At 72.4% G+C, this 55,712-nt stretch carries 51 protein-coding genes and 5 tRNA genes (2 of these 56 cut by a window edge); 27 read left to right on the forward strand and 29 right to left on the reverse strand.

The genetic code is table 11. The annotated features are described in order from the left end of the window. The 3 genes in view from bioD to ACLQ29_RS18775 are tightly spaced (at most 54 nt apart) and all read left to right on the forward strand, a layout consistent with a single transcriptional unit that may run on beyond the window. A protein-coding gene (gene bioD / locus ACLQ29_RS18765) for a dethiobiotin synthase (RefSeq protein ID WP_425772796.1) crosses the window boundary here: on the forward strand, positions 1 to 37 show its 3' portion. The gene continues 689 nt to the left of window position 1, outside the view; 37 of the gene's 726 nt are visible here — the last part of the coding sequence; its start codon lies beyond the left edge, outside the window; it ends in the stop codon at positions 35 to 37. 54 nt (positions 38 to 91) lie between these two features. Further along, complete coding sequence (locus tag ACLQ29_RS18770) at positions 92 to 1,648, forward strand: sensor histidine kinase (protein ID WP_425772797.1); 1,557 nt, start codon at positions 92 to 94, stop codon at positions 1,646 to 1,648. After that, the gene (locus tag ACLQ29_RS18775; RefSeq protein ID WP_425772798.1) at positions 1,648 to 2,325 is read left to right on the forward strand and encodes a response regulator; all 678 of its coding nucleotides are present in this window, start codon (positions 1,648 to 1,650) and stop codon (positions 2,323 to 2,325) included. Before ACLQ29_RS18770 ends, ACLQ29_RS18775 begins: the two co-directional genes overlap by 1 nt. Positions 2,326 to 2,355: 30 nt before the next feature. On the opposite strand, the gene ACLQ29_RS18780 is transcribed toward ACLQ29_RS18775, so the two are convergent. The 5 genes from ACLQ29_RS18780 to ACLQ29_RS18800 form a co-directional block, all read right to left on the reverse strand. Next, positions 2,356 to 3,177, reverse strand: a complete 822-nt coding sequence (locus ACLQ29_RS18780) for an ABC transporter permease (protein WP_425772799.1) — start codon at positions 3,175 to 3,177, stop codon at positions 2,356 to 2,358. Then, positions 3,174 to 4,106, reverse strand: coding sequence for an ATP-binding cassette domain-containing protein (locus ACLQ29_RS18785; protein ID WP_425772800.1), 933 nt, complete (start codon positions 4,104 to 4,106; stop codon positions 3,174 to 3,176). The genes ACLQ29_RS18780 and ACLQ29_RS18785 overlap by 4 nt, the downstream gene beginning before the upstream one ends. Positions 4,107 to 4,184: 78 nt before the next feature. Continuing rightward, positions 4,185 to 5,030, reverse strand: coding sequence for a polysaccharide deacetylase family protein (locus tag ACLQ29_RS18790; protein WP_425772801.1), 846 nt, complete (start codon positions 5,028 to 5,030; stop codon positions 4,185 to 4,187). 24 nt (positions 5,031 to 5,054) lie between these two features. Further along, entirely contained in the window at positions 5,055 to 6,224 is a 1,170-nt protein-coding gene (locus tag ACLQ29_RS18795) for a cytochrome P450 (protein ID WP_425772802.1), read from the reverse strand. A gap of 9 nt (positions 6,225 to 6,233) precedes the next feature. Then, complete coding sequence (locus tag ACLQ29_RS18800) at positions 6,234 to 6,902, reverse strand: class I SAM-dependent methyltransferase (RefSeq protein ID WP_425759328.1); 669 nt, start codon at positions 6,900 to 6,902, stop codon at positions 6,234 to 6,236. 180 nt (positions 6,903 to 7,082) lie between these two features. Here ACLQ29_RS18800 and ACLQ29_RS18805 point away from each other — a divergent pair, with 180 nt between their 5' ends. Continuing rightward, on the forward strand, positions 7,083 to 7,934 hold the full coding sequence (locus tag ACLQ29_RS18805; protein WP_425772803.1) for a hypothetical protein: 852 nt from the start codon (positions 7,083 to 7,085) through the stop codon (positions 7,932 to 7,934). Positions 7,935 to 7,980: 46 nt separating this feature from the next. Here the strand turns inward: ACLQ29_RS18805 and ACLQ29_RS18810 are convergent, their stop codons facing one another. The 3 genes from ACLQ29_RS18810 to ACLQ29_RS18820 all read right to left on the reverse strand — a co-directional run bounded on the left by ACLQ29_RS18810 (position 7,981) and on the right by ACLQ29_RS18820 (position 12,384). Continuing rightward, entirely contained in the window at positions 7,981 to 10,911 is a 2,931-nt protein-coding gene (locus ACLQ29_RS18810) for a M36 family metallopeptidase (RefSeq protein WP_425772804.1), read from the reverse strand. Between the two features lie 208 nt (positions 10,912 to 11,119). Beyond that, the gene (locus tag ACLQ29_RS18815; protein WP_425772805.1) at positions 11,120 to 11,701 is read right to left on the reverse strand and encodes a TIGR03086 family metal-binding protein; all 582 of its coding nucleotides are present in this window, start codon (positions 11,699 to 11,701) and stop codon (positions 11,120 to 11,122) included. An 80-nt stretch (positions 11,702 to 11,781) separates the two neighbouring features. Continuing rightward, entirely contained in the window at positions 11,782 to 12,384 is a 603-nt protein-coding gene (locus ACLQ29_RS18820) for a TetR/AcrR family transcriptional regulator (protein ID WP_393375905.1), read from the reverse strand. Between the two features lie 455 nt (positions 12,385 to 12,839). On the opposite strand from ACLQ29_RS18820, the gene ACLQ29_RS18825 reads away from it, so the two are divergent. The 5 genes from ACLQ29_RS18825 to ACLQ29_RS18845 all read left to right on the forward strand — a co-directional run bounded on the left by ACLQ29_RS18825 (position 12,840) and on the right by ACLQ29_RS18845 (position 14,897). Continuing rightward, a tRNA-Gly gene (locus ACLQ29_RS18825) sits at positions 12,840 to 12,912 on the forward strand. Positions 12,913 to 12,946: 34 nt separating this feature from the next. Then, positions 12,947 to 13,017, forward strand: a tRNA-Cys gene (locus ACLQ29_RS18830). Between the two features lie 13 nt (positions 13,018 to 13,030). Continuing rightward, positions 13,031 to 13,102 (forward strand) — tRNA-Val (locus ACLQ29_RS18835). A 195-nt stretch (positions 13,103 to 13,297) separates the two neighbouring features. Then, a complete protein-coding gene (locus tag ACLQ29_RS18840) occupies positions 13,298 to 14,194 on the forward strand; it encodes a glycosyltransferase (protein WP_425772806.1) in 897 nt (298 codons plus the stop codon). A gap of 121 nt (positions 14,195 to 14,315) precedes the next feature. Beyond that, positions 14,316 to 14,897, forward strand: a complete 582-nt coding sequence (locus ACLQ29_RS18845) for a TetR/AcrR family transcriptional regulator (protein WP_425772807.1) — start codon at positions 14,316 to 14,318, stop codon at positions 14,895 to 14,897. A 107-nt stretch (positions 14,898 to 15,004) separates the two neighbouring features. Here ACLQ29_RS18845 and ACLQ29_RS18850 read toward each other — a convergent pair whose 3' ends face one another. After that, the gene (locus ACLQ29_RS18850) at positions 15,005 to 15,247 is read right to left on the reverse strand and encodes a DUF6458 family protein (protein ID WP_357070106.1); all 243 of its coding nucleotides are present in this window, start codon (positions 15,245 to 15,247) and stop codon (positions 15,005 to 15,007) included. Positions 15,248 to 15,394: 147 nt separating this feature from the next. Here ACLQ29_RS18850 and ACLQ29_RS18855 point away from each other — a divergent pair. Both ACLQ29_RS18855 and ACLQ29_RS18860 read left to right on the forward strand, forming a co-directional pair. Continuing rightward, positions 15,395 to 15,467, forward strand: a tRNA-Gly gene (locus ACLQ29_RS18855). Between the two features lie 26 nt (positions 15,468 to 15,493). Further along, positions 15,494 to 15,568: transfer RNA gene (locus tag ACLQ29_RS18860), tRNA-Val, on the forward strand. Between the two features lie 83 nt (positions 15,569 to 15,651). On the opposite strand, the gene ACLQ29_RS18865 is transcribed toward ACLQ29_RS18860, so the two are convergent. From ACLQ29_RS18865 to ACLQ29_RS18880, 4 genes are read right to left on the reverse strand one after another with little or no spacing between them, the layout of a single operon-like run. Continuing rightward, a complete protein-coding gene (locus tag ACLQ29_RS18865) occupies positions 15,652 to 18,399 on the reverse strand; it encodes an FtsX-like permease family protein (RefSeq protein WP_425772808.1) in 2,748 nt (915 codons plus the stop codon). Next, positions 18,396 to 21,563 carry a permease gene (locus ACLQ29_RS18870; protein ID WP_425772809.1) on the reverse strand — a complete coding sequence of 1,056 codons (3,168 nt, stop codon included), beginning with the start codon at positions 21,561 to 21,563 and terminating at the stop codon, positions 18,396 to 18,398. The genes ACLQ29_RS18865 and ACLQ29_RS18870 overlap by 4 nt, the downstream gene beginning before the upstream one ends. 7 nt (positions 21,564 to 21,570) lie before the next feature. Then, positions 21,571 to 22,293, reverse strand: coding sequence for an ABC transporter ATP-binding protein (locus ACLQ29_RS18875; protein ID WP_425772810.1), 723 nt, complete (start codon positions 22,291 to 22,293; stop codon positions 21,571 to 21,573). Further along, a complete protein-coding gene (locus tag ACLQ29_RS18880) occupies positions 22,290 to 23,222 on the reverse strand; it encodes an ABC transporter ATP-binding protein (protein ID WP_425772811.1) in 933 nt (310 codons plus the stop codon). Before ACLQ29_RS18880 ends, ACLQ29_RS18875 begins: the two co-directional genes overlap by 4 nt. A 308-nt stretch (positions 23,223 to 23,530) precedes the next feature. Between ACLQ29_RS18880 and ACLQ29_RS18885 the strand changes: the two genes are divergently transcribed. Continuing rightward, positions 23,531 to 24,178 (forward strand): TOPRIM nucleotidyl transferase/hydrolase domain-containing protein, encoded by a 648-nt coding sequence (locus ACLQ29_RS18885; protein WP_425772812.1) that lies wholly within the window; start codon positions 23,531 to 23,533, stop codon positions 24,176 to 24,178. Positions 24,179 to 24,188: 10 nt separating this feature from the next. Here the strand turns inward: ACLQ29_RS18885 and ACLQ29_RS18890 are convergent, their stop codons facing one another. From ACLQ29_RS18890 to ACLQ29_RS18900, 3 genes are all read right to left on the reverse strand, one after another. Further along, positions 24,189 to 25,034, reverse strand: a complete 846-nt coding sequence (locus ACLQ29_RS18890; RefSeq protein ID WP_425772813.1) for a universal stress protein — start codon at positions 25,032 to 25,034, stop codon at positions 24,189 to 24,191. A gap of 11 nt (positions 25,035 to 25,045) precedes the next feature. Next, positions 25,046 to 27,439, reverse strand: a complete 2,394-nt coding sequence (locus ACLQ29_RS18895; protein ID WP_425772814.1) for a phosphoketolase family protein — start codon at positions 27,437 to 27,439, stop codon at positions 25,046 to 25,048. A 62-nt stretch (positions 27,440 to 27,501) separates the two neighbouring features. Continuing rightward, entirely contained in the window at positions 27,502 to 28,353 is an 852-nt protein-coding gene (locus ACLQ29_RS18900) for a universal stress protein (protein WP_425772815.1), read from the reverse strand. Positions 28,354 to 28,502: 149 nt separating this feature from the next. Between ACLQ29_RS18900 and ACLQ29_RS18905 the strand changes: the two genes are divergently transcribed. From ACLQ29_RS18905 to ACLQ29_RS18935, 7 genes are all read left to right on the forward strand, one after another. Beyond that, a complete protein-coding gene (locus ACLQ29_RS18905; protein WP_272616519.1) occupies positions 28,503 to 28,739 on the forward strand; it encodes a helix-turn-helix domain-containing protein in 237 nt (78 codons plus the stop codon). Continuing rightward, positions 28,739 to 29,317 (forward strand): Clp protease N-terminal domain-containing protein, encoded by a 579-nt coding sequence (locus ACLQ29_RS18910; protein WP_425772869.1) that lies wholly within the window; start codon positions 28,739 to 28,741, stop codon positions 29,315 to 29,317. The genes ACLQ29_RS18905 and ACLQ29_RS18910 overlap by 1 nt, the downstream gene beginning before the upstream one ends. Before the next feature lie 94 nt (positions 29,318 to 29,411). Beyond that, the gene (locus tag ACLQ29_RS18915; RefSeq protein ID WP_425772816.1) at positions 29,412 to 30,416 is read left to right on the forward strand and encodes a diacylglycerol/lipid kinase family protein; all 1,005 of its coding nucleotides are present in this window, start codon (positions 29,412 to 29,414) and stop codon (positions 30,414 to 30,416) included. Then, positions 30,409 to 31,410, forward strand: a complete 1,002-nt coding sequence (locus ACLQ29_RS18920) for a YihY/virulence factor BrkB family protein (RefSeq protein WP_425772817.1) — start codon at positions 30,409 to 30,411, stop codon at positions 31,408 to 31,410. The genes ACLQ29_RS18915 and ACLQ29_RS18920 overlap by 8 nt, the downstream gene beginning before the upstream one ends. Before the next feature lie 67 nt (positions 31,411 to 31,477). Next, on the forward strand, positions 31,478 to 32,968 hold the full coding sequence (locus ACLQ29_RS18925; protein ID WP_425772818.1) for a phosphatase PAP2 family protein: 1,491 nt from the start codon (positions 31,478 to 31,480) through the stop codon (positions 32,966 to 32,968). 7 nt (positions 32,969 to 32,975) lie between these two features. Beyond that, positions 32,976 to 33,797 carry an endonuclease/exonuclease/phosphatase family protein gene (locus ACLQ29_RS18930; protein WP_425772819.1) on the forward strand — a complete coding sequence of 274 codons (822 nt, stop codon included), beginning with the start codon at positions 32,976 to 32,978 and terminating at the stop codon, positions 33,795 to 33,797. 31 nt (positions 33,798 to 33,828) lie between these two features. Then, positions 33,829 to 34,905, forward strand: coding sequence for a hypothetical protein (locus ACLQ29_RS18935; RefSeq protein WP_425772820.1), 1,077 nt, complete (start codon positions 33,829 to 33,831; stop codon positions 34,903 to 34,905). 178 nt (positions 34,906 to 35,083) lie between these two features. Here the strand turns inward: ACLQ29_RS18935 and ACLQ29_RS18940 are convergent, their stop codons facing one another. Both ACLQ29_RS18940 and ACLQ29_RS18945 read right to left on the reverse strand, forming a co-directional pair. Continuing rightward, a complete protein-coding gene (locus ACLQ29_RS18940; protein WP_425772821.1) occupies positions 35,084 to 35,332 on the reverse strand; it encodes a hypothetical protein in 249 nt (82 codons plus the stop codon). Then, positions 35,329 to 36,291 (reverse strand): TIGR03557 family F420-dependent LLM class oxidoreductase, encoded by a 963-nt coding sequence (locus tag ACLQ29_RS18945; protein ID WP_425772822.1) that lies wholly within the window; start codon positions 36,289 to 36,291, stop codon positions 35,329 to 35,331. Before ACLQ29_RS18945 ends, ACLQ29_RS18940 begins: the two co-directional genes overlap by 4 nt. A gap of 377 nt (positions 36,292 to 36,668) precedes the next feature. Between ACLQ29_RS18945 and ACLQ29_RS18950 the strand changes: the two genes are divergently transcribed. Next, complete coding sequence (locus tag ACLQ29_RS18950) at positions 36,669 to 38,057, forward strand: cellulase family glycosylhydrolase (RefSeq protein ID WP_425772823.1); 1,389 nt, start codon at positions 36,669 to 36,671, stop codon at positions 38,055 to 38,057. A 218-nt stretch (positions 38,058 to 38,275) separates the two neighbouring features. On the opposite strand, the gene ACLQ29_RS18955 is transcribed toward ACLQ29_RS18950, so the two are convergent. From ACLQ29_RS18955 to ACLQ29_RS18985, 7 genes are all read right to left on the reverse strand, one after another. Further along, complete coding sequence (locus ACLQ29_RS18955; RefSeq protein ID WP_234581628.1) at positions 38,276 to 38,596, reverse strand: DMT family transporter; 321 nt, start codon at positions 38,594 to 38,596, stop codon at positions 38,276 to 38,278. 196 nt (positions 38,597 to 38,792) lie between these two features. Beyond that, a complete protein-coding gene (locus ACLQ29_RS18960) occupies positions 38,793 to 40,064 on the reverse strand; it encodes an RNA polymerase sigma factor (RefSeq protein ID WP_425772870.1) in 1,272 nt (423 codons plus the stop codon). 6 nt (positions 40,065 to 40,070) lie between these two features. Next, a complete protein-coding gene (locus tag ACLQ29_RS18965) occupies positions 40,071 to 40,472 on the reverse strand; it encodes a YciI family protein (protein WP_393374430.1) in 402 nt (133 codons plus the stop codon). Between the two features lie 104 nt (positions 40,473 to 40,576). Beyond that, positions 40,577 to 42,784 carry an alpha-galactosidase gene (locus tag ACLQ29_RS18970; protein WP_425772824.1) on the reverse strand — a complete coding sequence of 736 codons (2,208 nt, stop codon included), beginning with the start codon at positions 42,782 to 42,784 and terminating at the stop codon, positions 40,577 to 40,579. After that, entirely contained in the window at positions 42,781 to 43,662 is an 882-nt protein-coding gene (locus tag ACLQ29_RS18975) for a carbohydrate ABC transporter permease (protein WP_425772825.1), read from the reverse strand. Before ACLQ29_RS18975 ends, ACLQ29_RS18970 begins: the two co-directional genes overlap by 4 nt. Next, positions 43,659 to 44,615 (reverse strand): carbohydrate ABC transporter permease, encoded by a 957-nt coding sequence (locus ACLQ29_RS18980; protein WP_425772826.1) that lies wholly within the window; start codon positions 44,613 to 44,615, stop codon positions 43,659 to 43,661. Before ACLQ29_RS18980 ends, ACLQ29_RS18975 begins: the two co-directional genes overlap by 4 nt. Before the next feature lie 22 nt (positions 44,616 to 44,637). Next, complete coding sequence (locus tag ACLQ29_RS18985; protein ID WP_425772827.1) at positions 44,638 to 45,966, reverse strand: ABC transporter substrate-binding protein; 1,329 nt, start codon at positions 45,964 to 45,966, stop codon at positions 44,638 to 44,640. Positions 45,967 to 46,247: 281 nt separating this feature from the next. On the opposite strand from ACLQ29_RS18985, the gene ACLQ29_RS18990 reads away from it, so the two are divergent. Then, positions 46,248 to 48,251, forward strand: a complete 2,004-nt coding sequence (locus ACLQ29_RS18990) for a beta-galactosidase (RefSeq protein WP_425772828.1) — start codon at positions 46,248 to 46,250, stop codon at positions 48,249 to 48,251. A gap of 36 nt (positions 48,252 to 48,287) precedes the next feature. After that, positions 48,288 to 49,064 carry a DeoR/GlpR family DNA-binding transcription regulator gene (locus ACLQ29_RS18995; protein ID WP_425772829.1) on the forward strand — a complete coding sequence of 259 codons (777 nt, stop codon included), beginning with the start codon at positions 48,288 to 48,290 and terminating at the stop codon, positions 49,062 to 49,064. A gap of 129 nt (positions 49,065 to 49,193) precedes the next feature. Here the strand turns inward: ACLQ29_RS18995 and ACLQ29_RS19000 are convergent, their stop codons facing one another. Genes ACLQ29_RS19000 through ACLQ29_RS19010 form a run of 3 tightly spaced genes read right to left on the reverse strand, consistent with a single transcriptional unit; the run spans position 49,194 to position 50,319 of the window. Further along, positions 49,194 to 49,685 carry a hypothetical protein gene (locus ACLQ29_RS19000; RefSeq protein ID WP_425772830.1) on the reverse strand — a complete coding sequence of 164 codons (492 nt, stop codon included), beginning with the start codon at positions 49,683 to 49,685 and terminating at the stop codon, positions 49,194 to 49,196. 53 nt (positions 49,686 to 49,738) lie between these two features. Continuing rightward, positions 49,739 to 50,074, reverse strand: coding sequence for a hypothetical protein (locus ACLQ29_RS19005; RefSeq protein ID WP_425772831.1), 336 nt, complete (start codon positions 50,072 to 50,074; stop codon positions 49,739 to 49,741). Next, positions 50,071 to 50,319, reverse strand: a complete 249-nt coding sequence (locus tag ACLQ29_RS19010; protein ID WP_425772832.1) for a DivIVA domain-containing protein — start codon at positions 50,317 to 50,319, stop codon at positions 50,071 to 50,073. The genes ACLQ29_RS19005 and ACLQ29_RS19010 overlap by 4 nt, the downstream gene beginning before the upstream one ends. A gap of 334 nt (positions 50,320 to 50,653) precedes the next feature. Between ACLQ29_RS19010 and ACLQ29_RS19015 the strand changes: the two genes are divergently transcribed. Then, the gene (locus ACLQ29_RS19015) at positions 50,654 to 51,523 is read left to right on the forward strand and encodes a helix-turn-helix domain-containing protein (protein WP_393374403.1); all 870 of its coding nucleotides are present in this window, start codon (positions 50,654 to 50,656) and stop codon (positions 51,521 to 51,523) included. Next, entirely contained in the window at positions 51,520 to 51,729 is a 210-nt protein-coding gene (locus ACLQ29_RS19020; protein WP_425772833.1) for a DUF397 domain-containing protein, read from the forward strand. Before ACLQ29_RS19015 ends, ACLQ29_RS19020 begins: the two co-directional genes overlap by 4 nt. Before the next feature lie 45 nt (positions 51,730 to 51,774). On the opposite strand, the gene sigJ is transcribed toward ACLQ29_RS19020, so the two are convergent. Continuing rightward, positions 51,775 to 52,713 carry an RNA polymerase sigma factor SigJ gene (gene sigJ / locus ACLQ29_RS19025; protein WP_425772834.1) on the reverse strand — a complete coding sequence of 313 codons (939 nt, stop codon included), beginning with the start codon at positions 52,711 to 52,713 and terminating at the stop codon, positions 51,775 to 51,777. A gap of 151 nt (positions 52,714 to 52,864) precedes the next feature. Here sigJ and ACLQ29_RS19030 point away from each other — a divergent pair, with 151 nt between their 5' ends. The 3 genes from ACLQ29_RS19030 to ACLQ29_RS19040 all read left to right on the forward strand — a co-directional run. After that, on the forward strand, positions 52,865 to 53,965 hold the full coding sequence (locus ACLQ29_RS19030) for an LUD domain-containing protein (protein WP_425772835.1): 1,101 nt from the start codon (positions 52,865 to 52,867) through the stop codon (positions 53,963 to 53,965). 89 nt (positions 53,966 to 54,054) lie between these two features. Then, entirely contained in the window at positions 54,055 to 55,095 is a 1,041-nt protein-coding gene (locus tag ACLQ29_RS19035) for a HEAT repeat domain-containing protein (RefSeq protein ID WP_425772836.1), read from the forward strand. Between the two features lie 203 nt (positions 55,096 to 55,298). Further along, positions 55,299 to 55,712, forward strand: the start of a protein-coding gene (locus tag ACLQ29_RS19040; protein ID WP_425772837.1) for a sporulation protein. The gene runs 549 nt beyond the window's last position; the window shows 414 of its 963 coding nt (coding positions 1-414); the start codon lies at positions 55,299 to 55,301; its stop codon lies off the right edge, out of view.

The raw sequence follows: 55,712 nt of genomic DNA on the forward strand, positions 1-55,712 counted from the left end.
CGACGACTGGCGGGTCTGGGCCGAGGAGAGCGGCTGACCACCTGACTTTCGTCGGTGTCCGCGCAGGTCGGGCGTGGGTAGCCTGGCCGCCGTGCGGATCCTCGACTTCGCGCTGCCAGGTCCGCTGGATCGGCGGCGTCGCCTGCTGCTGGACGCGTTGCTCTGGGCTGTGGTCGCGGCCCCGGTCGGCTACGCCGGGGTCAGCCCGCCCTACCCGCGGTACGCGGTGCCGCTGCTGGTCGGCAAGTTGCTGCTGCTCGGCGCGGCGACGGTGGCGAGTCGACGCCGACCGTTGGTCGCCCTGGTGCTTGTGGTGCTCGGGTCGGTCGTCGATGGCAATTTCGTCTTCGCCGTCCCGGTCTTCAGTTATCTCACCGGGCGGCGCAGCGTCTCGGCGCGCCCGGTGGCCGGGGTCTTCGTGGTGATCGCGGCGGGCGGCACGGCGCTCAACCTGGGTCTGCTCGGCACCGGCGAGGCCACCTGGTTCCTGCTGGCCTCGGTGCTGCTCTTCGCCGCGGTGTTCCCCTGGCTGGTGGGCCGGTACCGGCGTCAGCAGCAGGAGTTGGCCGCCGCGGGTGATCGGCACGTGGAGGCGCTGGTCCGCGAGGAGCGCGGTGCCGCCGAGCGCATCCGGCTGCGGGAACGGGCCCGGATCGCCGGGGAGATGCACGACTCGCTGGGTCACGACCTCAGCCTGATCGCGTTGCGCGCCGCCGCGCTGGAGGTGGCCGACGACCTCGACGGCCGGCATCGGGCCGCGGCGGGGGAGTTGCGGGCCAGCGTCTCCGCCGCCACCGAGCGACTGCACGAGATCATCGGGGTGCTCCGCGAGGAGGGTGGCGCGTCGGTGCGTCCGAGTGGGGAGACAGTCGCCGACCTGGTCGACAATGCCCGGGAGGCGGGGATGGCGGTCCGGCTGGACGCCTCCTCGGTGGTCGCGGAGCTGCCGGCGATGACCGGTTACGCGGCCCACCGGGTGGTCCGTGAGGCGCTGACGAACGCGGCTCGGTACGCGCCGGGCGCCCCGGTCGACGTGCGTCTCACCCGCGACGGTGAACGGGTCGAGGTGTGCGTGGTCAACGGTGCTCCGCCGGCGGAGCCGCTGCCCGCCCCGCCGTCGCAGGGCAGCGGGTTGCTCGCGCTCGCCGAGCGGGTCCGCCTCGCCGGCGGGACGCTCGACGCCGGGCCCCGTACCGAGGGTGGGTTCGTCGTCCGGGCGGTGTTGCCGGCGACCGCGCCGCCGGTGGAGGCGATCGAGAGCGACCCGGCGTCGTCCGGAGGCCGGTCCGGCCCGGTGGAGCGGCCGGTGGACGCGGCGCGGCGGCTGCACGACGCCCGCCGGCGAGTCCGGCGCAGTCTGCTGGTGGCGCTCCTGGCGCCTGCCGGGTTCGCCCTGGTGCTCTCCCTCGTCTACTACCCGGTGGCGACCGCCGGGACGGTGCTGGACCGGGACACCTTCGACCAGATGCGCGTCGGCACGGTCAGGTCGGAGCTGGAGGGCCTGCCCCGGCGGCAGGTGGAAAGCCCCGTCGGCGTCGACCGGGCCGGCTGCGAGTACTACACCGACGGCAACTTCCCCCTGGCCGAGCCGACGTGGCGGCTCTGCTTCGTCGACGGCCGGTTGGCCAGCAAGGAGTGGATCGCGTAGTGGACGCCGACAGGGCCGGGGCAGCGCCGGTGCGGGTGGTGCTGGCCGACGACGAGGCGATGATCCGGGCCGGTGTCCGGGCCATCCTCGCCAGCGACCCCGGCATCGAGGTGGTCGGCGAGGCCGGCGACGGGCACGCGGCGGTGGAGTTGGTCCGCGCGCACCGACCTCGGGTCGCGCTGCTGGACATCCGGATGCCGCGGCTGGACGGGTTGGCCGCCGCCGCCGAGATCCGCCGGATCGTGCCGGAGACCGCGACGATCATGCTGACCACGTTCGGCGAGGACGACCACGTGGCCCGCGCGCTCGGGCACGGCGCCAACGGGTTCCTGCTCAAGGCCGGCGACCCGCGGGAGCTGATCGCCGGTGTGCACGCCGTCGCCGAGGGCGGCGCGTACCTGTCGCCGCGGGTGGCCCGTCGGGTGATCGAGCTGGGTGCGGGGCGGTTGGCCCGTCGGCCCGCCGCGCGGGACCGGACGGCCGGGCTGACCGAGCGGGAACGGGAGGTGCTGGCCCTGGTCGGGGCGGGGCTGTCCAACGCCGAGATCGCCCGCCGGCTGCACCTGGTGGAGGGCACCGTGAAGAGTTACCTGACAAGCATCTTCACCCGGCTGGACGTGCGGAACCGGGTGCAGGCGGCGATCCTCGCGTACGAGGCCGGGCTTGTCGACGGCTGAGCGGGGGCCGCGAAGCCCCCGCTCAGGTCGTCAGGCGTCGCGGCGGCGGAGCACGGCCCGGCCCAGCAGCAGTGCGGCGCCGGCCCAGCCGGCGAGCAGGAGCAGCCCGACCAGACTCGGGTACGGCTCGGTGTCGCCGGACATGAAGTGCCCGCCGGCCACGCCGGGGAACGCGTCGGCGATCCGGTTCAGCACGTCGATGTCCGGGTTCTGCAGGGACAGCGGCACGATCATCAGGGTGGCGAGGAGCACGACGATCGTGAGCACCGCGCTGCGGAGTGCGGCGCCGAGGCCCAACGCGAGCACGCTGATCAGCGCCAGGTAGGTCGACACCGCCACGATGTCGCCGATGGTGCCGGCGGCCGGGGCGCTGCCCCACTCGCCGAGCACCGGCCGGGCGGCCAGGGCGCCGACGCCGCCGAGTAGCAACCCGAGGGCGAAGGTGACCGCCCCGGTGACCACGGCCTTGGCCAGCAGCACGCGACCGCGCGACGGGGTGCACTGCAACGTGGTCCGGATGGTGCCGCTCGTGAACTCGGCGGTGATCGCGAGCAGGCCGAGGGCCAGCACCACGTACTGGGTCAGCTCGACCGAGTCGATCAGCACGCTGCCGACGGTGACGATCCCCAGGTCGTCGGTCGGGTCGTCGTTGGTGTTGTCGTTCGCGACGTAGATGGCCAGCTGGCCGGCGCTGGCAACCATCACCAGGAGCCCGGCCAGCGCCGTCCACCAGGTGCTGCGCACCGAGGAGAGTTTGGTCCACTCGGCGGCCACCGCCCCCCGGAAGGTGGCCGGCGCACCGGCGGCCGGCGTGTTGGCGGGGCGGGTGTTCGCGTCGGTCTGTGTGCTCATCGGTGCCCACCCTCGGTCGGGCCGCCGGCGTACTCGACGCTGTCGGCGGTCAATTCCATGAACGCCTGTTCCAGGGTCGCGGCCTGCGCGGTCAGCTCGTGCAGTCGTACGCCCAGCTCGTGCGCCAGGTCACCGACCCGGTCCGCGGTGGTGCCGGTGACGGTCAGCTCGCCGCGGTCGGCCGCCACCACGCTCGCCCCGGCGGCCGTGAGGCGCGCGGCCAGGGCGGCCAGCCCGTCCGGGTGCGGGCTGCGCACCCGGACGGCGACAGTGCTGCCGGCGATCACGTCGCCGATCGGCGCGTCGGCGAGCAGCCGGCCCCGCCCGATCACCACGAGTTGGTCGGCGGTGAGCTGCATCTCGCTCATCAGGTGGCTGGAGACGAAAACGGTTCGACCCTGGTCGGCGAGCGAGCGCGTCAGGTGTCGTACCCAGCGCACCCCGTCCGGGTCGAGGCCGTTCACCGGCTCGTCGAACATCAGCACCGGCGGGTCGCCGAGCAGCGCGCCGGCGATGCCGAGCCGCTGGCCCATGCCGAGGGAGAGGGTTCGGCCCGGTTTGCCGGCGGCCCGCGCGTCCAGCCCGACGGTGTCCAGCACCTCGTCGACGCGGCGGGCGGGGATGCCGTTGCTGCGGGCCATGGCCAGCAGGTGTGCCCGGCCGGACCGGGCCGGGTGGATGGCTCGGGCGTCGAGCAGCGCGCCCACCTCGTGCAGTGGGCGGCGCAGGTCCCGGTACGCGCGCCCGCCGATGAGGGCCTGTCCGGCGGTGGGGCGGTCCAGCCCGAGGATCATCCGCATGGTGGTGGACTTGCCGGCGCCGTTGGGGCCGAGGAAGCCGGTGACCCGGCCGGGCGCGACGTCGACGGTCAGCGCGTCGACCGCGACGGTCGCCCCGAACCGTTTCGTCAACCCACGTAATGTGATCATGCGCTGACGCTAGGCGCGCGGCCCCCTGCTCCACCGCGCCCGAAGGGCAGCACCGGGCCCTGACTTTCGTCAGGTCGGTCAGCGGATGTAGTCCTCCAGCAGCGCCGGCGTGAGCCCGGCCCGGTGGATCGCCTTGAGCGCGGCGAGCAGGTCGTCCATCAGCGCCGGCCGGAAGTGCATCAGCAGCACGTCGCCGGGCTGGACCACCTTCTCCGGCGTCTGGTAGCGCACCTTCCCCTCGTGCACGGTCTCGGTCCAGTGCAGGACCGCCTTCGCGCCGCAGTCGTGCGCCGCCTGCAACGTGGTGCTGTCATGCTCGCCGAACGGTGGCCGGAACAGGGTCGGTCGCTTGCCGTACAGCGCCTCAAGCGTGTCCGCCGCCCCGCAGATCTCGTGCCTTTGACGGTCGTACGACCGGCCGGCCAGCGAGGTGTGCGTGATGGTGTGGTTCTCGACGACCCCGCCCGCCACCATGATCTGCCGGAAGTAGTCGGGGTGCTCCTGGGCCGCCGGTGAGTTGAGGAACATCGTGACCGGGATGTGCGCCCGCCAGACGAAGTCGGCCACGTCGGGCGGTCGGGCCAGCCCACCGTCGTCGATGGTGATGAAGGCGACCTTCTGGTCGGTCGGGAGGCGGTGCCAGAACTGGGCCGCGCCGGTCGCGGGCAGCGGCACCGGTTGCGGTGGCGGCGCCGCCGGGAAGGTCGGCACCTGGGACACGTACCAGTCCAGACTTCCCGGTCTGGGCCGCACCGTCACCGACGGCGAGACCGACGGTGCGGTCGACGGCGAGGCGGACGGGACCGGCTGGGCCACGCTGATCTGCCGTGTGTGCGGCGTGCGGCCGGCTGTGCAGGCACTCAGCACCAGCAGGGCCACAACTGGTACGACGGCGAGGATCCGACGTGCGGGGGTCGCTGACACGCCCGGAAACCTACCGAAGCGCGATCAGGATCCGGTGCCCCGGACCACGAAAGCGTCCGGCATCCGGAAGGTGAGGTTGTCCGGGCACCAGGGCGGGCGGACGACAGTCACCCCGTCCAGCAGCGGCGCTGCCTCGGCGACCACCACGGCCGCCTCCATCCGGGCCAGCACGTCACCGACACAGCGGTGGGCGCCCGCCCCGAACGACAGGTGGCGGCGGGATCCACGCTGGCCCGGCCGGAACTCGTCGGGCGACTCGACGACCGCCGGGTCGCGGCCGGCGCGACCCAGCCAGAGCACGAGGCTGCTGCCCGCCGGCACCGCCGTGCCGCCGAGCGTGCTGTCCGCCGCCGCCACCCGCCGCCAGGTGACGATCGGCGGCTCCAGCCGCAGCCCCTCCTCCACCACGTCGGCCACCGCGACCTCGCCGGTGCGCAGTCCGGCCCGCACCGCCGGCTCGCCGGCCAGCCGGTGCAGCAGCAGGGTGAGGAACTGCGAGGTGGTCTCCTGGCCGGCGACCAGCAGGAAGAAGAGCGCGCCGACCACCACGTCCGGCGAGTGCCCGGCCGCGCGCAACTCGCCGGCCAACCCGCCGCCGGTGGCCGCGAAGTCCCGCAGGACGCGGTGGAACCGGCCCACCTCGGCGGCGAGTGCCAACTGCCGGTCGGTGTCCAGCGGCGCCCAGAACAACTCCAGCGCGGCGCGGGCGAACTCCTTCACCGCGCCGACGGGCGCGTCCGGCAGCTCGACCAGCCGGGCCAGCACCAGCAGCGGCAGGTCGGCGGCGAGGTCCGCGTACAGGTCGACGGGCGCACCGGTGTCGAGCCGGGCGCCGAGCCGGGCGACCCGGTCCCGGACCAGCGCGGTGAGCCAGGGCCGCTGCGCGGCGACCCGCTCGGGGCGCAACGCCGCCGCGACGATCGCCCGGATCTCGGGATGGCTGGCGCCCGAGTTGTTGGCCAGGGTCGGCGGCAGCCGGAACCGGTGCCCGGCGAGCACCCGCAGGGCGGTCACCGGCATCGGTGTCACCGCGTCCAGGGCGTTGTCCGGCGGGTAGGTGACCGGGTCGGCCAGGACCTGACGGACCAGCGCGTGCCGGGTGACGACCAGGTGGCGTACGCCGACGTGGTCGCTCACCTCGGCGACGTCCGGCCAGGGTGCCTGGACCGCGGACCCCCAGCTGGAGAACAGCACGTCGACACGCTAGCGGGCGGCTCCCGGCAGGCCGGCGCGCAACTGCCAGACGGTGGTGCGCTTCACCCGTACGCTCTCCAGCGCCTCCGGCACCGGCACGTCGTACGCGGCCAGCTCGTCGAAGCGGTCGCGGGGCAGGAACGCCCGACCGGGGTCACCGACGAGCGCCGGCGCGCCGGCCCGGGCGGCGCGCAGCAGGAACCGCAGCACCCGCCGGGCCATCGCGTCGCTGTAGAAGACGTCGCCGGCGAGCACCACCTCGGCGTCGCCCGCGTCGGAGTCGAGGATGTCGCCGAACTCGGCGTCGACGCGTACCCCGTTGGCCTCGGCGTTGAGCGCGACGGCCGCCACCGCCAGCTCGTCCACCTCGACGGCCCGTACCGACGCGGCGCCGGCACGGGCGGCGGCGATGGCCACCAGGCCGGAGCCGGAGGCGAGGTCGAGCACCCGGCGGCCGGCGACCAGCTCCGGGTGGTCGGTCACGTAGCGGGCGAGGGCCTGACCGCCGGCCCAGGCGAACGCCCAGAACGGCGGCGGCCGGTCGGTGGAGAACTCGCCCTCGGTCAGCTCCCACAGACCGATCGGCTCGTCGGCCTGGTGCAGCCGCACCTCGGGGACGAAGGGGACCGGGGCCAGCCGGGCGTGCAGCCGGACGAACGTGCTGGAGAGCTCGGACACCCGGCGATTCTCGCGCACCGGCGATCCCCGGCGGCGCGGGGAGGTGGACCGGTACGGGTGAGGGGTTCACCACTGTCGGTGAAATCACCCCTCGTCCTTGGCGTCCGGTGCGAAGACACCCGTCTGTCCGACCCGCCCGTTTCCTCCTAGCGTTTCCCGGGAGCGACGAGAAGAGGCGAGGTGGTGGTGATCGTGTGGCGGTACGCGCTGCGGGTCGGGGCGTTGGTTGCCGGCGTGACCGGGGCGGTGCTGACCCTGGCCGCGCCGGCGCAGGCGGCCTTCGCCACCGAGATGAGCGGCCTGCCGGCCCGGTTCACCGCCGGGGATCAGGTGCGGACGATCTCCGCGGTGGTGTCCCAGACGGATCGGCGCGGCGGCTGCGTGAAGGTGCGCTGGTCGATGGTGCTCAGCGTGCAGGGCATCCGACTCGACCAGGTGAAGATGGACCGGGTGGAGGAGACCGGGGACTTTCCCCTGCAGATCCAGACCGAGGGTGACGTGGCCCGGCTGACCGACCGGCAGCTCGACCCGGGCACGCTCTGCCCGGGCCGCACGGTCACGGCCCGCTACCGGGTGGCCTTCGCCGAGGACGTCACCCAGGGGCGGGTCACCCTCGCCGCCGAGGCGTACGACGCCAGCGCCCGCCTGCTGGCCCGGCAGACGGCCAGCCGCTCGGTGCGGGGTGCGGGCGTGACCCCGACCGGTACGCCGACGCCGAGCGCCACCCCGGCGCGGCCCAGCGAGCCGGCGAGCGCGCCGGCCGAGGAGGACACGTCCGGGGTGGAGCCGGTGGGGGACTATCCGGCCGACGCCGCGCCACCGGCCGGTCGCCCGGTCTCGCGGTCCGGCGGGTTCGGCGTGGTGCAGGCCGCCTTCGTGCTCGGCGGGTTGCTGCTCTTCCTCGGGATGGGCCTGCTGCTGCGGCTGCGACACCTGACCCGGGCCCCGGCCGACGAGGCCGAGGACCCGCCGGTGGACCGGACCTGGGAGCGGCCGGCCCCGGCCGACCGCTGGCGACCGGCCCGCCGCTGATCGGGGGACGTGGGGGCCGGCGGGCAGTCCGCCGGCCCCCACGGCGTCACCCCGAGAACGCCTGGAACTCGGCGATCCTGACCTGCGTCCGAGCCGGGCTGGCGGTGGCGCAGTCCGTCGTCGTGACCGGGTCGTCGTCCTGCTCGCCCGCGTACCGCGGGCCGCCCGTGCACTGGCTCGCCACCACCTCGAGGCGGAGGTGGGTGGCGAGGGTGCTGGGCACCGCGAACGTCCGGAGGTTGATGTCCCGGCTGTACGACCGGTACGCCCCGCCGGGGAACGCGTCGCCCGCGCTGGTGTAGATCCGCTGCCAGCGCGCCGGGTCCGCACAGTCGGTGGTTGTCGCGTTACAGGCGGACACCGCGAACGAGCGCAGCGCGCTGAGCGCGTTCTGACTGCCGGTGTCGGCGTCGCCGGTGATCGCCGGGCGCAGCATCGCGCTGACGTTCACCCGCTTGACCGTCTGCGGGGCGTCCCCGGGCAACGCCACGGTGAGTTGCCGGCCGGCCACCCCGTCCAGGGAGGCCCAGTTCGTCGCCTCGGTGTCGTCGGCGACCCGGTCCAGGTTGACCCCGTCGCCGGTGATCGTCGCCCCGGACGCGGTGGACGCCAGGTTGCGGCTCATCCGCAGGTCCACGTATCCGTCCTGGTCGGCCTTGGCGATCACGCCGAGCCGCTGGTGGCCGAAGCCGGGGGCCACGGCGAGCAGGTCGTACGAGCCGGCCACCAGCTCCACGGTGTCCGGGATCGGCGTCGCCGGGTCGGTGTCCGCGATCGGCGTTGCCCGCGCCTCGTACGCCCCGACGTACACCCGGATCGGCGCGTCGGCGCTGTCCCCGCGCGGGCGCAGGGTGAGCGTCGCGTTGCCGCCGCGCGGCGAGGCGAAGCTGGGCGTCGGGTCGGTGTCGGCGGCGCCGTTGGTGGCGGCGTCGCGGCCCATCCCGGAGCGGGCGAACTCCGCCCAGATCAGGTCCTGGTTGGCACCGCCGAAGCGGAGCAGGTCGGCGGTGAGCATGTTGTCCCGCATGTCGAGCATGCTGACCTGGCTGGCGGCCTGGAGCAGGAACGAGTCGAAGACCAACTGCGACCAACGCCGGTTGCCGGGGCACTTGTCGGCGGCGACCTTCCCCTGTGCGCAGTCGAGCTGCCGCTGCGGAGTGCCGAGGCCGTACCGCTTCACGAGCGCGGCGCGGACCCGGAAGTTGGTGGCGCCCCAGATCTCCCCGTCGGCGTGTACGGCGGGACCGCCGGTGTTGTAGCCGATGTCGGAGTAGTTGAGCGGGCTGCGGCTGAGGTCGTAGTTGCGGATGCCGCTGACCAGGTTGCCGGTGACGTAGCCGCCGGTGACGAAGGGCGTCTCCCCGGGCGCGCGCAGCCCGTTCTGGAAGAGGTACTCGGCGGCGAGCAGGTCGCCCCACGACTCGCCCATCGCGCCGCCCTGGTGGCCGCCGATCCCGCTGTCCGGGCCGGCGATCATCCGGTTGGTGATCGCGTGGGTGTACTCGTGGCCGATCACCGTCATGTCGTAGTCGCCGTCCACACACGGCGGGTACGGGCCACCTGCCTGCGGCTGCCACAGGTACATGTTGGTGGTCGGCGGCTGCCCGTCGCGCCCGGTGCCCTGGTTGGCGTTGTTCCGGTTGCCGGTCAGCGCGCCCTGCTGGGCGCGGCCCTGCTCAGCGTCACCGCCCAGCCCGGCCGGGGTGAGGTTGACCGCCTGGAGGTTCCACGCCGACTCGGTGAAGCCCAACTGGTACGACCAGTCGTGCATCCGGTTGTGCATGGCGAAGAGGTTGGCGATCGACGCGTCCGCGTCGTTGCGCTGGGCGGAGGTGAACACCTCCGGGTTGCACTTCGCCTGGTGCCACTGGTCGGTGAACGGGTACTCGTAGCGGCGCTCCGGGCTGGCGGTGGCCGGGACGATCGGGGTGCCCGCACCCCAGGAGAGCACCGTGTTGGCCGAGTTGCCGCGCGAGGTGAAGGTGGGTGTGCCGGTGGCCGCGTCGACGTCCCAGGGTTGGCCGGTGGCCGGGTCGCGGAGGGCGGCCTGGCAACCGGGCGCGGGGTCGGCGCACCAGCGCACCCGGGGGTCCTGCCCGGGGTCGAGGTCGCGGGGCGGGGTGGCCGGGAAGACCGCCCAGCTCGGGTTGTCGGAGTCGAAGTCGACGAGGTCCTCACGGACCAGGACCTGCCCGGTGCCGCCGTCCACGTAGCTGGTGAACGCGGCCGGCTCGTCGGTGTCCGCGCCGATCATGGTGACCTCGTAGGCGGCCCGTGGCCCGTCCAGCGGGGTGGGGACGGCCACCTGCCGGATGGTGTGGCTGGCCACGGCGGCGGCGGTCAGCCCGGCGTCGGTGAGCGCGGCGGCGTACGCCTGCTCGGCGGTGCGGGTGGCCGGCGCGGGCGTGCCGGTGTCGCGGGCCAGCGAGGAGTTGACCGAGAGCACCGAGCCGTTGGCGACCGCGAGGGTGACGAGACCGTCCGGGCCGGCGGACAGGTCGCCGAAGCGTTGCCGGAGGGTGACCACGGCTCCGCTGCCGATCGGCCGGACCAGCACCCGTTCCATGCTGGCCACCGCGTCGGCGTCCAGGCCGAACAGGTCGCGATTGGCCCGCAGGTAGGCGCGGGCGGCGGCCTCCGGGTCGGCGGGCAGCCCGGTGGCGAGCGGGGTGCGGCCGGGGCCGAGGGCCTGCGGGGTGCCGAGGCGGTTCCACCTGACGTCGGGGTCGGCGTTGCGGGCCAGGCCGCGCTGGCGGGCGTCGGGTGCCGCCGTACCGGTGCGGTTGTCGGCGTCGGCGGGCTCGTGCCCCTCGCTGAACGGTCCGGACCGGCGCTCGGCGGACGCCGCGCTGCCGGTGGGTGCCGCGGTGCTCGCGCCGGTGGGGAGCAACGCGGCGACCGTGGCCGTCGTCGCCAGAACGGCGATGAGCCGGCGTCGCCGCCGGCTCATCGGGGGTGACCATTCGGGTAGTGGCACAGGACCTCCTCGTGGGAGCGGAGGGCCGGCTGTCACCGGCCGTCGATGCGCGATGACGCATGTGCATTTGTGAATATCAGTCAGTTGTGGCGGCGGCAAGGTCCGGGGCCGTCCGACACGCCTATTGATCGAAATCAGTCGACATGCGGCGACCGGCGGCGAGCGGGGGCACGCCCACTCTCACCGCCGGAGGCGCCACCGCGCGGGGTCAGTCGCCCGGCGTCCAGTCGGGGTCGCGGCCGAAGGCGGCCAGCAGGTGGTCCTGCTCGTCGGCGTCGTCGGGCACCCGCACCCCGGTCTGGACCAGGTTGTTGCGGCGGTAGTCGTCGATCTGGCCGGCGAACCACCGGGCAGCCACGTGCACCGCGTCCGGGTCGAGCCGAGGCTGCGCGCCGATCGCCACCGCCACGTCCCAGCCGTGGACGAGGTGCTCGGCGAGGAGTTGCTGAAGGTATTCCGCGGCCGGGGTCTCGCCGGCGGAGAGGTGCACGGCGCGGTCGAGCGTGCCCGGATGGGTGGCGGCGATCTCGGCCTGCGCGGCCGTCTCCCGCGCCGCCGCGATCGGGTCGTCGCCGAGTTGGTCGCCGTCGAGTCGGTCGCCGACCTCGTCGATGGTCCGGCCGGCGAGCAGCGGGACGCTCCAGCGGCCCTCACTCACCACGTGGTTGACGAGCGTGCGCACGTCCCAGTCGGAGCAGGGTGTCGGGTCGGACCACTGGCCGGGTTCGACCTGGTCCACCCGGTCGACGAATTCGGCCAGGCTCCGGCGGTACGCCTCCAGCAGATCCATGCTGCCGATTGTTCCGGTCGGCGGGCCGGGCCGAGCCGTTTTGCCCGCCCGGGTGACGGCGACCGCGTCGGCTGCCCGGCTCAGTCCAGGTCGGTGAGGTCCAGGCCGAGCTCCCGGGCGGTGACCAGCCGGACCCACTCGCCGAACTGCCGACGGGAGATCACCCGGTCGTGCACCGCGAGTTGGACGGCCAGGCCGTCCATCACCGCGCTGATCCGCCAGGCGGCCCCGTCCGGGTCGGCGCACTGGAAGGTGCCGTCGGCCACCCCGGCGGAGATCACCGCGGCCAGGTCCTGTCGCCAGCGCAGGTCGAGCCGGCGGGACACCTTCTCCAACTCCGGGGTGCGCAGCGACTCGGACCAGCCGTCGATCCACATCGACCAGGAGGTTGCCCGGCCGGCCGGCGTGTAGAGCTTGAGGATCCGGCGGAGCTTGGTCAGCGGGGGGGCCGAGGAGCGGGTCACCGCGTCCAGTCGGGCCAGATCCTGCTCGACCGCGTACGCGAAGGCCTGTGCGAGCAAGCGATCCTTCGTGGCGAAGTGGTAGAAAACAAGTGCCTGACTCACGCCGGCGGCCTGCGCCACGTCGGCCGTCCGGGTGTTGGCCAGACCGCGCTCCACGATCACGTCACAGGCGGTGCGCAGCAGGGCATCCAGGCGGATCTCGGCCGCACGTCTCGTCACGACCGTTACCGTAGCCCATCCGACTGAACACGAACAGTTACCGCTGCGGCCGGATCCGCGATGCGACAGTCGGAAGCCGGACACTTCCCGGGGGTGCCGTCAGTCGTTCCTGTGCGAGCGTTCACCGAGGTCCGCCGCGAGTGGACGACGCGCGAAGTGCCTGGTAGCCGGCGTGCGGCGCACTGATGGCCATCGTCGTCCGCGGGCATCCGAGTGTGACGGTCGGTGGCGGCCGGCAGTACCAGGCCAGCCCCCTAGGAAGCCCTGCGGGTGGCGGTCCCGTCTCCCGCCCGCGGTGGTCTTCGACGCAGCCCGAAAAGGGTCTTCGGTGCAGCCCGGAAGGTTCTTCGGTGCAGCCCGGAAGGGACGGGACGCGCCGGGGTGACCCCGAGTTGGCAGTCTCTCACCGGCTCGGCTAAAGTTCTCATCCGTCACCCGGGAACGTCCGGGGGCGTGCGGACGTAGCGCAGCTGGTAGCGCATCACCTTGCCAAGGTGAGGGTCGCGGGTTCGAATCCCGTCGTCCGCTCGGAGCTGCCGCCACGCGTGACGGGGGCAACCTCGGTGGGGTGGCCGAGAGGCGAGGCAACGGCCTGCAAAGCCGTCCACGCGGGTTCAAATCCCGTCCCCACCTCGGCAACAAGCACGGGCGATTGGCGCAGTGGGAGCGCGCTTCCTTGACACGGAAGAGGTCACTGGTTCAAACCCAGTATCGCCCACAGGGTATATAGGCAGTTGAGCAGCCCGTTACCGGCTTCCGGTAACGGGCTTGCTGCTGTCCAGGCATCATCAGCCGGCACCAGCCCTGCTGGCCGAGGCGCTCGACGAACGCACGACACGGGACAGCGCCGGTGCGGCCTCGCATGGCACGCTTCCCGCGCGACGATCCATCGACCCTAGGGCGGGGGCGGGCCATGGCCGGGGCGGCTGCACCATCCGACAGTGCCGGAGCGGGTCCGGCCCGCGCACCGAAGGTCTCGATCGTTGTGCCGGTGCACAACGAGGAGGAGACCATCGGGCCGTGCCTCGACGCGGCTCTCCGGCAGACGACGCCGGCAGACGAGATCATCGTGGTGGACAACGCCTCCACAGACGCGACGCGGGCCCGGCTGGCCGGGTACACCGACCGGGTCGTGCTGCTCACCGAACCGCGGCTGGGTGTGCTGGCCGCCCGCAACCGCGGCCTGATGGCGGCCACCGGTGACGTCATCGGCCGGATCGACGCGGACACCAGGCTGCCGCCGTACTGGGTGGAGGAGGTCCGCCGGGTCTTCGCGGACGGCACGGTCGCTGCGGTGACCGGTCCGGTGACCTACTACGACATCCGCTTTCCGGCGGCCCTCAACGCGGTGGACCTGACGCTGCGCCGGGCATGGACGCTGCCCAGCCGGCAGCGGCTCGACTGGCTGTTCGGCGCGAACATGGCGGTCCGGGCTCGAGCCTGGCACGCCATCCGGACCGACCTCTGCGATGATCGCCGCTACCACGAGGACCTCGACCTCGGCATCCACCTACGGCGGGCCGGCCACCGGGTGGTCTTCGCCGCCGGGCTCCGGGCCGGCACCTCAGCGCGCCGCTTCCGGAACGACCCGGCCGACTTCTGGGCGTACCTGCGGATGATCGACGCTTCCTACGCCAGCCACTCGGGGCGGGCCGGTAACGCCAGCTACTGGCGGGCCTGGCTGACCAGCCGGCTGATCATGCTTTTCTACCTGCCGTTCCGGGCGCTGCACCGAACCCACCCGGCCTACAGCGCCGCCGCCCCGGCCCGGAAGAACCCGATGGCGGCGGCGCCGGACGCCCGGGCGTAGGCCGGACGAAGGCGTCCAGGTCGGCATCTCCGCCGCGCTCACCTGCGGAAATGGGTCGATTCGGCGGCTGTGACAGGCGATACTTTGTCGAACGTTCCAGATTGCGGGTAGCGTCTGCGACATGGCACGTACCCGCGAATTCGACCTCGACGCCGCGGTCGACGCCGCCATGGACGTGTTCCGACGGAAGGGTTACGAGGGCGCCTCCATGCGCGACCTCGCCGAGGCGACCGGCTTGGGCAGTGGCTCGATCTACGCCGCCTTCGGCAGCAAGGACGGCCTCTACCTGGCGGTGCTCGACCTCTACCGGCAGCGTTACGCCGCACCGATGGTCGAGCTGCTGCGCTCCGGCAACGACGCGCGGGCGGTCATCCGCGAGGTGTTCGTCAGCGCGGTGGACGACATCACCGGCGACGGCCGGCACCTGTCCTGCCTGATCGTCGGGGCATCGATGGAACGGGCGCACCAGGACCTGCGGGTCGCCGAGCGGCTCCGCTCCACCACCCAGTCCCTGGAGCTGGCGCTCTTCGACCTGCTCGCCGAGGCGCAGTTGCGGGGCCAGATCACGTCCGACCGCAGCGCCAGCGACCTGGCCGGGTTCCTGGTGACCAGCCTGCAGGGTCTACGGGTGATGGGCGCCATCAGCCCGGACCGGGCGGCGTTGACACGGTACGCCGACGTCGCGCTCACCTGCCTGGACTGACTGGACGCGGTGGGCGGCCCGGTGTGCCGGGCCGGCTGCCCTCGTCGAGGCGGCCGGCCCAGCAGCATTTGGTCCGTTGACTGTGCCGGCGGTGGAGTGTGGTCGGGTCACAGCGGCGGGGCGATGTCCCGCCGCTCCTCGACCCGCTGGTATTCCACCGGCTGCTCGGTGGTGGTGACGACCTCGCGGCGGCGGCCCCAGATCAGCGTGGTCATGATCAGGCCGAGGACGCCGGCCCCCATCAGGATCCAGCCGACCACGTCGAGGTTGATGCCGCCGACGCTCGCGTCAAGTGCGAAGGTGAGGATCGCGCCGAGCGCGATCAGGAAAATGCTGGTGCCGATACCCACGACAGCCTCCTTAAGGGGGTGTGGTGCGCTGTCGAGCCCCTCAGTACCCCGGCGGGGACCAGCGCAACCGCGACCGGGCAGGGTGCCGTGCCAAGCGATCTTGGCATCGGGTAGAGTTCACCTGTCGCCGGCGCTTGCCGGGGACGTGCGGACGTAGCGCAGCTGGTAGCGCATCACCTTGCCAAGGTGAGGGTCGCGGGTTCGAATCCCGTCGTCCGCTCGCGATGCGCCCCACGGGGCCGCCACGGGCGATTGGCGCAGTGGGAGCGCGCTTCCTTGACACGGAAGAGGTCACTGGTTCAAACCCAGTATCGCCCACCAGCTATGCAAGCGGTTCGATGACCCGTTACCGGATATCCGGTAACGGGTCTCGGCGTTTCCGCTCCCCGCAGGGGGAGACAGTCTTACTCGCCGGCGCGGAGCACCTCGCTCAGCCGGTCGCGCCGCCGCAGCGCCGACTCCACAGGTACGACAGCGGCGGCCGCCGCGATCAGCGCCACGCCCAGCAGGCCCAGCAGCCACCACGGCAGGACCGCCGCCGGGTCGGCGGCCTGGCCGGTGAGCAGCCGCAGGTCGAGCGGGCCGAGCGTCAGGCGCGCGAGCAGTGCCCCGAGCAGTGGGCCGCACACCGCGACGACCACGACCGGCGGCAGCAGCTCACCGGCGGCGACCCAACGGGCGTCGCGTGGCCGCAGGCCGAGGGTCCGCAGCCGGGTCAGGGTCTGCCACCGCTGAGCCGCACCGGAGGCGGCGGCGAGCGCGAGGCCGAGCAACCCCAGCGCCAGCAGCACCGCGGCGGCCGTCCACGCCAGCCGGAGCAGTCCCGTGGTCAGCGGAGCCACCCGCTGCGCCCGCAGGACGTCCGCGCGCAGCACGACGTCCGCGGGGACGCCGGTGGTCGACACGGCCCGCGCCGCGCCGGGGCCGGTCACCCAGACGGTGTTCGGAACGGCGGGCAGCCCGGCGTCGGCGAGGGCCGTGGCGTCCACGATGACGACGTCGTCGGCGCCGCCGACGGAGGGCGCGGTACCGACCACGGTGAGACCGATCGCCGGGGCGCGGTCCCGGGGTAGCTGCAGCCGCGTGCCGGTCGGTAGCTTGCCGTCGCTGGATCGGACCAGCGCGGGGACGTCCCCGGGACCGGGCGCCGTGAGCCGGGCCAGCGACGGCGCGTCGGGCAGCGGCGTGGTGGCCAGCAGGCGTTGGAACGCGGCGGCGTCCACGATGACCAGGCGTGGGGTGATCAGCCCCGATGCGGTGGAGAGGCGTGCCGAGTCGGTCACCTGCGCGACGACGACCTGCCCCACCCCGGGTGCGGCGGCGATGCGCTCGGCGAGTGCGGGTGTGGCGGCCTCGGCGCCGACGTCGAGGCGGGCGTCCGCCCCGACGGTGCTCCACGCGCCGTCGGCCAGACCCCGGGTGACGGTCGCGCCGAGGATGAGTGCGAACGACGCGAGCGCCGTGGTACTGACCAGAACCAGCAGTGGCAGCGCGCGCCCGGCGGTCGTGGCCGCCTGGGAGGCGCCGAACACGGCCAGCGGGCGGCGCGAGCGCAGGGCTCCTCGGAGCGCGATCCGCGCCCCGAGGGGCAGGAGCCGCAGCAGGACGAGCGCGCCGACGAGCGCGCCCAGAGCGAGGGCGCTGATCGGCAGGATCAGGTCGCCGGTCAGCTCACCGGTGTCGCCGTCGGAGGCGACGGACAGCAGCCCGCGCTGGTGCAGTGTGACGAAGGCGGCGACCGCGGCGATCAGGACGGCGGCCTCCACGGCGGCGCGGCGCAGCTGGCCGGTGGCCCGGATCCAGCGTCGGGCGGCCGGGTTGGCGGGTTGGCGTCGGTCGCGGCTGGCGCGGGCGGCGGCGAGGGTGCCGAACGCCGGCCCGGCGACGGCACCGGCCAGGACCACGGGTACGGCCCAGGTCCAGGAGACGCCCGGGGCGGCCGCGCGGGCGAGCGCGAGCCCGACGGCGGCGGCCGACAGGGACACGACTGTGGACTCGATGATCAGTTCCGCACCGAGGTCGGGCAGCGCAGCCCCTCGGTGCCGGGCGGCGCTCAGCGCCGGGGTACGGCGGCGGACCAGCAGGTCGGCGGCGAGGAGCAGGACCAGCACCGTGGCGGTCAAAACCCCGGTGAGCAGGACGGCGGCCTGTGCGGCAACGGCGCTGTTGCGCGCCCGAGCGTCGCGCAGCGCCGTGTCCAGCTGTGATTCCCACTTCAGGGACTCGTCGCGGGCGATCGACGAGCCGGAGGCTGCCTTGAGCTTGACCACCTTGCCGGCGAGCGCGGCGGTGTCGTCCCAGGTGAGCGCGTCGGGAACGGGTGCGAAGTGGACGGTGCGCCGCAGTTGGTCCTCGTCGACGGCGAGCCGGGCGTCCGGTAACGAGTCGCGCGACAGCAGGCCGCCGAACCGGGTGGTCCCCACGCCGTCGGCGCCGGGCACGGGGCGCAGTAGTGACGGGGCGAGTCGCCAGACGGGGTCGGCGCTGTCCGCGGGTCGGTAGATCCCGCTGATCCGGACGTGCGGGCTGCGACCCTGGCCGTCCGTGACCGGGATGCGGTCGCCGGGGCCGAGATGGAGTGCGGCGGAGTCCACCTCGGAGAGGCCGACCTGCACCGGCCAGGGCGGTCCGTCGTACGGGGTCTCGACGTAGTCGTCGGGGACGGCGGCGCCGGGTGGGTTGCCGGCGATCCAGGTCACGGCCGGGCCGCCGAGGTCACCGGCCAGGTAGGTGAACTGGAAGGTACGCGGCACGCTGCCGTCGGTGATGGTGAGGATCGGGCCGTTGACGACGGCGACGGGCGGGAGCAGCGCGGCGTCCAGTTCGGGTCCGAGCGCGTTCTCCGCCCGGGCGCGGAACTTGTCGGTCTCCTCGGCGAGGCGGGGCATCCGGACCCGCCCGCCCGTCGGCCCGTCGTCGCGTTCCCAGTTGGCGTGCACGAGGACGTTCGCGTCGGGTCCGGCGCGGCGGACGGTGTCCTGGACGGCGTCGTCGGCGGCGGCTCCGAGCAGCGCCGGCACGGCCCCGGCGAGGAGCGCGACGGCCGCGATGACGGCGGCGGTGAGCAGCAGCGGGCCGGCGTCGGTACGGCCACGGCCGCGGACGCTGGGCCAGTGCGGCGCCGGCCGCCGGCGGTTGAGCCACCGGTTCACGGCGCCACCCGCAGGTGCGCGGCGTCGGCCCGGCGGACCTGGACGGTGACCACGACGGCGACCGCCAGCAGGCATCCGGCCAGCAGCACGGCGAGCAGTGCGGCCTCGGCCGGCCACGGCCAGTGGGGCTGGGTGGCCGGGACGGGCGCGGCGCCGGTGTCGGAGCGTACGAGCAGGGGAGCGACGACGCGGGTGGCGAGCGCGCCGACGGCCGCGCCCGCCGCGAGCAGGGGCAGCAGAACGCCTGCGTGCTGGCCGAGCAGCACGGCCCGGATGCCGCGCCGGGACATCCCCAGGCCGCGCAGCCGCGTCACCTCGACGGCGCGGACCTGGAGGTCACAGGTGACGTGCAGGACGACGCCGGCGAGCAGCAGCAGGGCCGCGGCCGGGACGAGGATCCGCAGCGCGGCCGGCAGCCCGGCGCGCAGCGGGCCGCTGGTGAGGCGGGCGGTCTCCGCCTCGCGGGACGCGACGGTGCCCAGGTGCAGGGCGGTGGCCCGCTCGGCGGCACCGGGGTCGGCTGGGTGGCCGACCCACCAGGCGTCGACCGGGAACGTGAGGTCGCCGGTGACGGCGCGTGCGCGGGACAGCGTGTCCACGTCGGCCAGGACGGCGACGGCGCCGGGGGCGGACGGTACGGTCGGCACGACCTCGGCGACGACGATCGGGACGGGCGTGATGCCGACCGTGACGCTGAGCTTGCTGCCGCGCTCGGCGCCGACCTCGCTGGCGAAGCGGGCGGAGACGGCGACGGGCACCGGGCCGGGGTCGCGGAAGGCGGTGGCGACGAGGGTCCGGGCCGCCTCCTCGGCGCCGCCGGGGTCGACGGTCGCGGTCATCCGCAGCGCGGTTCCCGTCGGCGTGGCGGACACCCCGACGGTCGGGTCGCTCACCTTGCTCGGGATCGGCGGCGCGGACGTGGCGGTCCAGTCCGATCCGTCCGTGGCCCTCTCCGCCGACCCGGTGGGCGGCACGGTGAGCGTGACGGCGACGGCGACGGGTCTGCCGACCTCGTCGGTGGTGACCGGCAGGGCGACGGCGACGAGGCGCTGCCCGTCAGCCGTGGCGCAGGCGGGCAGCCGAACCTCCCGGCCGTCGAGTGTTACGGCGGGACCGGTGCAGGACGTGCGCAGGCCGCTGGCGTCCTGCAGCAGCAGCCGGGGCGTCACGGTGAGCGGGGTGTCGCCGGTGGTGGTCCCGCTCAGGACCAGCGGGGCGCCGGTCGGGATGGCGAGGCCGGTGACCCGGGTGCGTGGTGCCAGCGTGGCGCCGACGTCCGCCCAACCGCGGTCGCCGTCCAGCCGCCCGCGCAGCAGCGCGTCGGCGCGGGTGGTGTCGACGGCGACCAGGCGCGGCGCGACGCCCGCGGTGCCGAGCCACTGACCGACCGTGGTGCCACGGTCGAGGACCGGACTCACGGCTCCCGCGGTGGCCGCGCCGACGACCGCGCCCTCACCGGCCACCGGCGCCGTGCCGAGGGTGAGTGCCAGGTCGGTGCCGACGGAGAGCGCGGCCTGGTCGCGCTGCGACTGGTGCCAGGTGTTGTCGAAGGCGAGGCCGAAGGTTCCGGACGCGCAGGCCAGTCCGACGAGCAGCCCGGCGGCGACCGCTTGTGGCCGGCGGGCGGCCTCGGCGACCGCGAGCGGAAGCGCCAGCCCGCGGGCGCGGTACGCGAGCCGGTCGGCGCCGCGAAGGGCGGGCAGCACCACCCGGAGAGCCAGGGCGGCGCCCGCGGTGAGCAGCAGCGCCGGTGCGAGCACCCGGACCGCGTCGGCGCGTGCGTTGGCGGCGGTGGGCTGCGCGTACAGCTGCCACCAGCCGGCGGCGGCGAATATCGCGAGCATCAGGTCGGCGCCGGATCGGGCCAGCAGTTCGCGGCGGGTGCGCTGGCCGCCGGCCGCCGGGACGGGCCGGATCGCCAGGACGGTGAGGACAGCGGCGAGCACCAGCGCGCCGCCGGCGACCGCGAGGACCTGGGCGCCGGTGATGGCCGGCCGGACGGTCAGGCCGGCGCCGTCCAGCGGCGGCAGGTGGGTCAGGCCGGCGTGCAGGGCCGACGAGGCCGGTATCGCGAGCGCGGCGGCGACGGCGGCGACGAGCCCGGCCTCGAGTGTCGCGGTGGCGGCGAGTTGGCGGCGGCTGGTGCCCAGGGCGGACCGCAGGGCGGTCTCCTCGGCGCGGATGCCCGTGGTCAGCCGGCCGGCGAGGACGAGTGCCGTCGCGGCCAGGACACCGCCGAGGACGGCGATGGCGAGCACGACGGCGGCGGTGACGTGCCGTTGGTCGTCGGCGGACCGCAGGGTCAGCGGGAGTTCGGAGGAGACACGTGCGAGCCGGACGCGGTCGCCGAGGGTGCCCGCCAGCCGGTCGTCGGCATCGCGGACGGCCCCGGCCACGGTCTCCAGGTCGCGGCGGTTGGGGTGGGACAGGTCCGGATGGGCGGTGACCTCCATCCGGTCGACGGTGGCGCCGGTGGTGACCAGGTCGGCGAGGTCGACGAGGAACGGGCCGTAGGCGTTGACGGGCTGCATGAAGCGGCCGTCCAGGTAGCCGGTGGCGGAGCCGGCCGCGGCCAGCGGGTCGCGGTCCCAGCCGCGTCCCGGCAGCGGGCGGACCACACCGACGACGATCACGTCGATGGCCGGGACGGGCGCGTGGGCCAGCTCGGCGCCGAGGCGCACCCGGCTACCGGGGGTGAGGCCGAGCAGGTGGGCGGTGGACTCCAGCAGCACCGCGTCACCAGGGTGCTGTGGCCAGCGCCCGGTGAGCAGTTCGGCTCGGGTCGGCAGGTCGTCCAGCCCCGACAGGTACGCCTGGGCTTCGACGCTGGTGCCCTTGGCGAGCGTGGGCGGCAGCGCCCGCAGCACCGTCGACGCCCGCGCGGTTGTCGTCACCGAAAACGGCGCCAGTGCGGAGGCCACCACGGTACGGGTGTCGGTGGCGACGGACGACGTGTCCGGGCCCTCGATGGCGCCGGTGTAGACGGTCACGTCGACGGCGGCGGGGGCGGCGCGGGTCACGGCGACCTCCAGCGCCCGCTCGGCGGTGCGGGTGATCAGCAGGGTGCAGGTGCCCAGCAGGGTCGCGCCGATCGTGACGACCCCGAGGAGGGCTGCCAGTAGCGGCCACTGCGCGCGGGCGCGCCGGCTGACCAGCCTCAGCATCGTCGTGTCACCCGGCGTCCGGCGCGGGCGCGTACGGCCGCCCGGCGGCCTGGTCGTCGAGGTGCCCGTCGTGGATGCGGATCACCCGGTCGGCCAGGGCCATCATCACCGCGTCGTGCGTCGACACCAACACGGTGACGCCTTCGGATTCCACTATCCCGCGCAGCAGGGCCATCACCGAGAGGCCGGTCTCGGCGTCCAGTTGCCCGGTGGGCTCGTCGGCGAGCAGAAGCTGGGGCGAGGCGGCCAGCGCGCGGGCGATCGCCACCCGCTGCTGCTGGCCGCCGGACAGCTCGGCCGGGCGCTGCCGGGCGTGGTCGGCCAGGCCGATCAGGTCCAGCAGCAACTCGACCCGCCGCTCGCGCTCGGCGGGGGCGACGCGGGCCATCCGCAGCGGGGCCGCGACGTTTTCCGCGGCCGACAGCACCGGGATCAACCCGAAACTCTGGAAGACGTACGACACCTTCTCGCGCCGCAGCCGGGACAGGCCGTCCTCGTCGAGCGCGGTGACGTCGGTGCCGTCGACGTGCACGGTGCCGGCGTCCGGGCGGTCCAGGCCGCCGATGACGTTGAGCAGGGTGGTCTTGCCCGAGCCGGACCGGCCGACGAGCGCCACCATCGAACCGGCGGCCACGTCGAACGACACGCCGCGCAGGGCGTGTACGACGGTCGGCCCGGTGCGGAAGCGCCGGTCCACGCCGCGCACGCGCAGCAGCGGCTCGCCGCTCATTCGTCGCTCCCCGAGTCGGGGTGGATCGTGATGTGGTCGGGTTCCAGGGCCAGCCGGACCCGTCGGGTCAGCGCCAGCGCCTCGCGGAACTCGCGGGGCACCTGGACCCGCCCGGCCCGGTCCATCACGGCGTACTCCTCGGCGGTCACGTGCGTGTCACCCTCCGCGTCGGTGGTGGCGCGGCGCAGCACCTCGCTGCTGGTACGCCCGTCCCGGATCGCCACGGTCCGTTCGACCTGGCCGCTGACCTCCGGATCGTGGGTCACCACGACAACCGTGACGCCGTAGCGCCGGTTGACGTCCCGCAGCACGCCGAAGACCTCCGCGGACGTGGCGGCGTCCAGCTCGCCGGTCGGCTCGTCGGCGAACAGGACCCGCGGCTGGTTGGCAAGCGCCACCGCGATCGCGACACGCATCTGTTGCCCTCCGGAGAGTTGCCCGGGGCGGCGATCGGCGCAGTCGGCGACACCGAGGCTGTCCAGCAGCTCGGCCGTGCGCTCCCGGCGCTCCTCCTTCGGGGTACGGGCCGCCGTCATCGGCAGGTCCACCATCTCCCGGGCGGTCAGGTAGGGGATCAGGTTGCTCGCCGTCTGCTGCCGTACGAACCCGACGGTGCGCCGCCGGTAGTCCACCCGATCCGCGCGGGACATCGTCAGCAGGTTCCACCTGTCGACCCGGACCCGTCCGGCGGTGGGGGCGTCGATGCCGGCCAGGATGGAGAGCAGTGTCGACTTGCCCGACCCGGAGGCGCCGACGATGGCGACCAGCTCACCGCTCTCCACGGCCAGGTCCAGCCCCTGTAGCGCCTGCACCTCGATCGAACCGGTCTGGTAGATCCGCACCAGGTTCTCGCAGACGATGAGCGCGTCCCGGCCGAACTCGGGCGCCCGCGCGGATGGCTGCGGCAGGGACAGCGGTGTGCGGGGCATCCCCTTCTCCGTCCGGTTCGTGCCGACGTCGAGCCAGCCTCGGGTGGCGGTCAGGCCCACCGATCGGGCGCGTGCTGTCACCCGGTCGGCACGCACGGTCAGCGCATGCGTCGCGCGCCTCGATGCCCGTGCTGACGCAGATTGAAGCAGATTCGCGGTCGGCGGCTTCGTCGACCATGCCCGGGGTCCGCTTTCCCGGGTGCGGGACGGGGGTCCGAGGGTTGACGTCCGGCGCAGGGACCGGTGACGAGCCGGTCCCGCGCCCAATCCGGTGGCGGTCCCCAGCGGAGGTTGCGAGACTCTGGCGTGTGCGAGAGCCGGACCGTTTCCGAGGTGCCGTGCAGGTCTGGGCGGCCGGCGGTGCGGACGCCGCGGCAGCCGCAACGGTGGCCCGTGCGGTGGCCGGCGATCTGAGCATTGTCGTGCTCGTCGAGGGCTTCAGCGATCGGTGCGCGGTGGAGACGCTGGCCGAGCGGCGGGGCCGCGACCTGGCCGGCGAGGGGGTGCTCGTCCTGCCGATCGGCGGCGCGATGAGTGTCGCCCGCTACCTGCGGCTGTTCGGCGGGCAGGGGTTGGCGGTGACCGTACGAGGGCTCTGCGACGAGGCCGAGGAGGGTTTCTTCCGGCGGGGGTTGGAGCAGGCCGGCTTCGGCGGCGACCTGACCCGCTCGGCCATGGAGGCGCTCGGCTTCCAGGTGTGCGTGACCGACCTGGAGGACGAGTTGATCCGCGCGCTCGGTAGTGCCGGTGTCGAGCGGGTCATCGACGCCGAGCGGGATCTGGCCCGCTTCCGGGTCTTCCAGAACCAGCCCGCGCAGCGCGGGCGGACGATCGAGCGGCAACTGCGCCGCTTCATGGGCACGATGAGCGGCCGTAAGGCGCGCTACGCCCGCGCGCTCGTCCGCGCCCTCGACCCCGACGCCATTCCACGACCACTGGATCGGCTGCTCGGCTGACTCCGCGCGGTCAGCGTTCCCGGACCACCGCGACCGGGCAGCCGGCGTGCTGGATCACCTGCTGGCTGACCGAGCCGAGCAGCATCCCGGCCAGCCCGCCCCGACCCCGGCTGCCGACCACCACCGACTGCGCGGACCGGCTCGCCTCGATCAGCATCGCCGCCGGGCTGCCCGAGACCAGGTCGACCGTCACGTTCAGCTGGGGATAGGTACGCCGCCACGGCTCCAACGCCTGCTCCACCGCGGCCCGCTCGTCGGGCACCCCGGCCGCCCCGCCGGGGCCCGGGGTCCAGGCGTGCAGCACGCGCAACGGCACCTGCCGTCGCGCCGCCCGTTCGGCCGCGAAGCCGAGCGCCACGAGCGACGGCGCCGAACCGTCCACCCCGACCGCCACCGGGTCGTCCGGTCCACCGGCCGTCCCGTCGCGGACCACGACCACCGGGCAGTGTGCGTGGGCGGCCACCGACACGGCCGTGGACCCGGCCAGCAGGCCACCGAACCCGCCGTGGCCCCGGCTGCCGAGCACCAGCATGCCGGCCTCGGCCGAGCGTTCCTGCAACACCAGGGCGGGTGGTCCGTCGTACACCTCGCCGGTGATCGTCAGCCCGGGGTGGGCGGCGGCGGCCTCCGCCGCGGCCTTGCCGACCAGGTCCTCGACCTGGTGGCGGGCGGTCTCGTCCGGCCAGACCCCGGGCGCCACGCCCGGACCGACCCAGCCGGCCACGGTCAGCCATTCGAAGACGTACGCCAGCCGCACCTGTTGGCCGCTGTGCCGAGCCTCCTCCAGCGCCCACTCCAGCGCCATCGAGGCGTCGGTGGAGCCGTCGTAGCCGACCAGGATCTCCGCGTCGCGCACGTCGTCCTCCTTCAGGGGTTCGTCGGGTCGGTTGCGCGGACCCAGCGCCACTCGGCGACCTCGGGGTCGTCCTCGCCGTAGCGGCGGGTGTAGTCGCGGGCCGCCTGCCGGGCGTCGACCATCCGCTGCCGCAGGTGCGCGGCGCGGGCGGCCAGCCCGGGTACCCGGTCGATGACGTCGATGACCAGGTGGAAGCGGTCCAGGTCGTTGAGCATCACCATGTCGAACGGGGTGGTGGTGGTGCCCTCCTCCTTGTAGCCGCGGACGTGCAGGTTCTCGTGGTTGTTGCGGCGGTAGGTCAGCCGGTGGATCAACCAGGGATAACCGTGGTACGCGAAGATGATCGGCCGGTCCTGGGTGAAGATGGTGTCGAACTCGTTGTCGGTCAGCCCGTGCGGGTGCTCGGTGTCCGTCTGCAGGCGCATCAGGTCGACCACGTTCACGAGTCGCACCCGCAGGTCCGGGAGGTGCTGGCGGAGCAGCTCGACGGCGGCCAACGTCTCCAGGGTGGGCACGTCCCCGCAGCAGGCCAGCACCACGTCCGGTTCGATGCCCCCGTCGTTGCTGGCCCACTCCCAGATTCCCAGGCCGCGTCGGGTGTGCTGGATCGCCTCGGTCATCGTCAGCCAGTTCGGCGCCGGCTGCTTGCCGGCCACCACCACGTTTATGTAGTGCCGGCTGCGCAGGCAGTGGTCCATCGTGGCGAGCAGGGTGTTGGCGTCCGGCGGCAGGTAGACCCGGACCACCTCGGCCTTCTTGTTGACCACGTGGTCGATGAAGCCGGGGTCCTGGTGGGAGAAACCGTTGTGGTCCTGCCGCCAGACGTGGCTGGACAGCAGGTAGTTCAACGAGGCGATCGGCTGCCGCCAGGGGATGGCCCGGGTCACCTTCAGCCACTTGGCGTGCTGGTTGAGCATCGAGTCGACGATGTGGATGAACGCCTCGTAGCTGGTGAAGACGCCGTGCCGGCCGGTCAGGAGGTAGCCCTCCAACCAGCCCTGGCACAGGTGCTCGGAGAGCACCTCCATGACCCGGCCGTCGGGGGAGAGGTGGTCGTCGCCGGGAACGGTGGCGGCGACCCACACCCGACCGGTCACCTCGAACGCCGCGCCCAACCGGTTGGAGGCGACCTCGTCCGGGCCGAACAGTCGGAACGTCTCCGGGTTGGCGCTGATGACGTCGCGGATCCACGGGCCGAGCACCCCCGTCGCGCCGGCCATCGGCTGGCCCGGTTCTCCGACGTCCACGCCGTAGTCGCGGAAGTCGGGCAGGGCCAGGTCGCGCAGCACCACGCCACCGTTGGTGACCGGGTTGGCGCTCATCCGCCGGTCCCCGCGCGGCGGCAGCGTCCGCAGCTCGTCCACCGGCGCGCCGGTGGCGTCGAACAGCTCCTCGGGCCGGTAGCTGCGTAGCCAGCGCTCCAACTCGGCCAGGTGGGCCGGGTTGTCGCGGACCCCCGAGAGCGGCACCTGGTGGGCGCGGTACGTGCCCTCCACCTGGACGCCGTCCACCTCGTTCGGGCCGGTCCAACCCTTCGGTGTCCGCAGGATGATCATCGGCCAGCGGGGACGTTCGACGACGCCGCCGGAACGGGCCCGCCGCTGGATCTCGGCGATCTCGTCGAGCGCCCGGTCCATCGTCGCGGCGAGCGTACGGTGCACCACTGCCGGGTCGTCGCCGGCCACCACGTACGGCTGGTAGCCCGACCCGCGCATCAGGTCGAGCAGGTCGGCCTCGGGGATCCGGGCCAGCACCGTCGGGTTGGCGATCTTGTAGCCGTTGAGGTGCAGGATGGGCAGCACCGCGCCGTCGCGCGCCGGGTTGAGGAACACGTTGGAGAGCCAACTGCCGGCCAGCGGGCCGGTCTCCGCCTCGCCGTCGCCGACCACGCAGGCCACCACGAGATCCGGGTGGTCGAACGCGGCGCCGTAGGCGTGGCTCAGCGCGTACCCCAACTCGCCGCCCTCGTGGATCGAACCCGGCACGTCCGCCGCCACGTGGCTGGGGATGCCGCCCGGGAAGGAGAACTGGCGGAACAGCTTGGCCATCCCGACCTCGTCGCGCGCCACGTCGTGGTAGCGCTCGGACCAGGTGCCCTCCAGCCAGGTGTTGGCCACGATGGCCGGGCCGCCGTGCCCGGGGCCGGTGACCAGCATGGCGTCGAGGTCACGCGCCACGATCACCCGGTTGAGATGGGCGTAGATAAGGTTGAGCCCGGGGCTGGTGCCCCAGTGCCCGAGCAGCCGGGGCTTGATGTCGTCGGTGGTCAGCGGCTCCCGCAGCAGCGGGTTGCCCAGCAGGTAGATCTGCCCGACGGTGAGGTAGTTCGCGGCGCGCCAGTAGGCGTCCAGCCGGCGCAGCTCGTCGTCGGTGAGGGCGTGTCGCACGTCGAGAGCGGTGTCCATCAGGCTGCCTCTCGCGGGTAGGAGTGGGGCGTTCGGCTGCGTCGCCGCGCACGCCCCGGGGTTCAGGGCCGTTGGCGCCGGGCGTCCGGGCCGGTCAGCGGCGCCTCGGTCAGGCCACGGACGACGACCACCGGTGCGGGGGAGTGGTAGAGCAGGGACTGGGCGACCGCGCCCAGCATCGCTCGCCCCGGTTCGTCGCCCCGGGCGGCGACGAGCGCCAACTGCGACGTGCGGGACGTGTCGACAAGCACCTCACCGGGATCGCCGCGCACGACGCGGCACTCGGTGGGCACCGAACCGTTGCGGCCGGCATGCCGGGCCAGCGCCTCGCTGAGCTGCTCGGCGACCGCGTCGGTGTCCTCGTCCTGCTCGACCACGCGCAGCGCGAGCAGTCGGGCGTCCCGCCGTGCCGCGCAGTCCACCGCCCACTGCAGCGCGAGGTGCGAGCTGGGCGAGCCGTCCACCCCGACCAGCACCGGGCCCTGCGGTGGTGGCTCGCGGCGGACCACCAGCAGCGGGCAACCGGCCCGCGCGGCCAACTGCACGGCGAGCGTCTCGGCCGGGACGCACTGGCCGCTGCCGGCCATCCCGCTGTCGCCGACCGCCAGCAGGAAGGCCGTCTCCGAGCGTCGGATGAGGGTGGCCAGCGTGGCGCTCTCGACGATCTCGCTGCCCACGGTCAGGCCGGGTTCGGCCTGGTGGGCGAGTTGGGCGGCCCGGGTGAGCAGCTCCTCGGCCCGGTCGCGGGGCGCGGCGACGCTGTCGGCGGCGAACGCCGCGTGCCAGTCGAAGGTGTGCAGCAGGTGCAGGGCGCGGCCGTGCCCGGCGGCTTCCTGCGCGGCCTGTTCGACGACCGGAAGGTCGAGATCCGAGCCGAGGCCGACGAGCACCGCCGCGTCGGTGGCTGCGGCCATCGATATCACCTCCCGGGCGTCGCGCCCGGCACGACCACGCTGTCCCTGACCGAGGGTAGTCGGGTGCTCGCGGCGGCGGGCCGGTTCGGGCACCACCCGCTCGTCAACCGATGTTGACAACAGTGCTGTTGTCAACGTATGTTGACGGCATGAGTCAGGCGACAGAACTCGCGGCGGCAGCCGGCAGCACCGACCCCCGGGTCGGGCTGCGCGCCGTCCGCGCACTGCGCCGGCTGCTCGAGCGGCTCGAGGTCGTCCAGGTGGACAACGCCCGTCGACAGGGCTGGTCCTGGCAGGACATCGCCGACGCGCTCGAGGTCAGCCGGCAGGCGGTGCACAAGAAGCACGCCGGTCGACCGGCGGTCAACTCATCCTGGGAGGCGTGATGTTCGAACGGTTCACCGACCGGGCGCGCGGCGTGGTGCGCCGGGCGCTGGAGGAGGCACGGGTCGAGGGTCAGCGGCCGGTCGGCACCGAGCACCTGCTGCTCGCCCTGCTCGACGACGACGCCGGCCTGGCCAGCCGGGTGCTCGCCGACGCCGGCGTCCGCGCCGACGACCTGCGCGAGCGCGTCCGCCGACACACCGCCAGCGGTGGCGTGGGCCTCGGCGACGCGGACGCGGCGGCCCTGCGGGAGATCGGCATCGACCTGGCCGCGATCGTGGCCCGCATCGAGCAGTCCTTCGGCCCGGACGCGCTGCGCGAGGCGGTGCCGGCGCCGCGTCGCCGGTGGGGGCGCAAACGCTACCTCGGTGGGCCGTTCTCGACCCGGTCCAAGAAGGCGCTGGAGCTGTCCCTGCGCGAGGCGCTGCGCCTGCGTCACAAACACATCGGCACCGAGCACATCCTGCTCGGGGTGCTCCGGGAGGGGCACGGCCTGGGCGCGCTGGTGCTCACCGAGGCCGGCATCGACCTCGACGATCTGCGCCGACGGGTGGAGAGCGCGCTACGGGCGGCGGCCTGACGGGGGCGCTCGCGTTGAAACGTGTCTGTGGCACTTTCGACGCGAGCGCCCCGCTGGGTCGCTGAAGGTGCCCCGGTGCTGCACACTGGCGCCCGTGGATGCTGGACAGGACAGGCGGCCCTCGGGCGGCGACGGTGGGCTGCGCTCCGCCGTGGTCGTCAACCCGGTGAAGGTCGACGATCTCGACGAGCTGCGCCGTACCGTGAACGACGCGCTCAACGCGGCGGGCTGGCCCGAGCCGCAGTGGTACGAAACGACTGTCGACGACCCGGGCCGCGGTCAGGCCGAGCAGGCCGTCAAGTCCGGCGTCGACCTGGTCTTCGCCTGCGGTGGCGACGGCACCGTGATGTCCTGCGTCAGCGCGCTTGTCGGCACCGACGTGGCCCTCGCGGTGCTGCCGCAGGGCACCGGCAACCTGCTCGCCGCCAACCTGGGCCTCTCCACCGACCTGGCCGCCGGGCTACAGGTCGCCATCGAACGGGGTCGGCGGCTGCTGGACGTCGGCGCCGTGGAAGACCGCTACTTCACCGTGATGGCCGGCATGGGCTTCGACGCCCAGATGCTCGACGCCACCTCCGAGACCACCAAGGCCCGCATCGGCTGGCCGGCGTACGTCATGGGCGCCGCCCGCCACCTGCGGGACCGGCCGATGCGGGTGAAGATCCGCATCGACGACCGCCCGCCGGTCCGCCGCCGGGCCCGCTCGGTCCTGATCGCCAACGTCGGCCGGCTCCAGGGCGGGGTGACCCTGCTCACCGAGGCCGAGCCGGACGACGGCTGGCTCGACGTCGCCGTGCTCACCCCCCGCAACCTGCGGCACTGGCTGGCGCTCGGCTGGGCGGTGGTCCGCCGCAGTGGCCAGGTGCCGCGGATGGAGGTCTTCCGGGGCCGACGCGTGGTGGTCAGCAGCAACCGGGCCCAGCCCAGGGAACTGGACGGCGACCTCATCGCCCCGGGCCGACAGCTACGGGCGGACATCCGCACCCAGGCGCTGTGGCTCTGCGTCCCCCAACCCGAGGACGCCCCCGACCTGGCCGTCGACGCGCAGGGCGCCGGAGAGCGGGGCGAGCAGCTGATCGAGGACGCGCGCCGTGAGTAGCACCCGGATCGTGCCGGAGACCCGGCTGATGGCCGACGAGGAGCTGTCCGCCGACGACGCCTGGCACACGCTGCGCCGGCAGGGCGGCTGGCACCTGCTGCGGGACGCCTTCATCAGGTTCCGCTACGGCGACGGGTTCAGTCACTCCCGGGCCTTCGCACTGCAACTCTGCCTCGCCGTGGTGCCGTTCCTGATCGCCCTCACCGGCCTGATCAGCGAGCTGGGCGTCGAGGAGGGCGGTCAGGTGGTGGCCGACACCGTCCTGGCGCTCACCCCGGGCCAGAGCGCCCAGATGGTCGCCGAGCTGTTGGGCGAGGGCGAGCGCGTCGAGGACGCGGGCGAACTGGCGCTCACCCTCGGCCTGCTCACCGGCCTGTTCGCGCTGACCACCACCATGGCCCAGATCGAACGCGGCGCCAACCGCATCTACGGCGTCGAACGGGACCGGCCCGCGCTGCGGAAGTACCTCCGCGCCGCGGTGCTGGCCGTCACCGCCGGTCTGCCCGCGCTCGCCGGTTTCCTGATCCTGGTCGGTGGCGGCGCGATGGGCGACTCGGTACGCAAGCACTACGAGTGGGGTGCGCTCGCCAACGTCATCTGGGACGTGGTCCGCTTCCCCCTGAGCCTCGGCCTGACCGTCCTCGCCGTCGCCGTGCTGTTCCGGCACGCGCCACGACGCAACCAGCCCGGCCTGTCCTGGCTGTTCTTCGGCGCCGGCATCGCCACGGTCCTCTGGTGGATGGCCAGCCTGCTGCTCGCCGCGTACGTGCGGTTCAGCGACGGCTTCGGGCAGACCTACGGCGCGTTGACGGGCATGATGGCGCTGCTGCTCTGGGCCAACCTGACCGGGATGGCGCTCTTCGGCGGGCTGGCCTTCGCCGCCCAGTTGGAGGCGCTGCGCATCGGTGCCCGGGAGCCCGCCCAACCCGACCTGTGGGAGCCCGACACCGACCGTGCCGAGCTGGTCGACACCGGGGACATGACGGCGCTGTAGGGGCGTCGGCGTGTACGACGGACGCGGATCGGGTAAAGCGCCTCGCCAGAGACAAGGGAGGTGCGGAGTGACCGCGGTCAAAGAGATGGCGCGACGTCCGATCGGCCACTTCGCCGAGCGGAGCATCGCGGGTCTGGCGGCCGTCACCGGCGCCGGGGTGGCCTTCGGGCTGCTGTTGCTGCTCGTTCGGGTGCGGTGGAGCCCGTTGCAGGACGCCGACCACGCCGCCGCCGAGTGGTTCAACGGGCTCGTCGCCCCGCACCACGCCCTCGTCACCGTCCTGGAGGCGGTGACCGACCTGGGCGGCCGGCCGATCTACATCTGGCTGGTGAGCGTCGCCGTGGTCGGGCTACTGATCCGCAAACAGCCACGGCTGGCCGTCTACCTGATCGTCACCGGCATCGGTGGCCTGATCCTCGACCCGTCGCTGAAGACGCTCGTCGGTCGGCTCCGCCCGGTGGTGGACGTGCCGATCGCCAGCGCACCGGGCAACAGCTTCCCGAGCGGGCACGCGCTGGGCTCGATCGTCGCGTACGGGGCTCTGCTGCTGGTGTTCCTGCCGGCCATGGCACCGCGTTGGCGCAAGCCGGCGATCGTCGGCTTCAGCCTGCTGGTGGCGGTGATCGGCCTGACCCGGATCGCGTTGGGCGTGCACTACATCTCCGACGTGCTGGCCGGCTGGCTGCTCGGCGCGGCCTGGTTGGGCGTCACCGCGTACGCCTTCCGGCTGTGGCGTCGTGAGCGCGGGCGGCCGGTGCCGTCGCTGAGCGAGGGCCTGGAGCCGGAGGCCGGGCACGACATCGCCGCCGCCCCGGCCGAGGAGCACGTGCTGGCGCACCCCCGCTCGGCGGTGGCCGAGCTGCTGGTCGGGTGGGTGCTCGTGTTCGGGGCGCTCTACGCCTTCGGCACGTACGTCAGCTATCACGCCAAGGGCACCGTCTTCGACATGCTCGACACCGAGGTGCCGCGGTGGTTCGCCGCCCGGCACACCGACGTGTTGACCGACGTGAGCTGGTGGTGGAGCAAGTTCGGTGACACCCACGCCATCCTGATCATCTCGCTGGTGTTCTGCCCACTGGTGTTGGCGGTCTGGCGGCGTTGGCGTCCGGTACTCTTCCTGGCGTTGGCGATGGTGGGTGAGCTGACCCTGTTCCTCGCCTCGGCCCGCGCCGTCGACCGACCGCGCCCGGCGGTGGAGAACCTCGACGGGCAGATGCCCACCTCGTCGTTCCCGTCGGGGCACATCGCGGCCACCATCTGCGTCTGGCTGGCCATCACGGTCATCGTGTTCCCGCGTACCGACAGGTGGTGGCGTTGGATCTTCGTGGCGCTGGCCGTGATCATGCCGGTCGGGGTCGCCACCTCCCGGATGTACCGGGGTATGCACCACCCGACCGACTTCATGGGCGCGATCCTGCTCTCCGCGCTCTGGATCGGGCTGCTCTACCTCGTCATCCGCCCGAACGCCGACCTGAAGGACGGCAACCAGCCGGCCATCGAGTCGGAGGACGTGGACACCCTCGACGACGAGCTGGCCCGCGCCGGCCGAGCCGACTGAGCGCCACGTGCTGCGGTTGATGACCTGGAACATCCGCACCGGCGGTCGGGATCGCGGCGGCGCCGACCGGCTGGATCGGGTGGTCCGGGTCATCGACGAGCAGACGCCGGACGTGCTGGCCCTCCAGGAGCTGCGCGGCTTCGACCGCGACGGGCTGATGGCCACCGTGGCGGGTCGGGTGGGCATGACGCCGCACCTGGCCCGCTCCTGCGTCGGGCAGCCGGTGGCGGTGCTGGTCCGGCCGCCGTACCAGGTCGTCGAGGCGGGGACGCTGCGCCGGCCGTTCCACCACGCCGCCGCCCGCGTCGTGGTGGCGACCACCGCCGGCCCGCTCACCGTGCTCGGCGCCCACCTCTACCCGTACTCCGGTGGGCGGCGGCGGATGGAGGCCGACTGGCTGGCCCGGGCGGTGCGGCGGGCCCGGGGGCCGTTGACGGTCGTCACCGGCGACCTCAACTCGCTGGACCCGAGCGTCGACCACACCGAGCGGCTGGCCGGAATGCCCGCTCTCTACCGGCGGCGGCATCTGCGCCGTTTCGGTGGCGACGTGGACACCCGGGCGATCGCCCGGCTGCTCGCCGCCGACCTGGTCGATCTCTGGCCGTCGTGCAACGTCGGGGCGTCGGAGGCCGACGGCCACACCGTGCCCACCCGCTTCGGCGGGGCGGAGTTCGCCGGGATGCGGCTCGACTACCTGCTCGGCACGCGCGACGTGGCGCGGCGGACGCGGGAGTGCCGGGTGCTGCGGGGCGGGGCGGCCGACCGGGCCTCGGATCACTATCCACTGCTCACCACACTCGACCTCGGCCCGGCCGCGACCGGCGGCTGAGGCCTGGCGCGGGCCGGTTACCGTGCCCACCGTGACCGACCGTCTGCCTGCCCGCTCGCCGCTGTCCGGCCCGCCGAGCGGGCCACCCGGCCCACCGTCGGCGGCGCGTCCGGCACCGTCGACCGCGGACCCGGCAGAGCCGGCCGCCGTCGCGCTCCCGCTCGTCGCGGCCGTCGCGCGCGGTGTGGCGTTGGTCGTGGTGCTGCCGGTACGCCTGCTCTGGGAGCTGATCGCGGCTGCCGGCCGGCTGGCGTACCGGAGCCTGCTCAGCCCCGCCGGCCGGTTCCTGCGTCGCTGGGTGCTGTCCCCGCTGTCCTGGGCGCTGCACCGACTCCTCTGGCTTCCGCTGGTCTGGTGCGCCCGCAACCTGCTCTGGGTGCCGCTGGTCTGGCTGGGGCGGGGCCTCGGGTGGGTGGGCCGCGCGCTGATCCGACGCCCGCTGGTCTGGCTGGCGTACGGCATCGCCTGGGTTGTCCGCACGGTGCTCTGGACGCCGCTGGTCTGGTTCGGCGGCGTGCTGGCCGCGATGGGATCGGCGGTGGGGCGGGCGGCTCGGCGGCTGCTCTGGGCACCGCTTGTCTGGTTGGCCCGCCACGGGCTGCGTCCACCTCTCGTCGCGCTGGGACGCGCGCTGGGGTGGCTCGCCGCGCACCTGGTCCTGCGGCCGCTGCGCTGGCTGGGCGCGGCGGTCACCCCCGCGGGGCGGCTGCTGTGGCGTGGCGTCGGCGCGCTCGCCGGGGCGGTGCGCGCCGCGATCGTCGGGTCGGCCCGAGGGATCTGGTGGGTCGTCGTGGGGTTCGGCCGGCTGCTCGTCGCCGTGGTGGTCGGCGCGTGGTGGGCGGCCGGATGGGTGCTGCGGCTGCTCTACCGCCTGCTGCTGCGCCCGCTCGGGCATGGGCTGCGCTGGGTGTGGCGGCACGCCGTGCGCCCGCTGCTGCGGGGAGCCCGGTGGGTCTGGTCGGTGACTGTCGTGCCGGTGGCGCACGGCGTCCGGGCGGCCTGGCGGACCACCGTCACGCCCGCGGCCCGGTGGACCCGCCGGTCGGTGCTCGACCCGGCCCGGCTGGCCTCCCGTGAGGTGCTCAGCGTCCTGGGCCTACGCCGCTGACCGGAGCGGGCGGATCGCGGTCGCGGTCGACGCCGAGCGGGATGACGATGCCCCTCACAACACCAGGTTGAGCAGGACGGTGAGCACCACCGAGGCGAGGATCGAGAAGAGGATCATCAGGAGGCAGCCGAGGCCACCGCCGAGCGGGCGGATCTCCGTCTTGCCCAAGCGCATGGGGTCACCTGTCCGAGAGTGCGGGTTGCGGGGCGAGCAGGCGGCGGCACGCGTCCGCGACCTGCGCCGGAGCGGTCGTGACCACGTTGTGCGCGACGCCGGGGACGACCACCAGGCTCGCGTCCGGCACGAGCCGGGTGCGCAGCCCGTCGACGAGCCGCCACTCGCTCGTCAACCCGGCGGCCGGCCGGGGCGCGGCCATGGCGAGCCGCAGCTCGGTCGGACCGAAGTGGCCGCCGGGCAGCGGCCTCACAACGCCCGCAACCGGGGTAGTAGCTGCTCCTGCGCCCAGTCCAGGAACATCGGCTGGGTCTCCCCGCCGACCTGGATGATCGCCACGTGGGTGAAGCCGGCGTCGACGAACTGCCGGAACGCCTCGACGTGCGCGTCGACGTCCGGGCCACAGGGGACGCCCTCGGCGACGTCCTCCTCCCGGACGAACTGGGTGGCGGCGGCGAAGGACTCCGGGCCGGGAAGGTCGGCGTTCACCTTCCAACCCATGCCGAACCAGCGGAACTGGTCGTGCACGATCTTGCGGCACTCCGCCTCGTCGGGGCCGTAGCAGATGGCCACCTGCCCGTACCGGGGCTGGCCGGCGCCGCCGGCGTCGTCGTACATCTCGATGATGTGCCGGTCGGGTTCGGTGGAGATGATGCCGTTGCCGTACTCGGCGGCCAACGTCGCGGACTGCCGGCCGGACGCGGCGACGGCCATCGGCACCGGCCGTTCCGGGCGGTCCCAGACGTAGGCGTCGGGCACGTCGAAGTGGTTGCCGGAGAAGGTGAGCGTCTCCCCGTTGAGCAGCGGCCGGATGATCTGCAACGCCTCCTCGAACATCTCGTGCCGCTGCTGCACGTGTGGCCAGCCACCGACCACGTGCTCGTTCAGGTTCTCCCCGGCGCCCAGACCGAGGGTGAACCGGCCGTCCGAGAGCGCACCGATCGTGCTGGCCTTCTGCGCGACCACGGCCGGGTGGTAGCGGCGGATCGGGCAGGTAACGAACGACATCAACTCGGCGCGGGAGGTGGCGTGGGCGACCGCGCCGAGCACCGACCAGGCGTACGGCGAGTGGCCCTGGGAGTCCAGCCAGGGGTAGTAGTGGTCGGACATCACCAGTTGGTCGAATCCGGCCGCCTCGGCTCGCACCGCGTGGTCGACCAACTGCTTGGGACCTGCCTGTTCGCCCATCAGGGTGTAACCGACGCTGACCATCCTGGTATCCCCTCTCACCGACTGATCGTTCCCCGGATACCCCGGTCGGGCGCTGTCAACCCTCTCGTCCGGTTCTCAGATGGCGGTGCTTGACGGATGGCCGGTGACCTGCCTACCGTCGGTCTTAACCGGTTAAGACCCGGAGGTGGCGCACATCCTGTGGTGGGGATGATCGCCCCGTGACGGCCCGCGTTCGCGTGGGCCGTTACGGCTGTCCGGGGTGTGCGTCTGCCAACTGAACCGGTTGCGAGGGCCAATCCATCGCCCTACGCTGATGCGTGCGCGCCGGGAGTCGGGCGCGGCTGCCGGGCTGCAGCCGCCTCCCCCTGTCACGTCTCACCCCTGTCGGGCATCGGGGGTCCTCCCTGAGGAAGGCCATGAAGACTCGACTCACCGCCGCCGGCGCGGCTCTGCTCGCGTTGCTCGTCGCCGTGCTGGCGTTCGGTCAGCCGGCGCGGGCCGCGGCTGGTTTCTCCGTTGCGGGCGGCAAGCTGTACGACGCCAACGGCGCCGAATTCGTTCTGCGGGGCGTCAACCACGCGCACACCTGGTATCCGCAGCAGACCAACTCCTTCGCCGACGTCAAGGCGCTCGGCGCGAACACCGTGCGGGTGGTGCTCTCCAGCGGAGACCGGTGGACCCGCAACACGAACGCCGACGTCGCCAACGTCATCTCGACGTGCAAGGCCAACCGCCTGATCTGCGTACTCGAGGTGCACGACACCACCGGGTACGGCGAGCAGAGCGGGGCCATCACCCTCGACCGGGCCGTCGACTACTGGCTCAGCCTCGCCGACGTCCTCGTCGGCCAGGAGAGATACGTCATCGTCAACATCGGCAACGAGCCGTACGGCAACCAGAACTTCGGCTCGTGGGCCACCGACAACGCCAACGCGATCGCACGCCTGCGCAACGGCGGGCTGACCCACACGATCATGGTGGACGCGCCGAACTGGGGTCAGGACTGGTCCTTCACCATGCGGGACAACGCCGCGTCGGTATTCGCCGCCGACCCGGCCCGCAACACCGTCTTCTCCGTCCACATGTACGGGGTCTTCGACACCGCCGCCGAGATCAGCGACTATCTGGGTCGTTTCCGCGCCGCCGGGCTGCCGATCGTGGTCGGTGAGTTCGGTTTCAACCACTCCGACGGGGACCCGGACGAGGACACCATCCTCGCGTACAGCCAGGCCAACGGGATCGGCTGGTTGGGCTGGTCGTGGAGCGGCAACGGCGGTGGGGTGGAATACCTCGACCTCGCCACCAACTTCAACCCGGCCAGCCTGACCACCTGGGGTCAGCGGCTCTTCAACGGCGCCAACGGCATCCGGCAGACCGCGCGGGAGGCCAGCGTCTTCGGTGGTACGCAGCCCACCACGCCCCAGCCCACCACGCCCCCGCCGACCACGCCGCCGCCGACCACGCCCCCGCCCACGACGCCGCCGCCGACCACGCCGCCGCCCACGGGCGGTTGCACGGCGTCGTACACGGTGACGAACCAGTGGCAGGGCGGCTTCCAGGGCGAGATCCGCGTGACGGCCGGCGCGACGGCGATCGCCGGCTGGACCGCCCGGTGGACCCTCGCCAACGGCCAGAGCGTCACCCAGTCCTGGAACGCGACGGTGACCAGCAGCGGATCCACGGTGACCGCGCGCAACGTGGACTACAACGGCCGGCTGGCGGCCGGTGCCAGCGTCAGCTTCGGCTTCCTCGGCGGCTGGACCGGCAGCAACCCCACCCCGGAGGTGAGCTGCACGGCAGGCTGACCGACGCCAGGTGGCCGGGCCCGCACCGCGCCCGGCCACCACGCCTGGCTGCGGTCAGTCCACCACGCCGGGCCCGCGCCGCGCCCGGCCACCACGCCGGGTCCGCGCCGCGCCCGGCCACCACGCCGGGTCCGCGCCGCGCTCGGCCACCACGCCGGGCTGCGGTCCGGCCATCGCGCCGGGTCCGCGCCGCGTCCGGCCATCGCGCCGGGCTGCGGTCAGTGCTCTCCGGTCAGGTTCACGATGACCACTCCCGCGATGATCAGAGCGATCCCGGCGAGCTTGACCAGCCCGACCGACTCGCCCAGGAACACCGCGCCGATCGCCACGATCGCCGCGGTGCCCAGACCCGACCAGAGGGCGTACGCGACGCCGACCGGTATCTCCTTCACGGCCTGGGCCAGCAGGAGGAACGCCAGCGCGTAGCCGGTGAGGCAACCAAGCGTCGGCCAGAGGCGGCTGAACCCGGCGGTGCTCTTGATCAGGCTGGTCGCCAGAACCTCGGCGAGGATGGCGATCCCCAGCAGCACGTACGCCATACGGCTCCCTGGTGTTCGATGCTCGATGAACGCGTCGCTGCTGAGGTTAGTGCCGGCGGTGTCCCCGACCAGCCGACCAACCGGCAAGACGGCCGGCCCGGTGCGGGCTGGCCGGCCAGATCTTGGACACTTTCCGTTACGCGGGCAACCACCGGTTGAGCCCGCCGCGCTTACGGAAAGTGTCCAAGATTGCCAATTAGACCGTGTCGTCACGGAGGTCGACGGGCTCGGCGGCGAGTCGCGCTGCTCGCATCGTCAGGTACCGCTGTTCGGGCAGGCTGCTCGTGCGCGCGGCGGCGGCCCGGTAGTCGATGATCGCCTGCTCCCGGTCGCCGGCCATCTCGTGCAGGTGGGCGCGGGCGGCGGGCAGCCGGTGGTGCCCGGCCAGTTGGGGGTCGTCGAGCAGCGCGTCGAGGGCGGCGAGGCCGGCCGCCGGTCCGTGCACCATGGCGGTCGCCACGGCGCGGTTGAGCGCCACCACCGGGCTGCCGACGAGCCGTTCCAGCACCTCGTAGAGCGCCAGGATCTGCGGCCAGTCGGTCTGCGAGGTGCTCGGCGCCTCGTCGTGCAGGGCGGCGATGGCGGCCTGCACCTGGTACGGGCCGACGGGCCCACGCGGCAGCGCGCGGGTGACGAGTGCGATGCCCTCGGCGATCGCCGCCGCGTCCCAGCGGCTGCGGTCCTGGTCGGCAAGTGAGATCAGCTCGCCGGAGGGCCCGGTCCGCGCCGGGCCGCGCGCCTCGGTCAGCAGCATCAACGCCAGCAGCCCTGTCGATTCGCTGTCGTCGGGCAGCAGGGTGTGCAGTGCGCGGGTCAGCCGGATCGCCTCCGCCGCGAGGTCGATCCGGCGCAGGTCCGGGCCGGCGGTGCTGGTGTGGCCCTCGGTGAAGACCAGGTAGAGCACCTGCCGCACGCTGGCCAGCCGGTCGGCCCGCTCCGCCTCCGCCGGCATCCGAAACGGCAGCCCGGACGCGCGGATGCGCTGCTTGGCCCGGCTGATCCGTTGCGCCATCGTCGCCTCGGGCACCAGGAACGCGCGGGCGATCTCGGCGGTGCTCAGCCCGCCGACGGCGCGCAGGGTCAGCGCCACGGCCGACGTCGGGGCGAGCGCCGGATGGCAGCAGAGCATCAGCAGGACCAGTGTGTCGTCCCGCTCGGCGGTCAACTCCTCGTCCGCGGCGGGTGCGTGCTGCCGGTCGTCGGGGTCGCCGCGGGCGACCAGGTCCTCTCGGCGACGCCGGGCCTGCTCACCGCGGACCAGCTCGATCATCCGGCGGTAACCGACCTGGATCAGCCAGCCGCGTGGGTTCGCCGGCAACCCCTCGGTCGGCCACTGGGTGGCGGCGGACAGCAGCGCCTCCTGCACCGCGTCCTCGGCGGTGGCGAAGTCACCGAAACGACGGGCGAGCACGCCGAGGACCTGCGGCGCCAACTCGCGCAGCAGGTCCTCGACGCGGGGGTCGGTGATCAGCCGTCACAGCTCCTGGGGTGGGGCGGACATCACCGGGTGCACCTCGATCGGCATGTTCAGCGGACGGCCGCCGGGGCCGGGTGCGGTGGAGATGTACGCGGCCAGCTCCACCGCGCGCTGCGGGCTGTCACAGTCGACGATCCAGTAGCCGGCCAGGAACTCCTTCGTCTCCGCGAACGGCCCCTCGGTGACCACCGGCGCTCCGCCCTCGCCGGCGCGGACGATCCGGGCCTGCTGTGGGCCGCCGAGGCCCTGCGCGTCGACCCACTCTCCGGCGGCGGTGAGCTTGCCGTTGACCTCGCCCATGAACGCGATGTGCGCCCGGACCTCCTGCGGGGTCCAGGTGTCGATGCTCGGGAAGTCGGTCCCGGCGGCGCTGAACTGCATCAGCAGCATGTATTTCATGATTGGCCCCTCACGCCTGCGCACCCTCGTCGGTGCTCTCACCCTGAGGTAGAAACAGGCGAAGCCCTTCTCGACACCCCGACCGAAGATTTCGGAGAATCTTGTCAGACAACGGCGTCGACCTCCAGCACCAGGCTCTGCTCCGGGTGCAGGGCCGGCAGTTGCACGCCCACCCGGGCCAGCGCCGCCCCGCTGAGGGTGACACCGTTCGCCAGCCAGGCCGGTGTGGACCGCTCGATTGTCGCCGGGGCCGGCACGTCCGCCACCTGTCGCACCCGGTAACGCCGCCCGGGGTCGAGGCCGGGCAGTCGGGCCGCGCCCGGAGTCTGCGTCACCGAGGTGCTCAGCCGCGCTATCGCGTACACCGCCCGGGTGTTGTCGTGATCGACCACGCCGTGGGCCCAGACGGCCGGGTCCGGGTGGTCGACCCGGACCACCCGCCCGGCGTGCAGCAGCGGGCGTAGCCGCTTGTGCAGTGCCACCCAGGCGGCCAACTCGGTCTGCTCGGCGGCGCTGATCGAGGCGATGTCCCACTCGATGCCGTGGTGGCCGAACAGCGCGGTGGCCGCCCGGAAGCCCAGGTCGTGGACCCGGTTGGTGGTGTGCGAGCGCGGCGGGCCGATGTGCGTGCCCATCAGCTCCGGCGGCAGCAGCAACCCGGTCCAGCGCTGGATGCCGAGCCGTTCCAGGGCGTCGTTGCAGTCGCTGGCCCAGACCCGGTCGGTGCGGGCCAGGATGGCCAGGTCCACCCGGGCGCCGCCGGACGAGCAGCTTTCGATCTCCACGCCGGGATGCCGGCGGCGCACCTCGTCGAGCAGCCGGTAGACCGCGAGGGTCTGGCCGTGCACGCCGGGGCGGCCGTGGTGCCCGGCCTCGGTGAGGTCGCGGTTCTGGTCCCACTTGAGGTAGCTGATGCCGGGATGGTCGCGTAGCAGCGCGTCGAGGCGTTCCAGCAGGTAGTCGTAGGTTTCCGGGCGGCCCAGGTCGAGCGCCTGCTGGTTGCGCCACGCCGGGGGCAGCCGGCCCGGCACGGCGAGCAGCCAGTCCGGGTGCGCGCGGAACAGGTCGGAGTCCGGGTTGACCATCTCCGGCTCGACCCACAGGCCGAACTCCAGGCCCCGACCGGTCACGTGGTCGATGAGCGGTTGCAGGCCGTCGGGCCAGACGAACTCGTCGACGTACCAGTCACCGAGGCCGGCGGTGTCGTCGCGCCGGCCGCGGAACCAACCGTCGTCGAGCACGAACCGCTCCACGCCGATCTGCGCGGCCCGGTCGGCGAGGGCCCGCAGCCGGTCCAGGTCGTGGTCGAAGTAGACCGCCTCCCAGACGTTGAGGGTCACCGGTCGGGGGGAGCGCGGGTGCCCGGGTCGCGCCCGCAGGTGCGTGTGCAGCACGTCGCTGAGCCCGTCCAGCCCGGCGTCGGACCAGACCGCGTAGAGCAGGGGAGTGTCGTACGACTCGCCGGGGCCGAGCCGGATCTCGCCGGGGGCCAGCAGCTCACCGCCGCCGAGGGTCGACTCGCCGGTGGGCCGACGCTCGGCGACCGTGACGTGGTCGCCGCTCCACGCGGTGTGCACCGCCCACACCTCGCCGTGGCCGAACCCGAACCCGGCGGTGCCGGCCACCAGCAGCAACGTGGCGTCGTGCCCGGTCCGGCCGTGCCGGCCCTCGCGGACCCAGGCGCCGTGCGGCCACGGGTGCCGCTGCGGGGACCGTTCCCGGCACCACCTGCCGGTCAGGTCGAGCAACTCGGTGGCGACCGCGGGCACCGGCAGCACCGGCGTCAGCTCCCGCAGCTCGTACCCCGTGTCGCCGTCGTTGCGCAGCCGGTGCCGGACGGTCAGCAGGCCGTGCGGGTCGAGCATGATCTCGCTGGTCAGGGTCAGCCCGGCGGCCGGGTCCGACGCCCGCACGGTCAGCAGCGCCGCCCCGGGCCCGCCGTGCCCACCGTCGGCCGGGAGTACGCCCACCGCCTCGCCGCCCGCAACCGGGTGACCCGGGTCGGTGCCGAGATCCCGCACGTCCACCCCGTCGAGGCGGAACGCGGTGGACCAGTCTCGCCCGTCGCGGTGCCCGGCCAGTCCGGGCCGGCCGCCCCACCCCGCGCTCGCTTCCGGCAGGAGGGACAGCGGAGGCGGCTGGTCGAAGCTGCTCGGCACGACCGGCGGCACCGTCGCCTCGGCGAGGTGGCGCAGGGCGTCGTCGTCGAGGTCGCCGACGTCGCCGCCCCAGTGCACGATTCGGGGCAGCCCCGGGCCGCGCGCGTCGAGCACCAGGCTGGTCCGCGCGCGGCGCAGGTGCAGGATTGTCATCCTTTGGAGGCTCCCAAGGTCAGGCCCCGGACGAAGTGCCGCTGGAGCATGAAGAAGATCACCAGGGTGGGGATCGCGACGAGCACGCTGCCCGCCGAGACCAGGTTGTTGTCGGTGAAGAACTCGCCGCGCAGGTTGTTGAGCGAGCTGGTGACGGGGAACTTGTCACCGGTGCGCATCAGGACGGTGGCCCAGAAGAACTCGTTGTAGATCCAGGTCACCTCCAGGGTTGCCAGCGCCGCCAGGGCCGGTCGGCACAGTGGCATCGTGACCTGCCAGTACTGCCGCCAGATGCTGGCTCCGTCGACCATCGCCGCCTCGTACAGGTCGCGGGGCAGCGCCTTCATGTAGTTGCTGAGCACGAAGACGCAGAACCCGCACTGGAAGGCCACGTTGATCAGGATCAGCCCCCAGTAGCTGTCGTAGAGCAGCTCCGAGTCGCTCATGAACTCCGGCAGCGGCACCTCGGTGAACAGCCGGAACAGCGGGATGAGCAACGCCTGCTGGGGGAGCAGGTTGGCGGCGGTGAAGATCCCCAGCAGGACGACGTTGAGCTTCCAGCTGAACCTGGCGATGACGAACGCCACGCAGGAGGCGAAGAAGAGCGTGAGCAGCACCGCCGGGACGGTGATGTACACCGAGTTGAGGAAGTGTTTGCCGAACTCCGCGGTCCGCCAGGCGGTGACGTAGTTGTCGAGGGTCCAGCCGCCGAACGACACGTACCCGTTGGCGGCGGTGTAGTCGTACGAGCGCAGCGAGGTCAGCACCGCCCAGGCGATCGGAAAGAGCCAGGCCAGCGAGACGACGATGAGGAAGCCGTGCAGCAGCAGCCGTAACGGGGTCAGCTTGCGCCGACGAACCGGAGTGTCCACGCTCATTCCCGGTTCTCCCTCATCACGGTCGCCAGGTAGATGGTGATGAAGACGAGCGAGACGACAAGCATGATCGTGGCCAGTGCCGAGCCGAAGCCGATCCGGCTCGCCTCACCCACCACGTTCTGGGTGACCAGCGCGGAGATCAGCTCCAGCCCGTTGCGGCCCTTGTTGACCACCCAGACCAGGTCGAACGCGCGCAGCGACTCGATCACCGTCACCACCAGCACGATGATGTTGATGGGCCGCAGGACCGGGAACACGACCCGGAAGAATGCCCGGCTCTCCGAGGCGCCGTCGACCGCCGCCGCCTCCCGCAGCGAGGGGTCGACGCCCTTCAGCCCGGCCAGGTAGAGCAGCATGATGTACCCGACGTGCCGCCACCCGGAGGCGACCAGGACCGCCCAGATGTTGACGCTCGAGTCGCCGTACCAGTCGATGCTGCTGCCGAACACGGCGTTGATCAGGCCCTGGTCGCGGGAGTAGAGCAGTTGCCAGACGAAGCCGATGAGCGCCAGCGAGAGCACCACCGGCAGGTAGAGCGCGGTCTGGTAGAAGCGGCTGCCGCGCAGCTCCTTGTCGAGCAGGACGGCCAGGAACATGCCGAACGGGGTGGCGATGACGAACAGCGCGGCCAGCCAGAGCAGGTTGTGCTGGATGGCCGGCACGAACGGCGGGTAGATGTTCACCACGTCGCTGTAGTTGCGCGCGCCGACGAACTCGATCTCGTTGAGGGGGCCGATGCCGTCCCAGTTGGTGCCGGACAGCAGCACGGTGGCCGCGGCCGGCATCCAGACGAGCCCGGTGACGAGCAGCAGCGGGACGAGCACCATCAGCGTGATGACCACGCGGTCGGTGCGGGACAGGAGCCGTAGCCGCCGGCGACGACCACCCGTGGAGGTGGTCGAGGCCGGCGGCGGCACGGCGCGATCCGCTTGGATCAGGGGCAGGTCGGACACGATGTCCTTCCCCCTTCCGCCGTCAGTCAGTGAAGATCGACTTTTTCTGGTTCTCGATGGACGAGGTGAGCCCGCCGATGTCCTTGGGGTTCTTGATGAACTGCTGGATCGCCGGGATCATCACGGTGGACGCGAAGTCCGGTCGGGTGTCCCGGTCCAGGAACTGCGCGATCTCGGTGGCCGAGCCGACCAACTCGGCGGCCTTCTTCTGCAACGCCGTGTAGCCGCTGGTGTCCGCGCTGGTGTTGGCGACCAGGGTGGTCGGGTCGCTCTTGACCGTGATGTCCCCGGCGGTCTTGCCGCCGAAATACTCCATCAGCTTGCGGGCGTTGTCCTCGTTCTTGGGCTTGCGGGCCATCATGTAGCCGTCGATGGGCGCGTCGAGGGCCTTCGCGCCGATCGACGGGTCGATCTCGGGGAAGGTGAAGAAGTCGAGGTCGCTCTGCTCCTCGTTGCTGAACTGCTGGCCGACGAAGAGGCCGAGCAGGTACATGCCGCTCTTCTTCTGCTGCAACGACTGCGCGGCCTCCTGCCAGGTGCGGCCGAGGCTGTCCGGCTGGTGCAGGGGGAGCAGACCGGCCCAGGTGTCGAACACCTTCTTGACCTTGTCGGAGGTCCAGGCCTCCTTGCCGGCCATCAGGTCCACGTGGAACTGGTAGCCGTTGATCCGCAGGTTGAGGATGTCGAAGGTGCCCATCGCGGGCCAGCCGTCCTTGTCGGCGAAGGCGATGGGGGTGAGGCCGTCCTTCTTCATCTGCTCGCCGAGCGCGGTGAACTGGTCCAGGGTGGTGGGCACCTGGTAGCCGTGCTGTTGCCAGACCGACTTGCGGTAGAACACCGCCCAGGGGTAGTAGGACGCGGGCACGAAGTACTGCTTGCCGTCGTCGCCGGTGGACGCCTTCTTGAAGGCGTCGGAGTAGCCGGAGATCTTGCCCCACACGTCGCTGATGTCGCTGGCCAGGCCCTTCTGGGCGAAGAAGCGCATCCGGTAGCCGGCGAACCAGGTGAAGACGTCGTCCGGCTTGCCCTGTAGGTAGTTGTTGATGTTCTCCTGGAACGTGTTGTGGTCGACGGTGTTCACCGCGACCTGCACGCCGGACGCGGTCTTGAACCCGTCGGTGACCTTGACGAGGACGTCCTTCGGCTTCGGGTCGGACTGGTTGGAGCCGAGCGACACGTCCTTGCTGGACCCGCCGGAGCCGGAGTCGTCGCCGCATCCGGCGAGGAGGCCGGTGCCGAGCAGGGCGCCCGTGCCGGCCGCGCCGGCCAACAGGGATCGTCGGTTGATGCCGGCGACAGAGGGCGGTACGAGCCGAGCCAGGTACTCGGCTTGGGATCGGGGACGGGACATCTGTGCCTCCTGCGGATGAAGAGGTGCTACGCCAGGGCCGTCAGAGGTGGGGTGGGAGGTGCGCCGACGTGATCGCCCACTGGGATCCACCGAGAATCCACATTGGTCAACACGATCGGCCAGTGGGGCCCCAAGTTACCCCTCAGTCAGGCGCTGTCAAGGGGGCAGTTCACCTTCGATAACCCAGTTGTGATACACCGGTAACCCGGTAAACGTTGGAAAACGGATCGATGTTGGAAACTGTTGACTTCGACACCGCGCGAGGTGCAACCTCTGCTCTCATGTGGCGATGGCAGGGTGACAGCATCTACTTCGGCGGCGACTACAACCCCGAGCAGTGGCCTGAGGAGACCTGGCCCGAGGACGTCGAGTTGATGCGCCGGGCCGGGGTCAACCTGGTCTCGGTCGGCATCTTCTCCTGGGCCCTGCTGGAGCCCACCCCGGGCCGTTTCGAGTTCGGTTGGCTGGACCGGGCGTTGGACCTCCTGCACGACGGCGGGATCCAGGTCGACCTGGCCACCGCCACCGCCAGCCCGCCGCCGTGGCTGGCCAGGGCGCACCCGGAGACGTTGCCCCGACAGGCCGACGGCACGATCCTCTGGCCGGGCGGCCGACAGGCGTACTGCCCCAGCTCGCCCATCTTCCGCGAGCGTTCGCTGGAGCTGGTGCGGGCGGTCGCCGGCCGGTACGCCGAACACCCCGCCGTGGTGATGTGGCACGTCTCCAACGAGCTGGGCTGCCACAACTCGCACTGCTACTGCGACGTCAGCGCCGAGGCGTTCCGCCGGTGGCTGCGGGAACGCTACGGTGACCTGTCCCGGCTCAACGACGCCTGGGGCACCGCGTTCTGGAGTCAGCACTACGGCGACTGGGCCGAGATCAATCCGCCGCGCACGGTGACGGCCTTCGCCAACCCCACGCAGCAGTTGGACTTCCTGCGCTTCTCCTCCGACGAGCTGCGCGCCCAACTGCGCGCCGAACGCGAGGTGCTCAAGACGCTGGTCCGCCAGCCGATCACCACCAACTTCATGATCGGCATGGGCGTCAAGCACATGGACTACCAGTCCTGGGCCGACGACGTGGACCTGGTGTCCAACGACCACTACCTGACCGCCGCCGACCCGCAGGCGCACCTCGGGTTGGCGCTCGCCGCCGACCACACCCGGGGCGTCGCCGGCGGCGATCCGTGGCTGCTGATGGAGCACTCCACAAGTGCGGTCCAGTGGCAGCCGCGCAACGTGGCCAAGCTGCCCGGCCAACTGCGCCGCAACAGTCTGGCGCACGTCGCCCGCGGCGCCGACGGCGTGCTGTTCTTCCAGTGGCGGGCCTCCCGGGCCGGCGCCGAGAAGTTCCACTCCGCGCTGGTGCCGCACGCCGGGCCGGACACCAAGGTGTTCCGCGAGGTCTGCCAACTCGGCGCCGACCTCAAGGCCCTCGCCGAGGTACGCGGCAGCCGGGTGGACGCCGACGTGGCCATCCTGTTCGACTGGGAGGCCTGGTGGGGAGTCGAGCTGGATTCCCACCCCAGCGCCGACGTCACCTACGACGACCGACTGAACGCCCTCTACCGGGCCCTCTGGCGAGCCGGCGTGACCGCCGACGTCGTCCACCCGTCGGCCGACCTCAGCGGCTACCGGCTTGTCCTGGTGCCGACTCTCTACCTGGTCCGGGACGCCGACGTCGCCGCACTGCACCGCCACGTCGAGGGCGGCGGTACGGCGGCGGTCACCTACTTCAGCGGCATCGTCGACTCCAACGACCACGTCCGCCTCGGCGGCTACCCCGGCGCGTTCCGGGAGCTGCTCGGCGTACGGACCGAGGAGTTCTTCCCCCTGCGCGAGGGCGAGCAGGTCCGCCTCGACGACGGCAGCACCGCCGACGTGTGGACCGAGTGGCTGCATCCGGACGGCGCGGAGGTGCTCGCGTCGTACACCGACGGGCCCTTGCCGGGCGTGCCGGCGCTGACCCGGCACCGCGTCGGCGACGGCGCCGCCTGGTATGTCGGCACCAGGTTGGACGACGCGGCCACCGACCGGCTGGTCGCCCGGCTCCTCGACGAGGCCGGCGTGCGCCCGCCGGCGCCGGCGCCGCCCGGTGTGGAGGTGGTACGCCGGCGCGACGGCGAGCGCACCTGGCTGTTCGTCCTCAACCACACCGAGGCGGAGATCCGGCTCCCGGCGCGCGGCACCGATCTGTTGACCGGTGCGCGATGCTCCGGTGAGCTGATGGTGCCGGCCGGTGCGGTGGCGGTCGTCCGTGAGGATCGGACCGACGATCCGGCCTGAACCTCGGCGACGGCCACGCACGAAGGAGAATCCCAGATGCTCGCCCAACAGCGGCAGACCGCCATCCTCGATCTGATCCGCCAGCGTGGCGGCGTACGGGTGAGCCACCTGGTCAGCCGGTTCGGCGTGTCCGACATGACGATCCGCCGCGACCTGGAGGCGCTGGCCGAGCGCGGCCTGGTGGACAAGGTGCACGGCGGCGCGACACTGGCCGGGCCGGGTTCGGCCGAGGAGCCCGGCTTCGCCGCGAAGTCGATCCGCCAGCAGGCGGAGAAGCGCGCGATCGCCGAGCGGGCGGCGACGATGGTGGAGCCGGGGATGGCGATCGCGCTCTCCGCCGGCACCACCACCGCCGCGCTTGCCACCCTGCTCTCCGACGTGCGGGGGCTGACCGTGGTGACCAACTCGATTCCGGTGGCCGACGCGCTCTACCAGGACCCGCGCGGCGACCAGACGGTCGTGTTGACCGGCGGCATCCGCACTCCGTCGGACGCGTTGACCGGGCCGGTGGCCGAGGCGGCGATCAGCGCGCTCAACGTCGACCTGCTCTTCCTCGGCGTGCACGGGATCAGCCCGCGTACCGGATTCACCACCCCCAACCTGTTGGAGGCCGGTGTCAACAGGTGCCTGATCGGTGCCGCCCGCCGGCTCGTGGTGCTCGCCGACCACACCAAGTGGGAGACCATCGGCATCGCCACCATCGCCCCACTGGAGGCCGCCGACGTCCTCATCACCGACACCGGCCTGCCACCCGAGGCACGCACCACGATCGGCGAACAGGTGGGCGAGCTGGTGATCGTGGAGGTCGGCTAGACGTCCGACGTCGTGCGTGCCCAAACCTTGATCGACTCGGCCTCCTGAAAACCGGGGTGTCTCGGCCACCCGGACACCGCACTTTCCAGAAACCCGAGTCGACCATGCGGCAGCGCGTGAGGGCGTGGCTCAGAGCATGAACAGCAGCGTCTGGTGTTCCACGTCCAGGAACACCACCCGCCTGCCCGGCGACGGCGAGGTCTCGTCGTAGGCCTGGCTGTGCAGCCACCGGGGCTCGGTCGGAAGGAACGATACGAGGCTCGGCCAAACACCCGCAGGGGTGCGCGAGTGCGGCGACTCAGCCGGCTTGTCGGCAGCGAACGGCACGAACTCGAACTGCTCCGCCAACGTGCGCGCATCCTGGGGACGCAGGACGGCGACGCCCTGATGCTCCCAGTCCGTTGGGCCGGGGACCAGGGAACACGGGTTGCCCAAGGCGCGCGCCTGCCAGTGAATCTCCGAATATTCACCGATGTTTGGCAGGTCCTCCGGCGGATCCCACCGGCCGACCCGGACCTTCGCCTCGTCGGCCTTCAGTGACTCCCGGCATCCACGCGTCTCGACCACGACTGTCGTGACGCATCCGACCACCACCAGCAGCCCGACCGCCGCAGCGAGCATGGCTGCCCGTGTCCGTCGCCTCGTCTTCATCGTCCACGATGGTAGAAGTCGATCTAGGGATCGTCTACGGGCGAGCAGGCTTCGTCGTGGTCGGCCCGCCGCAGACAGCGGCGGCGATCGGGCATGATCCGGTCGCAGAAGGCCCAATGCTGTACGTGCTGCGCGTCCTCCGCCGAGACCGTGATGCCGGCGACGTCGACCTGTGGTGTCGAGGTCAGCGACCGGGCGAGGGTACGGGCCATCTCCAGCGCTCCGGCCAGGTCGGGAACCGCCACCGGCAGGTGGATCACGTGTCGGGGTGTCGGTTCGGACGACTCGGTGAACGCCAGCACGGCGGCCCGAGGCAGCGGCACGAAGATCCCACCGGGCGGCTCGTACGGCGGGATCACGGCCGACGCCTCTCGGGCCCGGCGCCGTGCCAGGCACGCAGTGCCCGCTTCACCCGGGCGTTCTCCTCGCTGAGCTGCGCCAGGTCGTGGTGCAGCGTGGTCAGGTCGAGCGCGACCCGGTGCAGGAACCTCCGTACCTCTGCGGGATCGAGGCCCCGCCGGCCGAGGCCGACGGTGGCGAACTGACGGTCGCGGACGTGCCGCGGATGCAGCCGGCCGCCGTCGTAGAGCGAGCTTCTGGTCATCGTCCACCTCTCGTCGTCGTCGACGGGTGAGTCAGGGTCGCGAGGGCGCCCATTTTCGTGGTAGGTATTCGTTCAAGTCGGTTCGGAGCCGGGATTCGCACACCCCGACGCTCCAGTGGAGACCCGACGAGAGCCCGGTATGCGACTGCCACTCGCGAGGCCGTCTCTCGTCACCTTTTCGGCTGTTGGCGCTGCCGCGGTTGCCGTGTTTGCACCGGGCTTCCCCGGGGGCCGGCGATCACCCTCACCCGAAGGCCACGTTTCCAGTGGTCTCGGCATTGGTGCAACGACACCAACAAAGTTCGTCATGAGGGACGGCTAAGGAAGGGAACCCATGCCCGGCAGGCGTGAATCATTCGTCCAGACATTGCGTGCCCAGTGGCTCGGCCAGCAGATGCGACAGTTGCGGGAACAGCGCGGCATCACTCTCAAACAGGCGGCCGAGTTCCTGGAGCGGGACTTCTCGTCCATCGCCCGTTGGGAGCGTGCCGAGTGGCCGCTCCGCCGGGAAGTCGTCGTGACGCTGCTCGATCTCTACGGCGAGCATGACGGGCGTGAGCGGAGCCGCTTCATCCAGCTTGCCGAAGATGCCTGGCGGACCGACCGGTGGGACGACGACTACGACGAGTTGGTGGACGCCTCCTTCATCGACTTTCCCTGGTTGGAGACCAGGGCAGAGCACATCTGCTCGTGGGACGCGTTCCTCATGCCGGGCCTCATGCAGACCACGGCCTACGCGGAAGCGGTGATCCGCAACGCGGAGGGGGAGCAGGCAACGGATTTCTCGGTCGGCAAGTGGCTGCAATTGAGGATCGACCGTCAGCGTGTGCTCACACGGGAGCCACCCGTCCGCGTAGCGGCAATCATCGACGAAGCTGTTCTTCGGCGACCAGTCGGAAGCCCTGCCGTGATGCGCGGCCAACTCCAACACCTCGCGGAGGTGATGCGACGACAGCACATCGACGTCCGCGTACTGCCATCGCAGGTCGGCCTGCATGCCGGACTTGATGGCTCGTTCGTGCTCTTCCGGATGCCCAAGCCCTATCCCGACGTCGCCTACGCCGAGACTCTGGGCGGGCGTCGGTTCATGGAATCTCCGAAGTCGAAACGCTACGCGCTCGCGTACCATCGCCTCCAGGATGTCGCGCTCGATCAGCGCGAGGCGGCCAAGCTGATCGCGAAGATCACGGAGGAACTGCCATGAACGACGCCTTGCCGGCCGTGGCCTGGCACATCAGCACTCGGAGCAACAGCAACGGCGGCAGTTGTGTCGAGGCAGGGCCCGTCCTGGACGGGTCCGGTCGAGTGGCGGTACGGGACAGCAAGGACCGCGCTGCGGCAACCCTCGTCTATCCCTCCGGTGGATGGACCGCGTTCGTCCTCGGTGTCAAGGACGGCGAGTTCGGCTAGGTTCCGTCTCGTAGATCTTGGTGCTGGTCGCGATCCGATCGCACCTCAGCTGATCCGCCAGGCTAGGAGCTTCTCGGGGTTGCGCACCGCCCAGATGTGCCTGATCCGGTCGTGCGCGATCTCGAACGCGAACACGGTCGCGACGCTGCCATTCTGCTGCGCCAACAAGCCGGGCAAGCCGTTGACCATGCACTCCAGGAACGCCGTGCGATCGCCCGCCACACGCGCGATCTCGGCGTAGGCGCGGGCGATCTGCTCCCCGCCCACGATCGGCTGCAGGTGGGTGACGGCGAGCCCGCCGCCGTCGGCGGTCGCGGTGGCGTGGGGGTCGAGCAGGCTGATCAGGGCGTCGATGTCCTTGGCCTCCCACGCCGTCTTGAACTGCCTGACGATGCTGGCCTGCCCGGCACTCGGGCCCGTCGGGGTCTGCGCGGTGCGGACGCGACGGCGGGCGGACGAGGCCAGTTGGCGGCACGCCGCCGGAGTGCGGCCCACGATCTCGGCGACCTCGCCGAAGGGATAGCGGAAGACGTCGTGCAGGACGAACGCGACGCGTTCGGCCGGGGTCATCGAGTCGAGGACGACCAGGAAGGCCATCGTTACGGACTCGTCGAGGGTGACCCGATCGGCCGGATCGTTCCCGCCGCCGTCGGAGCGCCCGGTGATCCACGCCGAGGGTTCGGGCAGCGGTTCCGGGATCCAGTCGCCCACGTACGTCTCCCGCCTCGCGCGCGCCGAGCCGAGCAGGTTCAGGCAGATGCGGCTGGCGACCGTCACCAGCCAGGCACCGGGCGACTCGATGGCCTGCTGCTCCCGCGCGGACATGGCGTACCAGCGGGCGTAGGTCTCCTGCACGACGTCCTCGGCGTCGGCAAGGGACCCAACGAGTCGATAGGCGAGGTTGATCAACTGGCGCCGCTCGCTCATGATCGCGCTGAGGCCCGGATCGCTGTGCTCGTCGCCGGGCTCGACTCTGGTGGTCATGGTCTGGCCGTCTCCCTCGCTCGCTTCGGTGCCTCTACCCGTTACGACAAGACAGCGCACCGGAAGGTGAGGCCGACGCGCCACCTCACATTCCGAAGGGCTGCGTTGTCGTACCGGTGAGGCCGACAACATGGCGGAAGAGGGGACTCTGATGAACGAATTCCAGGCCATCGCGGACCGAGTCGAGATCGAGGCACTGCGCGGCGAGTTCACCGACTCGGCGATGATGCGCGACCGGCCCCGCCTGGCGTCGCTGTTCACCCGGGACGGTGCCCTGCGCATGCCCAACATCCCCGTCGAGCTGGTCGGCCGTGCGGCGATCCGTGCCGGGGGTGAGCGGCTGCAGAGCCAGTGGGACTTCTTCGTTCAGACCACACACCCCGGCACGATCCTGCTGGACGGCGACACCGCGACTGGTCGCGCCTACATCCAGGAACTCGCGCGCACCCTCGACGGACGGCAGGGTCTGAACTACGCCGTCTACCACGACCGCTACCAGCGCACCGTGGAGGGCTGGAAGTTCGCCGAGCGAGTGTACGAGGTCAGGTACCTCGACACCTCCCCGCTGGCGGGCTCGGCACCCCACACGGCGCAGGACTCCGGGACCAACCCGGCAGATGCCACGGCCACCACGGCTCCGACCTTATCCTTCGTCGAGCCGGCATCGGCCCAACGACTGGAGCGGGTAGCAGCGGCGCTGCGTGCCAACGGCTTCGCCGCCGAGATCCTCGACGACGTCGCCGCCGCGCGCGCCCGCGTCAAGGACCTGGTCCCCGAGGGTGCCAGCGTGCTCACCGGATCCAGCGAAACCCTCCGACTGTCCGGCATCGACGAGGACATCAACGCCCACGGCCGGTACGACGCCATCAGGCCGCGCGTCCTGGCCATCGACCGTGCTACCGGCGCCGACGAGATCCGAAGGCTTGTCGCCACCCCGGACTTCGTCGTCAACAGCGTCGCCGCGGTCACCGAGACGGGCTCGCTCGTTCTTGCCTCGGGCAGCGGCAGTCAACTCCCTGCCAACGCGGGCGGTGCCACCCACGCGGTGTGGATCATCGGCGCGCAGAAGGTGGTTCCTGACCTGAGCGCAGCGTTGCGCCGCGTCGAGGAGCACGCCTTCCCGCTGGAGAACGTCCGCTCCCAGGCGGCGTACGGGGTGCCCAGCGCCATCAACCGGCTGCTCGTCCTCAACGCGGAACCTCGCCCTGGGCGCGGCACCGTGCTGCTTCTCCGCGAGGCCATCGGATACTGACCGAGCCCACGCACCGCTCGCCAGCAGCGGTGCGAGCACTGCCCACTCGTGCTGGTGCGGCCCACCGACTCGCGTGACACCATTCGCCGGTGGAATCACGCGAGGCGGCGGAGTTGTTCGACCGGGCGGTGCAACGGCTCCGCCGCGTCGTGGAGTCGGGCACCTCGGACGACCTCGACGACGGAGCCGACCTGCTTCGACACGCGGCCGGGTCGGGCGCTGTCGCCGTGCGGTTGGCGGTGACGCACCTGGCCGACGCGGACCGTGTGGTGCGCGCGGCGGCGTGCGACCTGCTCGGCTTTGCGAGTGACGTGCACGGGGACGACCTGCGCAGCGACGCCGCGACCGCCCTGATCGCGGTGGCCGACACCGAGGTCGATCCCGAGGTGCACTGGTCGATCGCCCGCGCCCTGGGCGCCACCTGCGATCCCCGTGCCCTGCCCACCCTGGTCGCCCTCGCGGGCAGCCCCGACAGTGATGTGCGGTTCCAGGTCGCGGCCGCGCTGCCGATGGTGCTGATCGACGATCACCCTTCCGACGACGGTGTGGCAGCGCTGATCGTCCTGAGCGCCGACGCCGACCCCGAGGTGCGCGAGTGGGCGACCTTCAGCCTTGGCTGGCTGAGCACCGCGGACGGGGACGACGTCCGGCGGGCGCTCTGGGACCGTACCCGGGACACCAACGACGAGGTCCGCGCGGAGGGCGCCCGAGGGTTGGCGCGGCGGCGGGACGCGCGGGCGCTTCCCCTGGTACGCGACCTGCTCGCGCGGGAGGGGGTGCCCACGTTCACCTTCCAGGCCGCCGCTTATCTGGCGGACGCGTCGCTGTTGCCGCTGCTGGACGGGTTCGACCCCACCGCGGACGGTGTGGCCGATGCCCTGCGGGAGTGTGACCCGGTGCGCCGTGGCGAGCGCGACGAGGCGGCGTGGCAGGTTCTGAAGACTGTGCACCAGCTCCGCCCCGATCTGCGGGTCGCGATCTTCGGCGAGCGGTGCGACCTCGGCCTGTACCTCGACATCAACGACGGGTCCGACATTGCCGGCCACTGTTGGCTGGACGGGTTGCTCACCCGGGCCGGAAACGATCCGGCCCGTGCGGCCGAGCTGGCGATCGCGGATCTGCGGCGCTGATCGACCCCGGGCTCACGGAGGTCGGGGTGTCCTGGTCGTGGTGGTGCCCCGGGTTCCAGGAACCCGAGTCGATCAAGCGCCGCCGGCAGCGGCGGTGCCCTCGCGGGCGCTTCACAGCCACCTCACAGGGGTGCTGGATAGGGTGCGGCTCGAGTCAACGTCCGACTCCAACCAGGAGCGGTCGGCGTCGCACAGGAGTTCCGATGGTCTTCAAGAAGATGTTGAGCGCGTTCGGTGTGGGTGGTCCCAGTGTGGACACGGTGCTGACCAACCCCAACACCCGGCCCGGCCTGACCCTCGACGGGCAGGTCAACCTCGTCGGTGGCGACGCTGAGGCGGCCATCGAGCAGGTGGTGATCGGTCTGGTGACCCGGGTGGAGGTCGAGGGGCACGACGCCGAATACTCCGGCACCCTGGAGTTTCACCGGATGGCGGTCAGCGGCGCGTTCCTGCTCGCCCCCAAGCAGCAGCTCTCGATCCCGTTCCAGCTCCCGGTGCCGTGGGAAACCCCGATCACCGACGTGTACGGCCAGCGCCTGCACGGCATGACGATGGGCCTGCGCACCGAGCTGGCGATCGCCCGCGCGGTCGACAAGAGCGACCTGGACCAGGTGGCG

Origin of the sequence: Micromonospora sp. DT228 (assembly GCF_049841595.1) — a bacterium.
GTDB lineage: Bacteria > Actinomycetota > Actinomycetes > Mycobacteriales > Micromonosporaceae > Micromonospora.

What these genes read in the sequence shown, in the direction of transcription:
- ACLQ29_RS18880 (WP_425772811.1), bottom strand. Translation starts at nt 23,222, where the DNA reads ATGCCCCGCACACCGCTGTCCCTGCCGCAGCCATCCGCGCGGGCGCCC.
- ACLQ29_RS18910 (WP_425772869.1), top strand. Translation starts at nt 28,739, where the DNA reads ATGTTCGAACGGTTCACCGACCGGGCGCGCGGCGTGGTGCGCCGGGCG.
- ACLQ29_RS18970 (WP_425772824.1), bottom strand. Translation starts at nt 42,784, where the DNA reads ATGACAATCCTGCACCTGCGCCGCGCGCGGACCAGCCTGGTGCTCGAC.
- ACLQ29_RS19020 (WP_425772833.1), top strand. Translation starts at nt 51,520, where the DNA reads ATGAACGACGCCTTGCCGGCCGTGGCCTGGCACATCAGCACTCGGAGC.
- ACLQ29_RS18870 (WP_425772809.1), bottom strand. Translation starts at nt 21,563, where the DNA reads ATGCTGAGGCTGGTCAGCCGGCGCGCCCGCGCGCAGTGGCCGCTACTG.
- ACLQ29_RS19000 (WP_425772830.1), bottom strand. Translation starts at nt 49,685, where the DNA reads ATGCTCGCTGCGGCGGTCGGGCTGCTGGTGGTGGTCGGATGCGTCACG.
- sigJ (WP_425772834.1), bottom strand. Translation starts at nt 52,713, where the DNA reads ATGACCACCAGAGTCGAGCCCGGCGACGAGCACAGCGATCCGGGCCTC.
- ACLQ29_RS18895 (WP_425772814.1), bottom strand. Translation starts at nt 27,439, where the DNA reads ATGGACACCGCTCTCGACGTGCGACACGCCCTCACCGACGACGAGCTG.
- ACLQ29_RS18900 (WP_425772815.1), bottom strand. Translation starts at nt 28,353, where the DNA reads ATGGCCGCAGCCACCGACGCGGCGGTGCTCGTCGGCCTCGGCTCGGAT.
- ACLQ29_RS18840 (WP_425772806.1), top strand. Translation starts at nt 13,298, where the DNA reads ATGGCCGGGGCGGCTGCACCATCCGACAGTGCCGGAGCGGGTCCGGCC.
- ACLQ29_RS18975 (WP_425772825.1), bottom strand. Translation starts at nt 43,662, where the DNA reads ATGAGCGTGGACACTCCGGTTCGTCGGCGCAAGCTGACCCCGTTACGG.
- ACLQ29_RS18945 (WP_425772822.1), bottom strand. Translation starts at nt 36,291, where the DNA reads ATGGTCAGCGTCGGTTACACCCTGATGGGCGAACAGGCAGGTCCCAAG.
- ACLQ29_RS19030 (WP_425772835.1), top strand. Translation starts at nt 52,865, where the DNA reads ATGAACGAATTCCAGGCCATCGCGGACCGAGTCGAGATCGAGGCACTG.
- ACLQ29_RS18780 (WP_425772799.1), bottom strand. Translation starts at nt 3,177, where the DNA reads ATGAGCACACAGACCGACGCGAACACCCGCCCCGCCAACACGCCGGCC.
- ACLQ29_RS18785 (WP_425772800.1), bottom strand. Translation starts at nt 4,106, where the DNA reads ATGATCACATTACGTGGGTTGACGAAACGGTTCGGGGCGACCGTCGCG.
- ACLQ29_RS18950 (WP_425772823.1), top strand. Translation starts at nt 36,669, where the DNA reads ATGAAGACTCGACTCACCGCCGCCGGCGCGGCTCTGCTCGCGTTGCTC.
- ACLQ29_RS18845 (WP_425772807.1), top strand. Translation starts at nt 14,316, where the DNA reads ATGGCACGTACCCGCGAATTCGACCTCGACGCCGCGGTCGACGCCGCC.
- ACLQ29_RS18875 (WP_425772810.1), bottom strand. Translation starts at nt 22,293, where the DNA reads ATGAGCGGCGAGCCGCTGCTGCGCGTGCGCGGCGTGGACCGGCGCTTC.
- ACLQ29_RS18995 (WP_425772829.1), top strand. Translation starts at nt 48,288, where the DNA reads ATGCTCGCCCAACAGCGGCAGACCGCCATCCTCGATCTGATCCGCCAG.
- ACLQ29_RS19010 (WP_425772832.1), bottom strand. Translation starts at nt 50,319, where the DNA reads ATGACCAGAAGCTCGCTCTACGACGGCGGCCGGCTGCATCCGCGGCAC.
- ACLQ29_RS19015 (WP_393374403.1), top strand. Translation starts at nt 50,654, where the DNA reads ATGCCCGGCAGGCGTGAATCATTCGTCCAGACATTGCGTGCCCAGTGG.
- ACLQ29_RS18955 (WP_234581628.1), bottom strand. Translation starts at nt 38,596, where the DNA reads ATGGCGTACGTGCTGCTGGGGATCGCCATCCTCGCCGAGGTTCTGGCG.
- ACLQ29_RS18815 (WP_425772805.1), bottom strand. Translation starts at nt 11,701, where the DNA reads ATGGATCTGCTGGAGGCGTACCGCCGGAGCCTGGCCGAATTCGTCGAC.
- ACLQ29_RS18985 (WP_425772827.1), bottom strand. Translation starts at nt 45,966, where the DNA reads ATGTCCCGTCCCCGATCCCAAGCCGAGTACCTGGCTCGGCTCGTACCG.
- ACLQ29_RS18990 (WP_425772828.1), top strand. Translation starts at nt 46,248, where the DNA reads ATGTGGCGATGGCAGGGTGACAGCATCTACTTCGGCGGCGACTACAAC.
- ACLQ29_RS18965 (WP_393374430.1), bottom strand. Translation starts at nt 40,472, where the DNA reads ATGAAATACATGCTGCTGATGCAGTTCAGCGCCGCCGGGACCGACTTC.
- ACLQ29_RS18905 (WP_272616519.1), top strand. Translation starts at nt 28,503, where the DNA reads ATGAGTCAGGCGACAGAACTCGCGGCGGCAGCCGGCAGCACCGACCCC.